The organism is Sulfitobacter faviae, assembly GCF_029870955.1.
GTDB lineage: Bacteria > Pseudomonadota > Alphaproteobacteria > Rhodobacterales > Rhodobacteraceae > Sulfitobacter > Sulfitobacter faviae.
In genome coordinates, this window is the sequence record NZ_PGFQ01000001.1 from 1,189,877 (window position 1) to 1,244,774 (window position 54,898).

A 54,898-nucleotide genomic window follows, 5' to 3' on the forward strand; every position below is an offset into this window, starting at 1 on the left:
GAAACTATCCTTGAGGATCGCGCTCAGCGCATCGGCATCCGCTTGCGTGAAGGCGTTTGGCTGGTCGCTGTCGATGTCAAAAACCCCCAGCAACTCCCCCGCGCCGCTCCAGACCGGCAGAACCAATTCCGAACGTGTCGAGGAGGCGCAGGCGATATGGCCCGGAAAGGCGTCGACATCCTCGACCAATTGCACCTCGCCCGTACGCGCCGCGGCCCCGCAGACCCCGCGCGAAAAGGGGATTACGAGGCAGCCGTGCCCGCCCTGATAGGGGCCGATCTTCAACAAGTCGGGCGCGGTCACCCGGTAAAAGCCGGTCCAGTCAAAGCGGTCATCCGCGTGATGCACCTCGCAGGCGATGGTGGCCATCAGGGCCACGGCATCGTCTTCGCCCTCGGTCAGGGCGGCGATGGTTTTGGCAAGGGTTTGGTAGTCGACGGTCATGGCGATACTCTTATTGCAGACGGAAAAAGGGAGGCAGGCCGCCCCCTGCAATAGGTTAAATGGCCCGAGAGCTCAGGGGCGTTCGATCGCGATGGCCGTGCCCTCGCCGCCGCCAATGCAGATCGCCGCGACACCGCGTTTCAGCCCGCGTTTTTCCAGCGCATTCAGCAGGGTCACCATGATCCGCGCGCCCGAGGCACCGATGGGATGGCCAAGCGCGCAGGCGCCGCCGTTGACGTTCACGATATCATGGGAGAGGTCCATCTCATGCATGAAAGCCAGCGGCACGACGGCGAAGGCTTCGTTGACCTCCCACAGATCGACATCCTCTTTCTTCCAGCCGATCCGCTCCAGCAGTTTCTGTGCCGCGGGGACGGGTGCCGTGGTGAACAGCCCCGGCGCTTGGGCATGACTGGCGTGGCCGACGATGCGGGCGCGGATGGTCTGGCCGCGGGTCTTGGCAGTCTCCTCATCCGCCAGCACCAGCGCCGCCGCCCCATCGGAAATCGACGAGGAATTCGCCGCCGTCACCGTGCCGCCCTCGCGGAAGGCCGGTTTTAGCTGGGGGATCTTTTCGGGCCGGGCGCTGGCAGGCTGTTCGTCGGCGCTGACCGTGGTGCTGCCGCGGCGCGACCTCACCTCGACCGGGGCGATCTCATCTTCAAAGGCACCGCCCTCCTGCGCCTCGATGGCGCGCGACAGCGAGGCCAGCGCATAGTCGTCCTGCGTCTCGCGGGTGAACTGGAAGCGTTCGGCGCAATCCTCGGCAAAGGTGCCCATCAGGCGGCCCTTGTCATAGGCGTCTTCCAACCCGTCGAGGAACATGTGGTCGATCACCTGCCCATGCCCCAGCCGCGCGCCGCCGCGCATCTTGGGCAGAACATAGGGCGCGTTGGTCATGCTCTCCATGCCACCCGCGACCATCACATCGGTCTGGCCAAGCGCGATCTGGTCAAAGGCCATCATCGCCGCCTTCATGCCCGAGCCGCACATTTTGTTCAGCGTCGTGGCGGGCACCTCTTCGCTCAGACCGGCCTTGAACCCGGCCTGCCGCGCGGGGGCTTGGCCCTGGCCTGCGGGCAGAACGCAGCCCATCAGCACCTCTTGCACCTCGGCAGGATCCGTCTTGCCCAAGGCCGCCTTGATCGCGCTGCCGCCCAATTCCGCGGCGGTCAGCCCCTCAAAGGCCCCCTGAAAACCGCCCATCGGGGTTCTGGCTGCACCGGTTATCACGACATTGCGCATCACGTTCTCCTAGAGTTGCACCGCATACCAGTTGGTAAGGTTTTACGGTTAATCACGTCTCGAACTTCAAAGTCTCGGGGCATGTCTATGGAAGTTTCCGCCAAAACAGAAGACCGCTTTTGCGTGGTCAGCGTGCTGCATGACCGGATCGACGCCGCCGCGGCGCTGGAGTTCAAGGATGCGCTGCGCCGCGCCGCGGCCCATGCGCCGCCGGTGGTGATCCTTGATTTGCACCGGGTCAATTTCATTGATTCCAGCGGTTTGGGCGCGATCGTGGCGGCGATGAAACATCTGGCGCCGCAGCGCGCGCTGGTGCTGGCCGGGCTGACCCCGGCGGTGGAAAAGGTCTTTACCCTCACCCGGATGGATAGGGTCTTTGGCATCTTCCACACGCTTGACGCCGCCCTTACCGCGCATCGAGAATAGCGCCATGCGGCTCTCCGCCGCGCGGTCCGCGCTCTGCCCGTTCGAGATCACCGTTTACAGCGGCCCGCAGGCCGCGCGGGAGGCGCTCACGCTTTTGCTGGACGCGCTCTCCTGCCTTTCGCTCGGGGCCGAGGAGGTCTGCGTGGTGCGTTTGGTGGTCGCCGAAATGCTGAACAATATCGTCGAACACGCCTACCCCGACCCGCACCACCCCGGCCCCATCCATATCGCCTGCCATCACGCGCCCGACGGCCTGCACCTTGCCGTGTCGGACGAAGGGCTGCCGATGCCCGACCTGCAAGCGCCCTTGGGCCTGCCGCAAGAGATCGACCGCCCGGTTTGCGACCTGCCCGAAGGCGGCTTTGGCTGGTTCCTGATCCGCGATCTGGCGAAAGACCTGACCTATCGCCGCTTGGCGCAAGAGAACCGGATCGACCTGCGGCTCCCGGTTGGGTTACCGCCGCGTTAACACCTACGGCAGCGCGTCCCGCATATTTCCCAATACGGCCCCGCTGGGATCACAATTGTGCCTTGGTTGCCGGTCATAAACGGGGCTGTAGCTGCATATGGCTTCCCTCGGTGCCGTGTTTAATAGCCCCCACCCAGTACGCGGTGCCGAGGAACTTTCCCCCGCATTGGCAGAACCGAGATCTCCGTCTAGGGTCACGCTGACGTAATTCAGCGAGGGGCAGCACATGCGCGATTTTCACCTTCCCGGCCGGTCACCGGTCTTGGCCACCAACGGCATCTGCGCCACATCGCATCCGCTGGCCGCGCGGGCGGCGGTCGATATACTTGCGCGGGGCGGCAACGCGATGGACGCGGCCATCGCCGGGGCGGTGTTGCTCGGCATTTGCGAGCCGCAGATGACCGGGATCGGCGGCGACTGTTTCGTGCTCTACTCCCCGGCGGGGAGCGAGGAGGTCCATGCCCTCAACGGGTCCGGCTGCGCGCCAGCGGCGCTGGATTCCGCGAAATTGCGGGACAAGGGCGAAAAGACGGTGCCGCTCCGCTCGGCGGATGCCGTGACGATCCCTACGGCCATCGACGCCTTCTGCCACCTCTCCGAAAGCACCGGCAAACTGGGGTTGGACGCCCTGCTCGCCCCTGCGATCCACTACGCCGAGGCGGGGGTGCCCGTCGCCCCGCGCGTGGCCTTTGACTGGGCCACCGATGGCGGCACCCTTCAGGGGCGCGCGCGGGATCACTTCCTCATCAACGGAAAAACGCCCCGCACCGGCGACATCTTCCGCGCGCCGGGACAGGCCGAAGTGCTGCGCCGCGTGGCCGCGCAGGGCCGCGATGCCTTCTACACCGGAGAGATCGCCGAGGACATGATCGCCACCCTGCAAGCCGCAGGCGGCAGCCACAGCGCCGAGGATTTCGCCAAGGCCCGCGCCGAGGTCACGACGCCCGTGTCCGGCCAGTACAAAGACCTCGAAGTGGTCGAACATCCGCCCAACGGCCAAGGGGCGACCGCCCTGTTGCTGATGAATATCCTCGATCACTTCGACATCGCCGGGATGGACCCGCTGGGGGCCGAGCGGCTGCATATCGAAGCCGAGGCGACCAAGCTGGCCTATGACGCGCGCAACCGCTTTTTGGCCGACCCGGACCACACCACGCGGCTTGAGCACATGCTGGCGCCTGAGACCGCCCGCGCCCTTGCGGCCCTGATCGACCCCAAACGCGCCATGGCCGCCGCCGCCCCGATCAGCGAGGCGGTGCATAAAGACACGATCTATATCACCGTGGTCGACGGCGACGGCATGTCGGTCTCGCTCATCTATTCGATCTTCCACGGCTTCGGTTCTGGCATCGCCTCGGACAAGTTCGGCATCCTGCTGCAAAACCGTGGCGCGGGTTTCACATTGGAGGAAGGCCACCCGAATGAGCTGAAAGGCGGCAAACGCCCGATGCATACGATCATCCCCGGCATGATCCGCGAGAATGGCCGGGTGACCATGCCCTTTGGCGTGATGGGCGGGGCCTATCAGCCCTGCGGCCATGCGCGCTTTGCCTCGAACCTCACCGATTTCGACATGGATGTGCAAAGCGCCATCGACGCACCCCGCGCCTTTGCCGATGGGCAGGTGATGAAGGTCGAACGCGGCTTTGGCGACGACGTGCGCCAAAGCTTGAGCGATCTGGGTCATAGGGTCGAAGTGCCCGAAACGGCGATCGGCGGGGCGCAGGCGATCCGCATCCGCGAAGATGGCGTGCTGGAAGGCGCGAGCGATCCGCGCAAGGACGGCTGCGCTTTGGGCTATTGATGAAACGCTTGGGCGGGCGGCAAACGGCCCGCCGGGCTTAGTTCATCTGGAAATGCAGCGGATAGGCACCATCGGTGAAGGGGCCGAACAGATCGGGGATATCGGGGTGGTCCACAGGCTCCCCGAATAATCGGCCACGAGGTTCTGCTCGGACACATAGGCCACATAGTAGCTCTGATCGTTCTCGGCCAAGAGATGATAGAATGGCTGATCTTTCACCGGCCGGTTCTCTTCGGGAATCGCCTCATACCATTCTTCGGTGTTGGCGAATTCCGGGTCGACGTCAAAAATCACGCCCCGAAAGGGATGCTTCTTGTGACGGACAATCTGCCCGAGGTGATATTTTGCGCGTGTTCGTATCATAACATGCTGCCCCTACCCCTCGACGGTAGCCCTTTCAAGGGGCTTTTGTCCAATCACAGCGGCTCTGCACGGGGAAACAGACTGTGAACGCCGCGCCGACAGTGGGTTTGCGGCAGCCCACCGCCCGGGGCGCAACTGCTTTGCCAGCCTCCTGCGAAATACCGCCTGCGCGGGGCTTCGCAGTCAGCGCAATACCGCCCAGCCCGCCGCGCATTTTCCCAATTTAGTGATGTGATGGTGAGGGTGAATCGGTTAAACTCCTTCGAAAAAACGTCCCCTAACAAAAACGAGAGGCGAGAGGCAGATGAGCAAGCATTTTTGCGCAATGATGATCGTACTGCTGGTGGCATCCTGCGGCAGCGGGCCTCAAACGGCCCCACGTGATCTGGATAACGCCTGCACGATCCTGAAAGATCACCCCGACTACCTGCGCGCATTCCGCGCGACCGAGCGGAAATGGGGTGTCCCCATCCACGTTCAAATGGCCACCATCCACCAAGAGAGCAAATTCGTGGCGGATGCCCGGACGCCGTTCAAATATGTGCTGGGGGTGATCCCGATGGGCCGCCAATCCAGCGCCTTTGGCTATTCCCAGGCTTTGGACGCGACATGGGATGAGTATCTGGAATCCGAGGGCCGCTGGCGCGCCAAACGCGACCGGATTCGCGACGCGAGCGATTTCATGGGCTGGTACATGAACCTGACGCGGGAGCGGAACGGCGTCTCGCTGCATGACGCCCGCAACCAATACCTCGCCTATCACGAGGGCCACACCGGTTTTGCCCGCAAGAGCTACAACAGCAAGGCGTGGCTGGTCGGGGTCGCGGGCAAGGTCGATTCCCGCGCCAAACTCTATCAACGGCAGATCGCCGGTTGCCGTCTGGGCCGCTGGTAAACCCGCCCTACTCCAATGCAAAACGCCCCGGCCTGATCCGCCGGGGCGTTTTTTTTGTTTCTAAAGGTCCGCTTAGCGTCTGCCGCCTGCCCGTGCGCCCGCGGTGTCGAACAGGCTGTTAGAGATATTGCCCCCCCTGCATGTCACCCAGCACAACGGTCGTGGCGCTGCCGTTGCCATCATTGATGATCCACTGACGCAGCTGCACCGGATTGCCTGTGAACTTCATCTGGATGTTGCCATACTGCGGGTTGGCGGGGTCTTGGGCCGTGACCGTGGTGGCGGTGCCGTCATAGCTGTGGCCTGTCACCATCTTGGCGCGGCCCAGATTGACGTTGTCGGCCAAGATGATCGACAGCGGTGTTCGCGCCAGCGGATAGGTCTCAGCCGGTTGGTTCGACTTCTTGTCGTAGATCACGACCGTATTCGCCCCCGCGACAACCAGCCCGGAATCCGGCGCGTTATATTCGAAACGTACCTTGCCGGGGCGTTTGATATAGATCGTGCCCGTGCTGATCGACCCGTCGTCGTTGATCTGGGTAAAGTCGCCCTCGGCGGTGCGAAGCTGGTTCAGATAGCCCGAAATCTCATTCAGCGACAGTTGCTGCGCCGCCGCCGCGAGGGGGCCGATACGGCCAGTCCAACCGCCAGAATCGCAGAAGTAAGTTTACGCATGTTGTTCGTCCTGTGTTGCCTCACGTTCTGACATAGGGCGGGCGGGCGTGATATTCGATATCAGGGCGCGGTTTTTCGCTATCGCCTGCCCTGCCCCATAAAAAAACACCGCCGGGAGGGTGGCCCGGCGGTGTTTCTGATTGTCGTCCCCGAGAGGGGGGAGAAGTCGCCCTATGCCTGTTCCGGCACCAGAATCTCACGCTTGCCAACGTGGTTCGCCGGTGAGACCAGCCCCTCTTCCTCCATCTGCTCGACCAGACGCGCGGCTTTGTTATAGCCGATCGCCAGTTTGCGTTGGATGTAGGAGGTGGAGCATTTGCGGTCTTTGATCACCACCTGCACGGCGGTGTCATAAAGTGCGTCTTCGCTATCGGTATTGCCGCCAAGGCCCAACACCGCGTCGATGTTGCTTTCCTTATCCTCGGACGGCCCTTCGACCACGCCCGAGACATAATCCGGCTCGCCGAATTGCTTGAGGTGGTTGACGATCTCTTCGACCTCTTCGTCGCTGACGAAGGGGCCGTGGCAGCGGGTGATCTTGGCCCCGCCTGCCATATACAGCATGTCGCCCATGCCCAAGAGTTGCTCGGCGCCCATTTCGCCCAAGATCGTGCGGCTGTCGATTTTCGATGTCACTTGGAAGGAAATCCGCGTGGGGAAGTTCGCTTTGATCGTGCCGGTGATCACATCGACCGAGGGGCGCTGCGTGGCCATGATCAGGTGGATGCCGGAGGCCCGCGCCATCTGTGCCAGACGCTGGATGCAGGCCTCAATCTCCTTGCCCGCGACCATCATCAGGTCGGCCATCTCGTCGACGATGACGACGATATAGGGCAGCGCCTCGGGGGTGTTTTCCTCGGTCTCAAAGATCGGCTCGCCGGTGTCTTCATCGAAACCGGTCTGCACGGTGCGCGAGAACATCTCGCCCTTGGCCAGCGCTTCGCGGACGCGGCCGTTGTAGCCTTCGATGTTGCGCACGCCCATCTTGGACATCTTGCGATAGCGCTCTTCCATCTCGCCCACGACCCATTTCAGCGCCACGACGGCCTTCTTGGGGTCGGTGACGACCGGGCTCAGCAGATGCGGGATGCCGTCATAGACCGAAAGTTCCAACATCTTGGGGTCGATCATGATCATCCGGCATTCTTCCGGCGTCAGCTTGTAGAGCAGCGACAGGATCATCGTGTTGATTGCCACGGATTTACCCGAGCCGGTGGTCCCCGCGATCAGCAGGTGCGGCATCTTGGCGAGGTTGGCCACAACCGGGTCGCCGCCGATGTCCTTGCCGAGCGCCAGCGGCAGGCGGTGGTTGCCGTCGCCGAAGTCGCGGCTGGAGAGGATCTCGCGCAGGATCACCTTCTCGCGGTTCTCGTTGGGCAGTTCGATGCCGATCACCGAGCGGCCCGGCACGGTGGAGACACGCGCCGAAAGGGCTGCCATGGAGCGGGCGATGTCATCCGCAAGACCGATCACGCGGCTGGCCTTGAGACCGGGCGCGGGTTCGAGTTCGTACATGGTGACGACGGGGCCGGGGCGCACGGCGACGATCTCACCCTTCACGCCGTAGTCGTCGAGCACGGTTTCCAGCATCCGCGCGTTCTCCTCCAACGCCTCGTCGCTCAGGTGCAGGCGCTGCACGCTCTCGGGGCTTTCCAGAAGGCTCAGCGGCGGCAGTTCGAAACCGGGGTGCGTGTCGTCGAAGGTCAGGGTGGGCTGCGCTTCGACCTGTGCCTGTTTCGAGGGCTGGACGGGTTTGCGGGCGGGCTGTTGCACCACTTTGCGCGGCTCCGCCACGGGGATTTTCATCGCCTCAGGCGCGGGCGCCTGCTGCAACGGCAGGGTCTCAGACGCCACAGTGTCTTCGTAGGGCGCGGCCATCGGCGCTTGCGCTGCCGGCTCCTGAACCATCGGCTCAGGCGTCGGGGCGGGCGTGGGCTGGGCCTGCGGCCTGCGCAGCAGCGGCTCGGGGCGCAGGGTGGCCGGTTCGGCGGTCAGGGGCGGTTCCGCACGCAGCCCGGCGGGCTGGGCGGCAGGCTGGCTGGTGTTCAGCACCAACGGGTCCGGCCCACGGCCCCGGCCCTTGGTCAAGGGCGCGGTCGTCGGCGTGTGGATCGCATTGGCATGACGCACGCGGTTTTTGATGACATCGGCGATTTTGCTTTTGATGCGCTCTTCGCCCGGTGTCTCATCCACGATGGCGTCGCTGTAGGTCTCGATCAGTTCCGGCTCGGGCAAGTCGTCTTCGGGTTCGGGCCGTTTGATCAGCCCGGGCATCCGACCGAACAGGCTGCGCGGTTCGGCTTCCGGCTCGGCCACCGGAGCGTGCTCAGCGGCATAGCTCTGCTCGGCTTCCTGCGCGGCCCAGGCTTCGGCGTCTTCGGCTTCCTGACGGCGGCGCTCACGACGTTCGGCCTGACGGGCCGAGAGGTTCTGCGCGGCGACGACGGCCCCATTGGCCCCACGGCCCAGAAGGGTCATCAGCCCGGCATAGGCCATGATCAGACCGACCAGCAGGAACCGCGCAATGCGGAACAGCTCGGCCTTGGTAAAGCCCAAGACGAAGGCGCCCAACGCGAGAATTGCGACCCCCATCAAAAGCGACATCAGCTTGACCGTCAGGGTCGAGCCGATGGGCAGGATCGTCAGCAGCGCGCCCATGACGGTATCGCCAAACAGCCCGCCCAGACCGAAGCTATGGGTCAGCAACCATTCCTGACCGGGGGCCAGTGTCGCGGCGTAGATCGCGCCAAGTGCCACGGCGATAGGCGCAAAGATCAACCGCCCAAGCGCGCGGTCATCGCCCTGATGCAGCGCGAAACGTCCGCCCCAGAACAGCAGGACGATGGCGATCCCCCAAGCGCCCCAACCGACGATCATGAACAGCGGCGCGGCGATGGAGGCACCGATCCGGCCCATCCAGTTCTGCACCGGCGCATCGGTTGAGACCATCCAGTTGGGATCGTCGGGCGTGTAGCTGCCGATCATCATGGCGGCCATGATGCCCAGCATGATCAGCGCCAGCCCCAGCAGTTCACGACCGCGCTTTTCGATTGCCTCGGCCATGTTGCTGTCTAGCAATGGATCGCGTCCCCGTGTCTGATATGCCATGTCGTCCCTCGCTTATGCCGAATACAGACAGTCGCGGATCGCTTCCAATCCGCGCGTCGTTTCGTCTTTTGGGGCCACCAAGGCGACCCGAATGTAATTCTGCCCGGGGTTCCCCCCGGCGACGTTCTGCGCCAGATAGCTGCCGGGCAGCACCCGCACGCCGGTCTCGCGCCAGAGCTTCAGCGCCGCGGCCTCGTCATCCTCGACCGGAAGCCAGAGGAAGAACCCCGCCTCCGGGCTCACATAACCCGGCACATTGCCAAAGATGCGGTCGGCGATGGCGTATTTCTCTTGGTAGAGCGCGCGGTTTTCTTCCACATGCGCCTCATCCGCCCAAACGGCGGCGGCTGCCTGCTGCAAGGGCAGCGGCAGCGGCGCGCCCGCGTAGTTGCGCAACTGTTTGATCTGGCGCATCGTCTCGGCCCCGCTGGCGGCAAAGCCCGACCGCAGCCCCGGCAGGTTCGAGCGTTTCGACAGCGAGTGAAAGATCACCACGCGGTTGCGGTCGGTGCCCAACTCCTTGACCACCTCCAACGCGCCGGTAGGCGGCGTGTCGCGGTAGATCTCGGAATAGCATTCGTCGGCGAAGATCAGGAAATCATACTTCTCGGCCAGCGCGATCAGATCGGCCCAGTAATCGCGCGAGGCGACAACGCCCTGCGGATTGGCGGGGGAGCAGAGATAGGCCGCCGTGGTGCGGCGCAGCACCTCTTCGGGCAGGCTCGCGAAATCTGGCAGATGCCCGGTCTCGGCAGTGGCGGGCACCATGATCGGGTCCGCTTCACCGGAAATCGCGCCGATCATATAGACTTGGTAGAAGGGGTTCGGCATCAGAATGGCCGATTTCTCCCCATTCTTGGTGGGCGGGCAGAGCGCGATGACGGCGTTATAGAGCCCTTCGCGCGTGCCGTTCAGGGCCATCACCTCGCTGTCGGGGTCCATCTCGACCCCGTAGCGCCGCACGATCCATGCGGCGATGGCCGCGCGCAATTCGGGCGAGCCGTCGTTCGGCGGGTATTTGTTGAACCCTGCGGCGTGTTTCGTGATCTCATCGGTCACCCAAGCCGGAAACGCATGTTTCGGCTCGCCGATGGTCATATGGATCGGCGTGCCGCCGCCCTCATGCCCGTCAAGCAATGCGCGCAGGCGCGGCCACACGTGGGCCGGAAGGTTCGAAAACCGCTCGGTATACATCATCAAAACTGCCTCGGATCGGGATCATTCGCGCCCCGTTTGCCCCAAGGTACCCAAGGGCGCCTCTCCCGTCCAGAAAAACCGGGGAGTTTTGCCGCCCTTGTGGCTTTTCGGTCGTGCGTTCTTAGGCCTCGCGCAGGGCCGCTTCAGCCGCTGCACCAAGGCGCAAAAGCTGTTCTTCGCCCCCCGGTGCGCACATCAGAGAAATGCCGCAAGAGGGGGTATCGGTCGGCAAAGTAAGCGCGCAAAGCCCCATTAGATTCGCGACTCGCGTGTTGCGCAAGGATAGGAGATTCTGCGCGAGGTAGTAGTCGTGATCACTGTTCAGCCGTTCGATGTTCGGCGGCAGCATGGGTGCTGTCGGCACGAGCACCGCGTCATAGCCCGCCACGGCCCGGTCATAGCCTGCCCGCGCCAGATCGAGCTTGGCCCAAGCGGCGACGTAATCGGGGCCGGAGAATCCCTTACCCAACCGGAAACGCTCAAGAATTTCGCTGAACATGGCATCGGGGTCGGCTTCGATCACATCGCGCCATAGCCCATAGGCTTCGGTGGTGTAGAGACAGGAACTCAGCGGCATCGCCTCTTCGACTTCGGGCACGGCGATTTCATCTACCGTGGCACCGGCCTCTCGCAACCGCGCCACCGCCGCGTCAAAAGCGGCCTTGGGCTCATCGGAAAGCTCATCCATGACAACATTGGTCAGCACCGCGAAACGGCAGCCCTCCAACTCGCTCTCTTGCAGATCGGCAGGCTTGCCCCCCTCCAAGGCGGCGAGCAGCAGCGCCGCATCTTCGACCGACCGGCAAAGCGGGCCAACCGTGTCGAACTTTGCCGCCAGCGGCACGGTCCCGGCAAGGGATACACGGCCCGCGGTGGTCTTGAGCCCCACCAGATCGTTCCACGCCGCCGGGATGCGCACCGACCCGCCGGTATCCGACCCGATCGCCGCCGCCGCCAAGCCAAAGGCGACCGAGGCCGCCGCGCCTGAGGACGACCCGCCCGAGACGCTGTCCGGCTCGTTCACGCAGGGCGGTGTCGCAGTGCTGGGGTTGTGGCCAAGGCCCGAGAAGGCCAATTCGCTCATATGCGTTTTGCCCAAGCAGACCAGCCCCAAGGCCGTCGCGCTGGCGAGCACTTCGGCGTCGCGCTCAGGCACCCGGCCTTCCAGCAGTTTGGAGCCCGCCTCGGTGGCCGTTCCGGCGGTATCGAAGAGGTCTTTCCAAGAGATCGGCACCCCGTCGAGCGGCGACAGGCGCTGGCCGTCGCGGGCACGCTCAGCCGCCGCGGCGGCTTCGGCGCGGGCGCGGTCGGGGGTGACGCGGGCATAGATACGGTCGCGCATCGGATGTGCGTCGATGGCATCAAGATAGGCATCACAAAGCGCCACAGGGTCGATATCGCCCGCCGCGATCCCGCGCCCCAGATCCGCCGCCGTCATTTCCAACCATTCTTGCATGTCGTGCCCCTTACCGCTGTTCTTGGCGAACCTAGCGACCGTTCGGCGCATGGACAATCCCCGCACGCAGGTCATATCTAGGGCCATGGATTTTGACCACGATATCGCGATCATCGGCGGTGGGCTGAATGGCCCCGCCCTTGCCTTGGCCCTCAGCCGCGCGGGACTGCGCGTGGCGGTGATTGACGCCCAGCCCGCACAAACCTTTGAGAACGCCGCCTTTGATGGGCGCGCCTATGCGCTGGCGCTGACCTCGGTCAGGTTAATGGAAGGCATCGGCATCTGGCCCGGCATCGCGGATGACGCCCAGCCGATGCTTGAGATCAAGGTCACCGATGGGCGTGCCGGCACCGGCCCCTCGCCCATGTTCATGCATTTCGATCATGCCGAGATCGAAGAAGGCCCGATGGGTCAGATGGTCGAAGACCGCCATCTGCGCCGCGCGCTGCTGAAAGCGGCTGCCGCCGATCCGGCGATCACGATGATGAACGACACCCGCGTTACGGGGCAGACGGTGGCGCCGACCGGCATCACCCTGACGCTTGAGGGCGGCAAGACCCTACGCGCAAGGCTGGCGGTGGGGGCCGATGGCCGCGCCAGCGGCACGGCGGAACGCGCGGGCATCAAGCGTGTCGCATGGTCCTATGGTCAGACGGCGCTGGTCTGCGTGGTGGATCATGAAAAGCCGCACCACGGCATCGCGCATCAATTCTTCATGCCCCCGGCCCGCTGGCGATCCTGCCGCTGACCGGCAACCGCTCCCTGATCGTTTGGAGCGAAGCGAGCGCCAATGCCGCCGCGATCAACGCCCTGCCGGATGCGCAATACCTTGAGGTGCTGCGCCCGCGCTTTGGCAGTTTTCTGGGGGAGCTTTCGCTGACCGGCCCGCGCTACAGCTATCCGCTGGGCCTGTCGCTGGCCCATTCCATGACCGCTTCGCGCGTGGCGCTTTTGGGCGACGCGGCCCATGGGGTGCATCCCATCGCCGGTCAGGGGCTGAACGCGGGCCTGCGCGATGTGGCAGCCTTGGCCGAGGTGATTGCCGATGCGGTTCGCCGGGGCGAAGACCCCGGAAACGACGCGGTCCTCGCGCGCTATCAGGAATGGCGGCGCTTCGACAATGCCAGCCTCGCGCTGGCGACCGACAGTTTCAACCGGCTGTTTTCAAACGATAATGCGCTTTTGCGGCTGGCCCGCGATATGGGCATGGCCGCGATCAACGCCCTGCCCGGCCTGCGCCGAACCTTTATCCGCGAAGCCGCAGGGCTGACGGGGGAGCTGCCCCGGTTGATGCGTGGCAAGCCCCTGTAACGGAGCGGCGGGGCATTACAGCCTCCGCGCTTCGTCCGGCAGCATGACGGGAATGCCGTTGCGGATCGGATAGGCCAAGCTGGCAGCTTTCGACACCAGCTCTTGCTTTTCCGCGTCATAGGTCAGCGTCGTCTGCGTGCGCGGGCAGATCAATGCCTCCAGCATCCGGCGGTCGAATTGAACGGTCGCATCCGTCATTGCATCAAGCCCTCTTCCTGACCGCCGCGCATCGCGAATTCGATCAATGTCACCAATGTCTCCCGCCGGGTCTCCAGCGAAGGCGCCTCCAACAGCGCCTGTTTATCCTCGGCCTCGAACTCCAGCATCATCGACAGGGAGTTGATCAGCAACTCATCTTCGGCGTCTTTCAGCGTGTCCCAATCGGCGGAAAGGCCGCGGCTGTCGAAATAGCGCCCCAGAAGGTCAAGAAACCGCGCCCGGTCAAAGCTATCGTCGACCTCATCCTCGCCCAGATCGCGGTCAAAGCCCGACCAATTCACATCGCAGCGGCGATAGGGGGAAAAGCCCTCGATCTCCTCCACCACGCGAAAGCGCGAGACGCCGCCAAGGGTCACCATATAGCGGCCATCCTCGGTCTCGGAAAACTGGGTGATGCGGCCCGCGCAGCCGATCTGGTGCAGCCCATGGCCGTCGCGACCGGGCAATTCGTTGGGCTGGACCATGCCGATCAACCGCGTGTCGGTCTTGAGCGCGTCTTCGATCATCTGAAGATAGCGCGGCTCGAAGATATGCAGCGGCAACCGCGAGCGGGGCAGCAGCAGCGCCCCTGCCAACGGAAAGATCGCAATAGTCTTGGGCAGTTCTGCTGGCTTGATCATGACAAGGGACTTAGCGCGACCAAGGCCTCAGGCAAATATCATTGATGACAGTTTGCGACGGCCATTCAGCACCACCGGATCATTGGGCTTAAGTGCTTCGAAAATAGTAAAAAGTTGCGTCTTGGCGGCGCCTTCATTCCATTCCCGATCGCGGCGGAAAAGCTCTAGCAAGTGCTCGACGGCAGCCTCGGCATTGTCATGGGCATAGAGCGCTTGAGCCAGATCGAAGCGCGCCTGATGGTCGTCGGGGTTGGCCTCGACCTTCTCGGTCAACTCGGCCACGGGGCCGGCATCGGCGGCCTGATGCGCCAGCTGCAACTGGGCATGGGCAGCTTCGAGCTCGGGGGCTTTGGAGATTTCGATCGGCGCGCCGTTCAGCAGGGCTTCGGCCTGATCCAATGCGCCCATGGCGATGTGGGACCGAACCATGCCGCCATAGGCGGGCGCGTTCATCGGGTCTTCTTCGAGAATCGCGGCAAAGGTCTGCGCCGCGTCGGTGGCGGCCCCTTCGGCCAGCATCTCTTCGGCGGCGGCGACGGCATCGGCCAACGTGTCACCGGGCGCTTCGCCGCCCCCCGCTTTTACCACACGGTCGACGAAGGCCTTGATCTCGGACTGCGGCAGCGCGCCTTGGAAACCGTCGACCGGCTGACCTTTGTAGAAGGCATAGACCGTGGGGATTGATTGGATTTGCAACTGACCTGCGATGTTCTGAGCTTGATCGACGTTGACCTTCACCATCTTCACCGCGCCTTTGGCCGCGCGCACGGCATCTTCCAGCATCGGGCCAAGCGTCTTGCAAGGGCCGCACCACGGCGCCCAGAAATCAACGATGACCGGCACCGTTTGCGAGGCATCGACCACATCAGCCATGAAGGTCGCCTCGGTTGTGTCCTTGATCAGATCGGCATCCGCAGGGGCGGCGGTGGAAAGGTTCAGGTCGGTCATGCTGTTATCCTCGCTAATCGCGTTTGGCCTTATATGGACGTGCGGGGGCGCGATTCAAAGGTCAAAACTGGCAAAAACCGGCGCGTGGTCGCTGGGTTTCTCCCAACCGCGCGCATCGCGGACGATATGGCTGGAGTGCCCGGCCTGCGCGATATCCGATGTGGCCCAGATATGATCCAGCCTGCGGCCCTTGTCGGCGGCATCCCAATCGGCGGCTCGGTAGGACCACCAGCTATAGAGTTTGCCCTCCGGCACATCCTGCCGCGTGATGTCGACCCAATTGCCCGCATCCTGCACCGCACCAAGCGCTTCGACCTCGACCGGGGTGTGGCTCACGATCTTTAGCAGCTTCTTGTGATCCCATACGTCATCCTCACGCGGGCGATGTTGAGGTCGCCCACAAGGATCGACTTCTCGGGCTTGTCGCCATGGAACCAGTCGCGCATCTCAGAGAGGTAATCGAGCTTCTGGCCAAACTTCTCATTGATCTCGCGGTCGGGTTTGTCGCCGCCTGCGGGGACGTAGAAGTTGTGGATCGTCGCGCCATTCTCAAGCTTGGCCGCGACATGGCGGGCGTGGCCCAGCATGGCGAAATCCTGATCGCCCGCATCCACCAGCGGCAGTTTCGACAGGATCGCCACGCCGTTATAGCCCTTCTGCCCGCGCGCGACCATATGGGTGTAGCCCGCCGCCTTGAACGCCTCGACCGGGATCTTGTCCACGGGGCTTTTGCATTCCTGCAAGCAGAGGACATCCGGCCCGTGTTCGGCCAGCAGTTTCAGCACCAAAGGCTCGCGCAGGCGGACGGAGTTGATGTTCCAAGTGGCGAGGGTAAAGGACATGGGGGAGGCTCCGGTCTGGGGGTGGTTCGGCACAGTAACGCGGGCGGCGCGGGGGTGCCATGCGGAAATGGGGGCTTCCTTGCAGCGAGGGCCATCACCTACGGCTTGATTTCGGTCCGGGGCGACGATCTCCCCGCCCCCCCAAAAAAAAGACCGGGCACAAAGGCCCGGCCAGTCCAACAGGGAGGTATGTACCTTTACCCGGGTACAAAAGTCGGGCTTCAAACCGAGGTGCGGGTCATGAAAACCCCGCCTCTCAGGTATTCCAACCACGGGGGTCGGAATTGGTTCCCGGTTTTTATGCCATCAGGCGATAGCCACCGGATTCCGTCACCAGCAAACGGGCGTTCGAGGGTCAGGCTCGATCTTCTGCCGCAGCCGGTAGATATGGGTTTCAAGCGTATGGGTCGTGACGCCCGCGTTGTAGCCCCAGACCTCATGCAGCAGCACATCGCGCGGCACCACACCGTCATTGGAGCGGTAGAGGAACTTGAGGATATTGGTCTCTTTCTCGGTCAGACGCACCTTACGGTCGTCCTCCGTGGTCAGCACCTTCATCGCGGGTTTGAACGTGTAGGGCCCCAGCTGGAAGACAGCATCTTCGGACTGTTCATGCTGGCGCAGCTGCGCGCGGATGCGGGCCAAAAGGACCGGGAATTTGAACGGTTTGGTGACATAGTCATTCGCCCCGGCATCAAGGCCGAGGATCGTGTCGGCATCGGTGTCATGGCCCGTCAGCATCAGGATCGGGCTTTTCACCCCCTGTTTGCGCATCAGGCGACACAGCTCGCGGCCATCGGTATCGGGCAGGCCCACGTCGAGGATGATGAGATCGTAAAGCGCCTCTTTCGCCTTGGTCATCGCCTCGGTGCCATTGGCCGCTTCGAAAACGTCGAAATCCTCGGTCATGATCAACTGCTCGCTCAGCGCTTCGCGCAGGTCATCGTCGTCATCGACAAGCAGGATTTTCTTAAGCTGGGCCATCTGTCTCTCCGTCTGTTGTCTTATACATGCGCCTTGGGCGGGGCCCGGACAAGGGATGTGACCACTGTCTCACAGCCTCGTGTCAACAAAGCGTGAAATGTTTCAATTCCTTGCGGTATAACCTAGATAGACGGGGAAGCCTTTGCGGAGTTGCAACAAACCATGAGTTTCGCCCCGGACATCACCGAACAACTGGCGCGTGCGCGGGCCGATCTGCGCATGGGCGTGCCCGTGATTCTGGCGGATGGCGCGCAGGCCGCCCTCGTGCTGGCAGCGGAGACGCTGACCGCGCAGCGCCTTGCGGATGTGCTGGCCTTGGGCGGTGCGCCGGTGCTGGCGATCACCGCGCGGCGGGCCGAAACGCTCAAAGCGCGGGCCTATGATGGCAATCTCGCCCGGGTGCTGCTGCCTGAGGGGGCGACACCTGCTTGGGTGCAAAGCATCGCCGATCCGGCGGATGACCTGCGCGCCCCCATGAAAGGGCCACTTCAGACCGCGCGGGGCGGTGATACGGCGGCGCATCGCGCCGCGATTGATCTGGTGAAAGCCGCCCGCATGCTGCCCGCCGCACTGGTGCTTGATCTGCCGCAGGGGGCAGATTTCGCGCGGACGCATGGTCTGACCTTGATCGACCTTACCGCCGCCGCCCCGATCCTTGCCGAGCGCAGCGCGCTGCATCCGGTGGTGAACGCGCGCCTGCCGATGGAGGTCTCCGAGGCCGGGCGTCTGCATATCTTCCGCCCCGAGGATGGCGGCGAAGAGCATTATGCCATCGAAATCGGCCGCCCTGCCCGCGACACGCCGGTGCTTTGCCGCCTGCATTCGGCCTGTTTCACCGGTGACCTGATGGGCAGCCTGAAATGCGATTGCGGCCCACAACTGCGCGCCGCGCTGGCGCAGATGGGCGGCGAAGGGCATGGTGTGCTTTTGTACCTCAACCAAGAGGGCCGCGGCATCGGTCTTGCCAATAAGATGCGGGCCTATTCCCTACAGGATCAGGGATTTGACACGGTCGAAGCCAATCATCGGCTGGGGTTCGAGGATGACGAGCGCGACTTCCGCCTCGGGGCCGATATCCTGCGCTCTATGGGCTTCTCAGCCGTGCGCCTGCTGACCAACAACCCCCGCAAGCTGGGCATGATGGAGCAAAGCGGCATCGCCGTGACCGAGCGCGTCCCGCTGGCCGTGGGCGAGAACCGCCACAACAGCGCCTATCTGGCCACCAAAGCCGCGAAATCGGGGCATCTGCTATGACCCCGAACGACATGGTGCTGACGCCGACGGGGCTGCGGTTTCAAGGGCGGCGCTATGCCTGTAGCATCGGCAAGGGCGGGCTGACCGATGACAAACGCGAGGGCGATGGCGCCACGCCGCGCGGGGTGCATCGCTTGGTTGGGATGCTCTATCGGCCCGACCGCATCCCGGCGCCAAGCGCTTGGGCCCAGCCGATCGGTCCGGGCGATCTGTGGTCCGACGCCAGTGGCCAACCCGATTACAACCACCGCGTCCGCGCGCCCTACCCCTATAGCCATGAGACCCTGCGCCGCGCCGATCCGCTTTACGATCTGGTGATCCTGACCGACTGGAACTGGCCCGATGCCACGGCGGGCCGCGGTTCTGCGATATTCATTCACCAATGGCGGCGGCCCGGCTATCCGACCGAAGGGTGCATTGCTTTTGCACGGAACGACCTCCATGAAATCGCCGCGCAGTTGGGTCCGGCAACGCGGCTGATTATCCGCTAACCCGTTCGCCGAAGATGGCGGAGCCCACACGCACATGGGTGGCGCCCAGTGCGATGGCCTGCTCAAAATCGCCGCTCATGCCCATCGACAAGCCGGTCAGATCGTTGCGCGCAGCGATCTTGGCCAGCAGCGCGAAATGCAGCGACGGCGCCTCGTTTACCGGCGGGATGCACATCAGCCCCTTGATCGGCAGGTCCAGCGCGCGACACTCGGCAATGAAGGCATCCGCGTCGCGGGGCATCACGCCGGCTTTCTGCTCTTCCTCGCCCGTATTGACCTGAATAAAGAGGCCGGGGCAGCGGCCCATTTCCTGCGCCAACCGCGCGATGGTCTTGGCCAGTTTGGGGCGGTCGACCGTGTGGATCGCCTCGGCCAGTTCCATCGCCTGCCGGACCTTGTTGCTTTGCAATGGGCCGATGATGTGCAGGTCGATCCCGTCAAAATCCTCGCGAAAACCGGGCCATTTGCCCGCCGCCTCTTGCACGCGGTTCTCTCCGAAAGAGCGATGCCCCTCTTCCAAGACCGCACGCACACGCGCATCGGGCTGAACCTTACTGACGGCGATCAGCTTGACCGACCCGGCCGCACGGCCTGCATCGGCTTCGGCTTTCGAGATGCGATTTTGGATGTCGCTCAGACTCATTTTCGGCCCTCCATGTCAGGCGCGCAGAAAACAACAGCGGTGGGCAAAAGAAAAGGGGCAGACCGAAAGGCCTGCCCCAATATTCACAGTATGTCGTTCAACTTAGAAGTTGAAGCGAACACCCATGTCGGCAACGGTGTCGCCGTCGAACTGCTTAACCACACCGCCGCGCAGCGAGGTGCCGCCGCCCAGGTCGTGGTTGAAGTCGATGCCGTAGCCGGTGTCGTCTTCTGTGCCGCCGTCGTTGTCAGCAACATAGACTTCGATGTCTGTTGCAGCGCCTACGTCGAAGCGGCCAGCCAGAACAACGCGGTCACCACCGGTGCCGTTATCAGCATAGGCGAGAGTTACGTCTGCGATGCCGAAGGAACCGCCAGCTGTCGCTGTCCACTCGGTGTCGCTTGCCGCGTCGGAGTCTTGGCCACCAACTGCGAAGGTCCAGCCGCTCCATGTGTAAGCAACGTAACCAGCAACGCGGTCGTTGATGTCGGAAGCCGACACGTGCACTGCCAGATCACCAGCGGAGTAAAGGACTTCAACGCCGTTGGAGCCAGCTGCACCGTTACCGCCAGAGGAATACTGGTCGCCACGGTCATCAAACGCAGTGTAGTCATAGCCCAGACCGGTCAGACCCATGTCGACGGGGTACTGACCCGGCATGGATTCCAGAGCGCCGAAGATGTTACCAACGCCAACTTCGAAGCCACCGGTGCGAGCGAAGAAACGCACACCGTTGATGCCTGTACCGGCAGGACCACCGCTTGTGGTCACGTCGTCAGCTGTACCGTAAACACCATCAGGGCCTTTGGCGACGTTCACGTTGTCGTCAGAGTTGTTCTGCTGGATGCGCATACGTGCACCGAAGACAACGCCAGCGTCGGACTCAGCTGTTGCGTCGATCTGCAGGCGCAGCCGCGAAGTCACGTCTGTGTCGCTGTCGCCACCATCGGAGTCGTTGTCGTTGTACATGATACCAAAACGGCCGTAGCCGCCGAATGTCACGTCTGCTGCTGCTACACCGGCGGTCGCAACCAGGGCTGTTGTAGCGAAGAGAACTTTTTTCATGAGTTTTCCCTCGGTTTGAATTCATATGCCCAGACCGGGGAATCCGGTAAGGGTATGCAGGCTGTTTGCCCCCAATCCCCTGCACTTGGCAAGGTTCACGGCCTCCCCACCCGCAATGTCGCCGGGGTTGGTGCAGCTATGCCACAGTTCCTTCACCCCAGGGCCGCGCCTTTGCCTATGGCGGCGCTCGATGCCGCGCAGCGCGCTCCTATGACATAGACCTTGCCGATAAGGGCCTGCTTGGATAGACCGGAGCGCAAACAGGCAAAGGAAAGCTGCAATGGCCCTTCGTACCGCTTGCAAGATGGCAATCTCCGTTCTGGCGCTCAGCGCGCTGACCGCCTGTGGCGGGAGCTTTGGCAGCCCGGCCACAGATCGGCCGGATCAATACACCAATCCGAACAATCCCAATAACATTGAGACCAATCCCGACAATACGATCTGGTCGATCTTTAACCGCAAGAACACAGACACCAGTGTTTCGGTGAACAAATACCTCTGGTCGGCCTCGCTCGAAGTGCTGAACTTCCTGCCTGTGCAATCGGTCGATCCTTTCACCGGGGTGATCGTCACCGGCTATGGCACCCCGCCGGGCGGTGGCCGTGCCTATCGCGCGACCGTTCTGATCGACGATCCGGCGCTTGATGCACGCTCGCTCAATGTGGCGCTGCAATCTTCGGGCGGCCAGCCCGTGGCACGGGCCACCACCCGCGCGGTCGAGGATGCGATCCTCAGCCGAGCGCGGGAGATGCGCGTGTCCGACAGCAAATTCTGAGCCCGCTTAACTCAACACCGTTCCAACGCCGGGCCTTGTGAAAACAGCAGCCCGGCGTTTTTCATGTCACGAAGGTCCCCTCATGCCCCGCTATACCCCGCCGAGATCGAAGCCCGCTGGCAGCAAGCCTGGGAAAAGGACGGCATTTTTCAGGCCGTTCGCAACGCTGACAAGCCGAAATACTACGTGCTCGAGATGTTCCCCTACCCTTCGGGGCGCATCCACATGGGCCATGTGCGCAACTACACGATGGGCGACGTGATCGCGCGCTACAAGATCGCGACCGGGCATAACGTGCTCCACCCGATGGGCTGGGACGCCTTCGGCATGCCCGCCGAGAACGCCGCCATGGCCATCGGCGGCCACCCGGCGGATTGGACCTATGACAACATCGCCGAGATGAAAAAGCAGATGAAACCTCTCGGCCTGTCGATTGACTGGAGCCGCGAGATCGCCACCTGCCATCCCGGCTACTACGGCCAGCAGCAGGCGTTGTTTTTGGACTTCCTCGAGAAGGGTCTGGTCTACCGCAAGAACGCCGTGGTGAACTGGGACCCGGTCGACATGACCGTGCTCGCCAACGAGCAGGTCGAGAACGGCTGCGGCTGGCGCTCCGGCGCGCCGGTGGAGCGGCGCGAGCTTACGCAGTGGTTCTTTAAGATCTCAGACCACTCCGAAGAACTGCTTTCGGCGCTCGACAGCCTCGACAACTGGCCCGCCAAGGTAAAGCTGATGCAGGCCAACTGGATCGGCAAGTCGCGCGGGTTGCAATTTGCCTTCTCGACCATCGAAGCGCCCGAGGGCTTTGACCGGATCGAGGTCTATACCACCCGCCCCGACACGCTGCTGGGTGCCTCCTTCGTCGGCATCTCGCCCGACCATCCACTGGCCAAGACGCTGGAGCGCGATGATGAAGCCGTGGCCGCTTTCTGCGCCGAATGCCGCAAGGGCGGCACCACCGAGGAGGCGATCGAGACCGCCGAGAAGCTCGGCATGGACACTGGCATCCGCGTCCGTCACCCCTTCGACACGGCCCATGAACTGCCGGTCTATATCGCCAACTTCATCCTGATGGACTATGGCACCGGCGCGATCTTCGGCTGCCCGGGCCACGACCCGCGCGATTTCGAGTTCGCCACGAAATACGACCTGCCGATCATCTCGACCTTCCTGCCGTCCGAGGATGCCGCGCCCGAGCTGGACGCCGCTTTCGTGCCGCCGAAGACCGAAAAAGTGTTCTACAACCGCGGCTTCGCGGGCAATCAGTGGCAGACCGGCGAAGAGGGCGTCGACGCTGCCATCGCCTTTTGCGAGGAGAACGGAATCGGCCACGGCGTCACAAAATACCGCCTGCGCGACTGGGGCCTCTCGCGCCAGCGCTACTGGGGCTGCCCGATTCCTGTGGTGCATTGCGACGACTGCGGCGTGGTGCCGGAAAAGAAAGAAAACCTGCCGATCGAGCTGCCCTACGATGTCAGCTTCGACACGCCGGGCAACCCGCTCGACCGCCACCCAACATGGCGCAACTGCACCTGTCCCGCCTGCGGCAAGGACGCCCTGCGCGAGACCGACACGATGGACACTTTCGTCGACAGTTCGTGGTATTTCGCCCGTTTCACCGCGCCGCGTGCCGAGACGCCGACCGTCATGGAAGACGCGCAATACTGGATGAACGTCGATCAATATATCGGCGGCATCGAACATGCGATCTTGCACCTGCTCTACTCGCGCTTCTTTGCCCGTGCGATGCAGATCACCGGCCATCTACCCGAAAGCGCGGTGGAGCCGTTTGACGCGCTCTTTACCCAAGGCATGGTGACCCATGAGATCTACCAGACCCGCGACGACAATGGCCGCCCGGTCTATCACCTGCCGGAAGATGTGACCGATGGCAAACTTGCCGATGGGACCGAGGTTGAGATCATCCCTTCCGCCAAAATGTCGAAGTCCAAGAAGAACGTTGTCGACCCGCTGCACATCATCTCGAACTACGGTGCCGATACCGCGCGTTGGTTCGTGCTGAGCGATTCGCCCCCCGAGCGGGACGTGGAATGGACCGCCTCCGGCGCGGAAGCCGCCTATAAACAGCTCTCGCGCGTGTGGAACATCTGTGACCGCGTGGCCGAGATGGACCGCGAGGCGGCGGGCTCGGGCGACGACGACCTGCTGCGCGCCATGCATAAGACGATCCATGACGTGACAATGGGCATCGAATCCTTTGGCTTTAACGCCGCGATTGCCAAGCTCTATGCCTTCACCGCGACCTTGCAGAAGTCCAAGGCGGGCTATGCCGCGCAGCGCGAAGCGATCATGACGCTGGCGCAGCTGATGTCGCCGATGACCCCGCACCTGTCGGAAGACATTTGGGCGCATCAGGGCGGCGAAGGGCTGATCGCCAAGGCCCCATGGCCCAAGGCGGATGAGAAGATGCTGGTCGACGACACCGTGACCCTGCCGATCCAGATCAACGGCAAACGCCGGGCGGAAATCCAAGTGCCCGCCGATATGCCGAAGGAAGAGGTTGAAAAAACCGCGCTGGCGCATGAAGCTGTTATTCGAACGCTGGACGGGGCCACGCCGAAAAAGGTCATCGTCGTGCCCGGACGGATTGTGAATGTCGTTGCCTAAGCCCACCCATATGCGCCGCCGTTTCCTGCTGGCCCTGCCCCTACTGGCGCTTGCCGCCTGCGGGTTCGAGCCGGTCTATGGCCCCGGCGGCGCAGGCACGGCGTTGCAAAACCGCGTTCTGGTGGACGCACCGGAAGACCGCTTTGGCTATTTTCTGGTGCGCGAGGTGGAAAGCCGCCTTGGCCGCGCGGCCACCCCCCGTTGGGGGCTGGCGCTGACCACCACCACGGTCGAAGACGGGCTGGCCATCGACAGCGAAGGCAACACACGGCGCTACAACCTTGTCGGCACCACCGCCTATGCGCTGCGTGACCTCGACAGCGGGCAAATCGTGACCTCGGGCAAGGTCGAAAGCTTCACCGGCTATTCCGCCACCGGCACCACCGTGGCCACCCGCGCGGCGGAACTGGACGCGCAGGAACGTCTGATGACCATCCTCGCGGACCTCGTGATCAGCCGCCTTTATGCGGCTGACCTGCCCCAATGAAACTGACCCCACGCGAGGCGAAACCCTATTTCGCGCGGCCCGATCCCGCGCGCACGGGGCTGTTGATCTATGGCAGCGACGCGATGCGCGTGGCGCTGAAACGGCAGGAATTCCTGAAAAACCTGCTCGGGCCCAATGCCGAAGAGGAAATGCGCCTCAGCCGGATGCCTGCGGGCGAATTGCGCCGCGATCCGGCGATGCTGCTGGATGCGATCAAGGCGGTCGGCTTCTTCCCCGGCCCGCGTGCTGCGCTGGTGGAAGAGGCGAATGACAATATCGCGAAAATCCTGCTCGACGCGCTGAAGGAATGGCAGCCGGGTGATGCGCAGATCGTGGTCACCGGCGGCGATCTCAAGAAGACCTCAAAGGTGCTGAAGGCCTTTGAAAGCCACCCCAACGCCTTTGCCACCGCGATCTACGACAACCCGCCCGACCGCGCCGAGATCGAGCAGATGCTGAAGGACGCGAAGCTCACGCCTGAGGCCGACGCCATGGCCGCCCTGACCGATCTGGCCCGCACCCTCGACCCCGGCGATTTCCGACAGACGCTGGAGAAGATCACGCTCTATAAACTGGGCGACAGCAGCAACATCGGGCTGGATGACATCGCCGCCTGCGCCCCCACCTCGACCGAGGCCGAGGTGGACGACATCCTGCATGTCGTGGCCGAGACCCGCGCCGCCGAAATCGGCCCGGTGATGAGCAAGCTGCAAGGCCAAGGCGTGAACCCGGTGACCCTGACCATCATGGCCACCCGGCATTTCCGCACCCTCTACCGCATCGCTGCCAACCCGGCGCGCCGATCTACGGCGTGCGCGACCGCGACCGTGCGATGCGACAGGCGCGCAACTGGGGCGCGGTGAAGCTGGAAACCGCGCTGGCGGTGCTGACCGAGACGGACCTCAAGCTGCGCTCCGCAGGCCAGCACGCCCCGGCGTTGGCGCTGGTCGAACGGGCCTTTATCCGTCTGGCGATGCTGGGCGCACAACGTTGATTTTGGGAGAGGAAATTCAATGTACACAGTCATCGGCGGCACCAAGACCCGCGCCTTTCGCGTCATGTGGATGCTCGAAGAATTGGGCCAGCCCTACGATTTGAACCCCGCGGCACCCCGCTCGGACGAGGCGCGCAAATTCAACCCTTCGGGCAAGATCCCGGCGCTTGTGGACGGCGATGAGGTGCTGACCGATTCCGTCGCCATCATGACCTATCTCGCCGACAAACACGGCGCGCTCACCGCCCCCGCCGGGACGCCCGCCCGTGCGCGGCAGGATGCGATGACCTTTTGGCTGATCGACGAATTCGACGCGGTGCTCTGGGCCGCGGCAAAGCACAGTTTCGTCTTTCCCGAAGAGGCCCGCGTGCCCGCCATCAAGGACAGCCTGAAGGCCGAGTTCGAGCTGGCGGCCAGCACCCTGTCCGACCGGCTTGAGGGGCCGTTCCTGATGGGCGATCAGATCACCCTGCCCGACCTTTTGGCGGTGCATTGCATCAATTGGTCGATTGGCGCGAAATTCCCGCGTGTGGATGACAAGCTGAACCTCTGGGCAAAATCCCTGCGCGAACGCCCCACTTTTGTCGCCGCGATGACCAAGGAAGATGGTTAACCCCGCGCCCATTCCACAGCATGGCGGCCCGCCCAATGGCCGGTCGCCAGACAGCCGTTGATCAGATAGCCGCCCGTGGGCGCTTCCCAATCGAGCATTTCCCCTGCGGCAAAGACGCCCGGCAGCGCGCGCAGCATCAGCCCTGCGTCCAGCGCATCGAGCGCTATCCCCCCGCCGTCGAAATCGCCTCATCCATCGGTCGCAGCCCGGCGTGGGCGATGGGCAGGTCTTTCAGCAAGGCGGCCAGCGCCTCGGCCTCCTGCGGCAGCGGGCGCGCCATCTCTTGTAGCAGTGCGATCTGGGCGGGGCTGAGCTTCAGCCGTTTGCGCAGATGGTTGGCCTGACTGTCCTTGCCGCGCGGCTTTGCCAAACGCGCCGCCACCTCGTGGTCCTGCAAGTCCGGCAGCAGATCAAGCATCAGCCCCTGCCCCTCGCGCAGCCCGCGCGAGACGCTATAGATGCCGCCCCCTCCAGCCCACGGGCCGAGATCACCGCCTCCCCGCGCGAGCGGTAGGGGCCCGCGCGCCACGCCACCCCTTTCAGCGCCGCGCCAAAATGGCGGGTCATATGCGGGGACCAATCGACCAACAGCCCGACATTGGCCGGGGCGAAATTCTGCACATCCACGCCACGCGCCACCAGCAGGGGCGCCCATTCGCCGGTGGCGCCAAGCCGCCGCCAACTCGCCCCGCCAAGGGCCAACACCGTCACATCGGCCTCGACCACTTCCCGCCCGCCGGGCGTATCGAAGGTGAGTGCGTCCCCCTCCCAGCCCCGCCATTGCCAACGGGTGTTGATCGTCACCCCACAGTCCGCCAGCCGCGCGAGCCATGCCCGCAACAGTGGCGAGGCTTTCATCGCCCGTGGGAAAACCCGCCCAGTGGAGCCGGTAAAGACCGCTTGCCCCAGCCCTTCGGCCCAGTCCTGCACCGCTTGGGCATCGAAAGCCTCCAGCATCGGCCGCAAGGCAGGCTGCGCTTCTTCATAGGCGGCGAGGAAGGGGGCGAAGGGCTCGGACTTGGTCAGGTTCAACCCGGATTTGCCCGCCATCAAGAACTTGCGCCCGACCGAGGGTTTCGCCTCGCAGAGCGTGACCGACAGCCCCGCCTGCGCCATGACCTCTGCCGCCATCAGCCCCGCCGGGCCGCCCCCAATGACCAAGGCGCGGGTCACGCGGCGCGCCCTTGGGTCTGCTTGTCTGACGGGGAAGCCATGGGCCTGTCCTTGCCTTGGGGAGGATTTGACACATCCTCTTGCCTGCCGTGGCCCTGCAATGCAAGCGAAAGGGAGGACCGTGACCCAAGGCGAAACCGTGCCACATTGCCCGCTCTGCCACCGGCCCATCCCTGAGGACGTGCCGCAGAGCCTGCATCATCTGATCCCCAAGCTGCGCGGTGGCAAGGGCGGGCCGACGGTGCTGATGCATCACATCTGCCACCGAGAGGTGCACGCCGCCCTGACTGAGACCGAACTGGCGCGGCACTACAACACGCCCGAAGCGCTGCGCAGCCACCCGCGGCTGGCCAAATTCGCCGCATGGGTGGCGAAACGCCCGCCGGGCTTCCGCTCCAAAGTGCCCGGCGGTACGCGCAAACGTTAGGCGGGGCCGCACATCCGTTTGATTTCCTGCGCGATGTCTGGGCTTGCCGCCACTGTGTCGGCGGCCAGCGCCTGCGCGTGTTCCTGCACCTCCTCCGCCGCGACGATGCGGTCGATCAGGCCAAAACGCAGCGCCTCTTCCGCCGTGATCTTCTGCCCGCCCATCAGCAAAAGCTTGGTCCGCGCAGGGCCGATCAGCGCCGCCATCCGCGCCGGGTCAGAGGGCTGCGGCAGGAAGCCCAGCTTCATCACCGGATAAAAGAACTTAGCCCCCGGCACCGCGATGCGCAGGTCGCAGGCCAGCGCCATGCCCATCGCACCGCCCGCCAGCGTGCCGTTGAGCGCGGCGATGCTCAGCCCCGGCAGGGCGGCCACCGCGCCCGAGAGACGCTCCCAAACATCCGATTTCGCAAGGCCCGCGCGGGCTTCGTCCAGATCGGCCCCGGCGCTGAACACCTTGCCGCGCCCGGTCAGGATCACCGCGCGGGCGGCCTGCGCCGCTTCCATGATCTCGGCCAATTCGACCAGCATGGCATGGGTCAGGGAATTGGCCTTGTCGGGGCGGTTGATCGTGACGGTCCAGATGTCGCCCGCGCGGTCAAGCTCGATCATATGAGGCCCACCGCCTTGCGGATGCCTTCGTCGCGCAGGGAAATCTCATCACCCAAGAAACGATCCGCCTCCGGGCCGCACATCCACAGCAGCGCGCGGGCGGGCCAATCGGCGGGGATATGCACGTCCCAATCCAACTGGCTGACCGGGTTCACGCCGCTGTCCTTGATGTCGCGCTGCATGTCGGTGGCCACGGTGCCGGGAGACAGGCCGATGGCGCGGATGCCGTTGCCGCCCTCTTCGTGGTGCAAACACTGGGTCAGCATATTCGCCGCCGCCTTTGACGCGCAGTAGTGGCTCCACGCCTCCACCGGGTTATGCGCCGCGCCCGAAGAAATCGTCAGCACCGTGCCGCCGCCGTTTTCCTTCATCAAGGGCAGCGCCGCGCGCATGCCGTGGAAGACACCCGTGACATTGATGTTGATCGCCTTGGCCCAATCCGCGGGATCGGCCTCTCCCATGAGCGAGATCGGGTCGATCACGCCTGCGTTGTTGATCAGAACGTCGAGGCCACCAAAGGCCCGGCGCGTGGTCTCGACCGCCGAGGTCATCTCGTTATAGCGGGTCACGTCGCAGGGGATGGCGATGGCCTGTTTGCCCAACTCTCCGGCCAATTCGGCGATGGCATCCTGACTGCGCGCCAACAGGGCGACATTGCCGCCCGCCTCGGCGAACACACGCGCGGCGGCGGCGCCGATGCCCCGGCTGGCGCCGGTAATCATGATCGTCTTGCCTGTCATGTCCATGGGGGATCCTTCCGCTTGTTTTGTACATTGCTTGAGGGCTGTGGTAATCTGCCGATCAACCCGGGTCCAGCCTCGCATCGCTTGACCCTGCGCGGGGATTGGCAGACCCTATGCGTAACTCATTGCCGAAAAGGATTTTCCGATGTCTCGCATTTCCACCGCATCGCTGTTCCTCGCCCTGCCGGTCACGCTGGCTTCGACGCCCCTCTGGGCCGACCTGACCCCTTCCGACGTCTGGGGCGATTGGCGCCAGTATATGGAGAGCATGGGCTATGAGGTCGAGGCAAGCGAAGCCTTCAACGGCGATGACCTGACCGTCAGCGATGTGACCCTGAAGATGGACATGGCCGAAGAGGGCGGCGATTTCTCCATGTCGCTCGGGACGCTCAGCTTTGAGCCCGAAGGTGACGGGGCGGTCAATATCCGCATGCCCACCGTCATGCCGATGACGATCAACGTCGCGCCCGAAACGGCGGAGGATGAACCGGTGTCGATGGTGTTGAACTACGCCCAGACCGCGCCGGTGATGCGCGCCAGCGGCAGCGCCGAGGCACTGCAATACGACTATGCCGCCGACAGCATTTCGCTCACGCTGGCCGGGCTCAAGGTGGGCGAGCAAAGCTATACCGAGGAAGAAGCCAAGTTCACGCTGATCGGTACCGGCGTCAGCAGCCGGACCGAGATGACCGGCACCGAGACGCGCCGCTATGACCAATCGGGCCGCATCGACAGCCTGCAATATGACGTGGTGATGAAAACCCCCGAAGACCCGGCCCGCGTTGCCGTGACGGGCGGGGTCGATCAGGTGGTTTTTGACGGCAGCGGCACGCTGCCGATGATCGACGCAGGCGCCGACGTGGCCGCGATGATGCGCGAAGGTCTTGCCTTCGACGGTAGCTTTACCGCTGGCGCGGGCCGCACCGACATGCAGGTTTCCGACCCCGAGAATGGGGAGTTTCAACTGATCTCAAGCTCGACCGGGGCGAAGCTCGGCGTGGCCATGGGGCCGGAGGGGCTTTCTTATGACGGCGGCCAGCAGGACATTGAGGTCAGCGTGACCGCCGCCGACATGCCCTTCCCGATCCAGTTCAGCATGGCAGAGAGCGCCTTTAACCTCAAAATGCCGGTGTTGAAGTCCGAAGAGCCACAGGATTTCGCCTTTGGCGTCACGCTCGACCGTTTTGAGATGTCGGACATGATCTGGGGCATCTTCGATCCCACCGGCCAATTGCCCCGCGACCCGGCGACCTTGGTCGTGGACCTGTCGGGCAAGGCCAAACTGCTGTTCGAACTGATGGACCCCGAAGTCACCGCCACCATGGGCGGTGAGGCGCCGGGCGAGATTCACGCGCTGAACGTGAACGAAGTGTCGCTGGACGTGGCCGGGGCCGAGTTCGACGCCTCGGGCGCGATCACCTTTGACAATGACGATATGCAAACCGTGCCCGGCATGCCGAAACCCGTGGGCGCACTGGATCTGTCGCTGGTCGGCGGTGTGGCCCTGCTCGACAAATTGGTGGCGATGGGCCTCGTGCCGCAGGATCAGGCGATGGGCGCGCGGATGATGATGGGCCTCTTCACCGTGCCGGGCGAGGGCGAAGATTCCCTGACCTCCAGAATCGAGTTCACCGAAGAGGGCGGCATCCTCGCCAACGGTCAGCAGATCAAATAACCGGCGGCGCGGCCCTGCGCCGCGCCTGCCCTATCTGGGAAAATAGAGCCCAGCCCTTGCCCCCGCGGGGCAGGGGATTACCCCTTTTCCAACCCCAAAAGGAGCCAGACCATGCCAGACGCCCTTGATGCATTGACCAAGTCCCTCCTTCACGCGGCCACCAAGGCCGGGGCGGATGCGGCCGATGCCATGGCGATCACGGCAAGCTCTGTCTCGATCGAAGTGCGCGGCGGGGCGCTGGAACAGGCCGAACGCTCCGAAGGGACGGACATCGGGCTGCGGGTCTTCGTCGGCCAACGTTCGGCCAATGTCTCGGCCTCCGACACGTCATCGCGCACGATCGAGGAAATGGCCGAACGCGCCGTCGCCATGGCCCGAGAAGCGCCCGAAGACCCTTATTCCGGGCTGGCCGACCCCGATCAACTCTCACCGCGCCGCGATGCCGAAGGGCTGGAGCTTTGCGACCCCACGCCCGAACCTTCCCCCGAAGCCCTGCAAGAGGACGCCGCCCGCGCCGAAGCCGCCGCGCTCGCCGTCAAAGGGGTCAGCCAAGTGCAATCGGCGGGCGCGGGCTATGGCGCGCAAGAGATTTACCTCGCCGCGACAAACGGGTTCGAGGGCGGCTATGCCCGCAGCGAACGCGGGCTGTCCTGTGTCGCCATCGCAGGCAGCGGCACCGGGATGGAGCGGGATTATGACGGCGACAGCCGCATCTTTCAGGCCGATCTGCGCGACGCGCAGGAGATCGGCACACGCGCGGGCGAACGCGCGCTGGCGCGGCTCGACGCCCGCAAGCCCCCCACCGGCAGCTACCCGGTGCTGTTCGACGAACGCATCGCCGCCTCGCTGATCGGGCACCTGTTGGGGGCGATCAACGGTCAGGCGATTGCGCGCGGCGCGTCCTTCCTGCGCGATGCCAAGGGCGAACAGGTGCTGCCCGAAGCCCTGTCCCTGATCGAAGACCCGACCCGCATCCGCGCCACCGGCTCGCGCCCCTTCGACGCCGAAGGGCTGCCGACCCAACGGCGGGCCATCGTCGACAAGGGCATCTTGCAAGATTGGACGCTCGACCTCGCCACCGCCCGCAAGCTGGAACTCAGCCCCACCGGCAACGCCGCGCGCGGCCCCGGCTCTGGCCCGCAGCCGTCGAACTGGAACATCGCGCTGACCCAAGGCGAGGCCAGCCGCGACGATCTGATTGCCGAGATGGGCACGGGGCTATTGGTGACCTCCATGATCGGCAGCACGATCAACCCCAACACGGGCGACTATTCGCGCGGCGCCTCGGGCCTCTGGGTCGAGAATGGTGAGATCACCCATGCGATCAACGAATGCACCATCGCGGGCAACCTGCGTGACATGCTGCGGGCGATGATCCCCGCCAATGACGCGCGGACGCATCTTAGCCGCGTGGTGCCTTCGCTGCTGGTGCCGGGAATGACCCTTGCCGGTGCCTGAGGACGATCTCACCCTCCTGATCGACGCCGCCCGCAAGGCGGGTGCCGTGGCGCGCGGCTTTGTCGGGGCCACGGCGAAACGTTGGGACAAGCCCGATAACGCAGGCCCGGTGACCGAAGCCGATCTGGCGGTGAACGATCTGCTGCTGTCGGAGTTGCGCAGGGCGCGGCCCGACTATGGCTGGCTGTCTGAGGAGACGGAGGACAATACCGACCGGCTGGGGCATGAGCGGGTCTTCATCATCGATCCGATCGACGGCACCCGTAGCTTTGTCGAAGGGTCCGACACTTGGGCGCATTCGCTGGCGGTGGCCGAGGGCGGCGCGGTGACGGCGGCGGTGGTCTATCTGCCGATGCGCGACATGCTCTATGCCGCGCACCGGGGCGGCGGGGCCACGTTGAACGGCGCGCCGATCCGCACCTCCGAGGTGGGCAAACTGGCCGAGGCGACCGTGCTTGCCGCGCGGCCCGCGCTGGTGGCCGAACGCTGGCACGGCGGCGCGGCACCGGTGTTCAAACGCAGCTACCGCCCCTCGCTCGCCTACCGTATGGCGCTGGTGGCCGATGCCTCTTTCGACGCGATGATCACCCTGCGCCGCACATGGGAATGGGACATCGCCGCCGGCACGCTGATCGTGGCCGAAGCGGGCGGCAGTTGCACCACCGCCACGGGCGCACCGCTTAGGTTCAACAACCGCGACCCGCGTGTTGATGGCATCGTGGCGGGTGGGCCTTCGGTGCAGCGCGCGCTGATCGACGCCCTTGCGTGACCGGCCTCATCTGCTAGGCACTATGCGCAGCACCGCAGCTTTGACAGATCAAAGGACAGCTCAATGACCCAACGCCTGCACCTTGTTTTCGGTGGCGAACTTGTCGATCCGACCAAGAACGCGTTCAAGAATGTCGACGACATCCACATCGTCGGGATCTTCCCCAATTATGCCAGCGCCTATGACGCATGGAAATCCGAAGCGCATCGCACCGTGGATAACGCGCATATGCGCTATTACATCGCCCATCTGCACCGACTGCGCGACGAAGAGACCTCGGCCTCGCCCACCGAAGAGCTGGAATAAACCACCATGGCGGCGCGGTCGCTGGGGCTTGCAGCCTATCGCGCCCTCGTGCGCCGGGGCGGGGCCGAAGACGCGCCGCCCTACGCCCCCCGCCCCGAGGGGAGCTGGTCTGGATGCATGCCGCCGAAGCGGGCAACGTGTTGGCCGTGCTCGACCTTGCCAAACGGTTCATGGCGATGCGCGACCGGGTCGCAGTGCTGGTCACCCTCTCGGAAAGCGCGGCGGCCCAAGAGCTGCCCACGCCCGAGACGCGCGATCTGTTCATCTTCCCCGCCCCAGCGAACACCCCGACAATGTGGCGCGGTTCCTTGACCACTGGCGGCCCGATTTCTGCCTGTGGACATGGGGCGGGCTGAGGCCCAACCTCGTGTTGGAGACCGCAGCGCGCGGCTGCCCCATGATGATGATCGACGCCGACAGCGCCGGTTTCGATGGCCGCCGGGACCGTTGGCTGCCCGATGTGACGCGGCAGTTGCTGGCGGCCTTCGATCAGGTGCTGACCCGTTCCCCCGCCGTGCTGCGCCGCCTCGTGCAGCTGGGCCTGCCGCGCAACAAGGGGCAGGTGACCTCGCCGCTGCTGGCGGGTGGTCAGGCGCTGCGCTGCGCGGAATCGGATTTGGCGGATATGTCGGCCTGTCTGGTCGGGCGTCCGGTTTGGTATGCGACGCAGGTTTTGGCCGGAGAGATACCTGTCGTGCTCACCGCCCATCGCCAAGCGCTGCGCCTCTCGCATCGGTTGCTGCTTATCCTGCACACCCATGATTACCCGACCGCCGATATCGCCCATGAGCGCGCCCGCGCGCGGGGTTCACCACGATGCGGTGGGGCGACGACCCTTACCCCGATGAGACGACGCAGGTCATGGTGGCGGACGATCCGGGCGACCGGGGGCTGTTCTTTCGGGTGGCGCCGGTGTCTTTCCTCGGGTCTTCGCTGGTCTCGGGCCACGGCGGCTGCGACCCCTTCGAGGCCGCGGCGCTTGGCTCGGCGGTGCTCTACGGTCCCAAGGTGCGCAACTTCCTGCCCTCTTACGGGCGGCTCGCCACGGCAGGCGCGGCGCGGATCGTCAATGACGCGGGCGCGCTTGGCAATGCGGTGTCGCGCTTGATTGCGCCGGATCAGGCCGCCACCATGGCCCATGCGGGCTGGGACGTGATCAGCGAAGGGGCCGAACTGGCCGATAGGGTGATTGATATGGTGCAAGACCGGCTCGACGAAGAAATGGGAGCATCCGATGCGCGCGCCTGATTTCTGGCATCTGCCCCGCCCCGACTGGCGCGCACGGTTGTTGCAACCGCTGGGCGCGCTCTATGCCACGGCCACCGCGCGGCGGCTGGCGGGCGGCACGCCGCTGCGGTTGGGGGTGCCGGTGATCTGCGTCGGCAATATCAACGCAGGCGGCACCGGCAAGACGCCCACGGTGATGGCTGTGCTGCAATATCTGCTGGAGCGCGGCCATCGCCCGCATGTCGTCTCACGCGGCTATGGTGGCACGCTAGAGGGGCCAGTGCGGGTCGATCCCGTGCAGCACAGCGCCGAGGAGATCGGGGACGAGCCACTGCTGCTCGCCGCCTTTGCGGATGTCTGGGTCGCCCGGGATCGCGCAGCGGGCGCGCAGGCCGCCGAAGCTGCGGGGGCCACGCTGGTGGTGCTGGATGACGGTTTTCAGAACCCCGCGCTGGTGCAGGATCTGAGCATCGTCGTGGTAGACGCGGTCAAAGGGTTCGGCAACGGCCTGTGCTTGCCCGCCGGGCCGCTGCGTGAGCCTGTCGCGGCGGGGCTGGCGCGGGCCGATCTCTTGCTCTCTATCGGGGATGAGGCGGCCCAAGCGCGCTTTGCGAAACGACTGCCCAAGACAGACCTGCCGCACGCCCGCGCCGAACTCGCGCCGTTGCAAACCGGGATGGATTGGTCGGATTCCCAAGTCCTCGCCTTTGCAGGCATCGGCCATCCAGAGAAGTTTTTCGCCACGCTGCGCGGGCTGGGGGCGACGATCCTTCATGCCGAGGCGCTGGAGGATCACCAGCCGCTGACCTCGCGGCTGATGCTGCGGCTGGAGGCCGAGGCCGCGATGCGCGGCGCCCAGCTTGTCACCACCGAGAAAGACGCGGTGCGCCTGCCGATGGAGTTCCGTGCCAAGGTGCTGACCCTGCCGGTGCGCCTGTCCCTGCCCGAAGGCAACGCGCTGCATGCAGCGCTGGACAGGCTGCCACCGCCTTAGGCCTTGTTGTCATCGCCCAGTTTCGGCGCAGGCCGGTGCAGCGAAAGCTCGGCCCCCGAAAAGGTAAAGGGCGAGCGCAGCCCCGGCACACCGTCGAGTTCGATCTGCATGCCCCGCGCTACGACCTGCGGATCGGCCATGACATCGGCCATGTCGTTGATCGGCCCGGCAGGCACGCCATGCGCTTCGCAAGCGGCCAAAAGGTCGTCACGGCTGCGCAGCCGGGTCGCCCCGGTCAGGCGGCGGATCATCTCGGGCCGGTTGGCGACCCGGTCGGCGTTCTTGAGGTACTCCGGCGCGGTGGCCATGTCATCGAGCCCCAGCAATTGACACAGGCGCTGGTACTGCCCGTCATTGCCGGTGGCGATGATGAGATGGCCGTCGGAACACTCAAACACCTCATAGGGCGTCAGGTTGGGGTGGGCGTTGCCCATCCGCGTCGGCGCCTTGCCGGTGGTGAGATAGTTCATCGCCTGATTGCCGGTGATCGCCACGGCGCAATCAAGCAGGGCCATGTCGATATGCTGGCCCACCCCGGTTTGGTGACGCTGATGAACGGCGGCCAGAATCGCGGTGCTGGCATAGACCCCGGTAAAGATATCGGTGATCGCCATGCCGGATTTCTGCGGCTGGCCGTCCGGCTCTCCGGTGATCGACATCAGGCCGGACATGCCTTGGATGATGAAATCATAACCCGCGCGATGGGCATAAGGCCCGGTATGGCCGAACCCCGTGATCGAACAATAGATCAGCTTCGGGAACTGCGCAGATAGGCTCGCATAGTCCAACCCGTATTTTGCCAATCCCCCGGTCTTGAAATTCTCGATCAGGATATCCGCATCGGCCAAAAGCTCTTTGACCTGCGCCTGACCTTCCTCAGTGCGGAAATCCACGGTGACCGAGGCTTTGCCCCGGTTGGTCGAGTGGAAATAGGAAGCGGTGACATCCTCCTCCCGGGTGACGAAGGGTGGCCCCCATTGGCGGGTGTCATCCCCCGCCGGGCTTTCCACTTTGATCACCTCGCATCCGAGGTCCGACAGTGTCTGACCGGCCCAAGGGCCAGCCAGAACACGCGCCAATTCGACGACTTTCAGTCCTGCAAGCGGTGCGGTCATTAGCCAGCCAGCGCTTCGTCGAGGATTTCCTTCATGTCGGCATAGGACATGTTGGAGTGTTTCTTGCCGTCAATGACAAAGCTCGGCGTGCTTGAGATGTCATCCTCTTTGGCGTTTGCGGTGTACCATGCCACCAGCGCCTCGGCCTTTCCGCCGTCTTTCAGGCATTCATCCAGCGTCTCGTTATCGAGCCCGGCCAGACGGCCAATCTTGCGCAGCTCATCGACGATGGCGGCAGGCTCGCCCGCGCGGGTCCATTCGCTTTGCGATTTGTAGATCAGGTCGGCGATGCCAAAGAACTTCTCCTGCCCGCCGCAGCGCGCCACCATGGAGGCCCAGAGACCGTAGCGGTCAAAGTAGACTTCGCGGTAGATGAACTTGACCTTGCCGCTGTCGATGTAATCGGCCTTCAGCTTTTTGAAGGTGTCGTTGTGGAAGGTCGCGCAATGCGGGCAGGTGAAAGAGGCGTATTCGACAACCGTCACCGGCGCGTTCTCATCGCCCAGGACCATCTCGGTGATGCCGGAGGTGTCGACTTCGCCCTCGGTCGTTTGCGCGTTCGCAGCGCCGACGAAGGGGGTCAGCGCAGTGCTGCCAAGGGGGCCGAGCCAAAGCTGCTCGCGGCGAACCAGCCGCCGACGCCGAGGGTGGCAAGACCGCCAAGGATTACGTTTCTGCGATTCATAGGATGTTCCTTCCGTTTGACCAGCTATCAGATCGTCAGCTTTGGTTCTTGTTCAATATGTTCTCGCCCAGACGTGCAAGGGCCTCGCGCAGCCCCTCATCGGCCACCGGCTTGGCGGCCTCGGCTGCTTTTTGTTGCAACGCGGGGTTGGGGCGGGGCTTCTCGCCCTTGGGCTTGTGATCGAAAGCGACGCGCCCTTCGGCAAATCCGGTCGCCGCCGTCTGGGTGATCCGCACCCGCGCGATGGCGTTGTAGCCGTAGACCGCGTTGACCCGCGCGCGCAGTTGCTCTTTCTGCATTTCCAGCATGGGCGCATTGGCCCCGGTGGTCAGCAGGGTCAGGGTGGCACCGATGCCTTCCTTGCGGCCATAGCTGATCTCGACAGGGCGCGAGATGGCGGCGGTCGCCTCGCCCGCGATCTCAGCCCAATGGGTCAGCAGACGCGATTGCGCAAAGCCGCGCGTCTCGCTCGCCTTGCGGATCTGTTGCGACAGCAGGCTGTTGGTGCGTTTGAACCCTTTTGTAGTCGTACGACGTGGCGGCATGGCTTTGTTTCCCGAATGTGCTGACATACATAACCATTTGCCCCAGCGTCACCAGCCCCTGCCCCGTCGAAAGGCCTAAACATTGCGTGAGAAAACCCGCGTCAGCGAGCTGCCGCCGATCCTGCTAGAGTGGTACGACACCCATGCCCGCGCCCTGCCATGGCGGGTGCCGCCGCAGGACCGGATCGCCGGAGTCATGCCCGACCCCTACCGCATCTGGCTGAGCGAGGTCATGTTGCAGCAGACCACCGTGGCCACGGTAAAGGATTACTTCGCACGGTTCACCGCCCGCTGGCCGGATGTGGCCGCCCTCGCCGCTGCCGAGGATGCCGATGTGATGGCCGAATGGGCCGGGCTTGGCTATTACGCCCGCGCCCGCAACCTGCTGAAATGCGCGCGGGTGGTGGTGGATGAGCATGGCGGCAATTTCCCCGCGGATCACGACGCGCTGCTGAAACTGCCGGGGATCGGGCCCTATACGGCGGCAGCGATTGCCTCCATCGCCTTCGATCTGCCCCATGCGGTGCTCGACGGCAATGTGGAGCGGGTGATGGCGCGGATCTATGACACCCACACGCCCCTGCCCGCCGCCAAGCCCGAGCTGATGGCCCGCGCCGCCGCCCTGACCCCGCGGCCCGGCCCGGCGACTATGCCCAAGCGGTGATGGATCTCGGCGCCACGATCTGCACCCCGAAATCCCCCGCCTGCGGCATTTGCCCTTGGCGCGATCCCTGCGCCGCGCGGGCGGAAGGCACGGCGGCGCTCTTGCCCAAGAAGACGCCGAAGAAACCGAAACCCATCCGTCACGGCACGGTCTATCTGGCAGAGCGCGAGGATGGCGCATGGCTGCTAGAGACGCGGCCCGAGAAGGGGCTGCTTGGCGGTATGCTCGGCTGGCCCGGCTCCGACTGGGTCGACACATCCGAGCCGCGGCCCGAAGGCATGCCGCCCTTGGCCGCCGATTGGCGCGCCCTGCCCGGCGAGGTGCGCCACACCTTCACCCATTTTCATCTGATGCTGACGGTACAGCACGCCCGGGTCGGCCATGACAGCCGCCCCGAAAACGGTGAATTCATCGGCCAGAACCAGTTCCGCCCCAGCGATCTGCCCACCGTCATGCGCAAAGCCTTCGACCTCGCGCGATAGCGCCGCGTCAGGCTTTGAGCCTCGGATAAACTGCGGTATATCTGGCGCGCAACTATGAGGTGCCCCATGGCCAACCGCATCATCGCCGCCCAAGACCTCGCCCGTCTGTCGCGCGCCCTGCCTTTCTGGATGTCCCTGCTGCTGATCCCGCTGGCGTGGTTCTGTGCGGCGCAGGGCGGCTGGACCATCGCACTGCTGCCGCTGGTGACATGGTATCTGTTTTCAATGCTCGACGCGGTGCTGGGGTTGAACCTCGACAACGCCGATCTGGAGGCGACGGAAGATGACCTTTATTGGTACCGCCTTGTCACCCTGCTCTGGACCCCGCTGCAATTCCTCACCGTCTTTGGCCTGATCTACTACGCCACACGCGCCGGGCATCTGGGCACGGCAGAGCGGATCTTTCTGTTCTTTGGCGTCGGCGTCATCACCGGCACCATCGGGATCAACTACAGCCATGAGCTGATGCACCAACGTAACAAGACCGAGCGGCGGCTGGCGGATATCCTGCTGGCCATGGTGCTATATTCGCATTTCCGGTCAGAGCATCTGCTGGTGCACCACCGCCATGTCGGCACCCCGCGCGACACGGTGACGGCGCGCTACAACGAAGGGTTTCATCGCTTCTACCCCCGCGTGCTGCGCGAGTCGCTCACCTCGGCCTTCCAAGCGGAAAAGAACATGCTGGCCCGAAAGGGGCTGCCTTGGACCGATCCGGGCAATCCCTTTTTCAAATACTGGGCGCTGCAAGCCACCTTTTTGCTGCTGGCGCTGATCTTGGGCGGTTGGAGCGGGCTGGGCCTGTTCCTTGTCCAAGCCGGGGTGGCGATCTGGCAATTGGAACTGGTCAATTACATCGAACACTACGGGCTGACGCGCAAACATCTGGGCGGCGGAAAATATGAACATGTCCAGCCGCGCCATTCGTGGAACGCGGCACATAAGGCCAGCAACTGGCTGCTGATCAACCTGCAACGCCATTCCGATCACCACTACAAACCCGACCGGCGCTTTCCGGTCTTGCAGACCTACGGCACGGGCGACGCGCCACAGCTTCCCTATGGCTATCCGGTGATGACCATGGCCGCCATGGTGCCGCCACTGTGGCGGCGCGTCATGAACCCGCGGGTGCGCAAATGGCGCGAGATGTATTACCCTGAGATCACCGATTGGAAAGCCTACAACAAGGCCAGCAATCCCCTGCCCCGGCTCTGAACACGGCAACGCAAAGTTAAACTTTGCCTGCCAGAAAAGCTGCGATTGTTACCAGTGGAGTGGTATTGATGCAGCACCAACAAACGCCCGCGCGGGCGGCCTATGATGGCACCTGTCTGATCGTCGAAGACAGTGAATTTGACAGAGAAAGGCTGCGCCGCGTTCTGGCCCGCGCCTATGGCGGGATGCAGGTCGAATTCGCCCCCAGCATCGAAGCCGCACGCCGGGCGCTCCGCGCCGGGGACAAGGCGCTGATCCTGCTCGACAACAACCTGCCCGATGGGCTGGGCGCAAATTTCGCGTTGGAACTGGCCTGTGATCATCGCCACGCTCAAACCCCCGTCATCATGCTCAGCGATTGGCCCTCTCCGATCATGTGGGAGAAAGCCGCCTCTGCCGGGGTGCTCTATGTGGTGAATAAATGCGACTTCGATGCCAGCTACCTCGCCGCTGCGCTGCGCGCGCTTCAGGGCCGCAACCGGCAGATGCATTAGGCCAGCCTCACAGAAAAAGCAGAACCAAAAAAACCCCGCCATTGGGCGGGGTCAAGGTAGGCACCCGTGTGCATGCCCCTCACGCAGAGGGGCCACGGGTGCCGGCGGTGTTCGATTATCCGGGGTGGATCAGTTCGCCATCTCGGCTCTGATCTGCTGACGCAGAATGTCGATGGGGACATTCTTGCCGTCTTTCTTGTAGCACCAATAGGTCCAGCCGTTGCAGCTGGGGGCTTTCTCATAGGCCGCGCCCACCTGATGGATCGACCCTTTGACATCGCTGCCGATCAGGGTGCCATCGGCGCGGACCTTGGCCTTGTGGCGGCCATTCATGGAATAGAGGTTCTCGCCCGGGCGCAGCATGCCACGCTCGACCAGCTGGCCGAAAGGCACACGCGGCTCGGCGCGTTTGGAGGTGGTGGTTTGCAGCGCTTCGTTGTCGAATTTGCGCACCATCGAGATCCGCTTTTCGGCAACCTTGCGATAGGCTTCCTCACGTTCGATCCCGATGAAATCGCGGCCCAGCATCTTGGCCACGGCGCCGGTGGTGCCAGTGCCGAAGAACGGGTCGAGGATCACGTCGCCGGGGTTGGTCGAGCCGACGAGGATGCGGTGCAGCAGGCTTTCGGGCTTCTGCGTCGGATGCGCTTTCTCGCCCGCCTCATCCTTCAGACGCTCATGGCCGGTGCAGATCGGCAGCACCCAATCGCTGCGCATCTGGATGCCTTCGTTCAGCGCCTTCAGCGCCTCATAGTTGAAGGTGTATTTGCTGTTCTCGCTCTTGCCGGCCCAGATCATCGTCTCATGGGCATTGGTAAAGCGCTTGCCACGGAAGTTCGGCATTGGGTTCGACTTGCGCCAGACCACGTCGTTAAGGATCCAGAAGCCCTGATCCTGAAGCGCGGCACCGACGCGAAAGATGTTGTGGTAGCTGCCGATCACCCAGATTGCGCCATCGGGCTTGAGCAGACGCCGCGCGGCTTTGAGCCATGCGCGGGTGAATTCGTCATAGGCTTTGAAGCTGGCGAATTGGTCCCATTCGTCATCAACTGCATCGACCTTGGAGTTGTCGGGGCGATGCAAATCACCTCGCAACTGCAAGTTGTAGGGTGGATCCGCGAAGATCAGATCCACCGATTCTGCTGGGAGGGCGTTCATTGCCTCAATGCAATCGCCCGCAACAATAGTGTTCAAGGGAAGCGCCGCGGCGCCCTTTGTCATCGTTTTCATATCTCTGCCTCATTACCCGGCGCTTAAGCGCTCATTGGTTGTGGATAAAATGAGCCATCAGAGAATCGTGGTCAATTTCTTTTTTGAATCAATCGGTTAACAAATTGGCTTGATACAAGATATTGTGTACCGGTTTGAACAAACGTCTATGGTGTGGGGTGACACCAAGATCCTGCAGGGCGGCGATGTGGCTTTTCGAGCCATAGCCCATATTGGTTTCCCAACCGTAACCCGGATGCTGTTGCGCCAAATCCACCATGAGGTTATCGCGCACGGTTTTCGCAACAATAGAAGCCGCCGAGATCGACAGACAGCGCGCATCGCCCTTCACCACAGGTTGCGCGGGCAGCGCCAAATCACGCGGAAGCATATTGCCGTCGATCAGCGCATAGTCCGCTTTGCAGGCCAAACCGGCCAAGGCGCGGGTCATGGCCAGATGGCTGGCACGCAAGATGTTGTGTTCCTCGATCTCTTCGACCGTGGCATGGGCCACGCAGACCACGGCGACCGACATGATCTCTTCATAAAGCTTTTCACGGGCGCGGGCGGTCAGTTTCTTGGAATCGTTCAGCCCCTCGGGGATCTGCCCTTCGGCAAAGACCACGGCGGCGGCAGTGACCGGCCCGGCCAGCGGGCCACGGCCCACTTCATCCACACCGGCGATGGTGCGAAAGCCGCGGGTCATCGCCCCGCGTTCGAGTTCATAGTCAGGTATCATGGGGCTGGTGAAACCGCATGCGCCCCTAAGGTGCAACAGAAAAGAGAAAGGGGAGGCGCCCGAACACCCCCCTTTCAAAACCCGAGCGACAGGGACGTGCCGCTCGGTCAAGGCACGCCGGATTTACCGACGCGCCAAGCTGTAACCCGAGTCGCGCAGACAGCGGGCGTCATAGCCGTAGCGCGCGCCCTCGGCGGTACTGACGCGTTTGGCGCAGTAGCGGGGCAGGCGATCGGCATAGGAGTAATTCTTTTCAAGGCAGGGCTCGCCAAACATCATGACCTTGCCCTCATCGCCCTCATAGCTGCGAAAACACTGCTGCGGCAGGAGCTTGCGGTCCACGCGCTCAGGCAGGGGGCGCACTTCGCGCTCAGGGTAAGTGGCACGGTCGCGCTCAGGGTAAGTGGCACGGTCGCGCTCAGGGCGGGTCCAGTCGCTGCTGCGGCGCGGCGCGGGCGCGGGTCAACATAGGGGCGCGGATGGGGCCGCTTGGAAACCGTGGGGTAATACCGGGGCGCCTCATAGACCGGCGCGGCACGGCGACGGGTCACGGTCTCACGCTCTTTGCGCTCTTTGTTGTTGTCGTAGATCATCTTGCCCACGATCGCGACACCCGCAATCGCGGCGAGCGTGCGCAGCACCTCTTTTTCATCGGCAGCAGCCGGGCGGGCGTCAAAGGCAGTGATGGCAACCGACAGGGCGGCGATGGTAGCAATGAACTTGCGGTACATGGGTCTGGTCCCTTCTCGTTATCGGCGCGTTTCGCTGCGCCCTTGATCCTCTGCGGCCATAACTCGGGGGCCGCGTATCGGTTCGTGTGTCTGTTGGTGCCACCAAACTGGGATGAGGGCCAAAGACAGGCAATAACAGGGGGGCGCTATCCAATAACAAGGCGCTCAAAACGCCTTGGTTATTGAATATCAGCGGGTGAAAGCGCATTAAAAACATATGAAAAACCCATGTCTCTCATTGCTGACCGCGCTGGCGGTCATTCTGGCCCTGCCCGCCGCGGCAACGGCTGGATGCTTTGCCGATTACAAGGCCAAGCAAGACAATCCGCTGCGCCTTCACTATGGGGTGGCGCAGATCTCCGGGGCCTGTGAGCCAGCCTCCGCCGAAACCGAACTCACGCCGCGTCTTGCAGCGGAGGGCTGGACATTGTTGAATGTGCTGTCTGTTTTCGGGGACGAAGGCTTGGATCAAAGGAAAGACAGTGCAGGAACATTCTACCTCCGCTTCTGACATGCGCAGATTTGGCGGGCGTTTCGTGATCGGTGGCATCGCCGCCGTGGTCGCCGTGCTTTTGGTCGGGGCGCTTGTGCTGCTCTGGGCGCTGCCGGATGCGAACGTCTTTAACGCCCGGGTCGAGCGGATCTTTATCGAGAACGACGATCTGACCACCCAGGCCGAGATCAAGCTGCTGGAAATCCTCGCCCAGTCCGGCACCGCCTTTTCCGAGACTTTGGCCAGCTACCGCATCGTGATCGTGGTGCTTTTGGTCTTTGCCAGCGCCATGCTGGTCGCGGCGATGGTGTTTCTGTTCATGCTGATCGGCTTCAACCGCCGCATGGCCCAGATTGAGCGGACGGGCATCCAGGTCAATTCCCTGCTGATCAGCCGGGAAGAGAATACCGTCTATCTCAACAACCTCGGCTTCAAACTGACGGCTGCTGCGATGGAGACGATGTCGGTCCTTGCCGAGGCGCGGATGGATGACGACGTGCTGTCGGGTTCCGAGATTGAAGGCATGATCTCGGGCCGCAGCCCTGCCGACTGTGATGAGGCCGCCGGTGCCACGCGGATCAAACGCCTGCGCGACACGCTTGGCAACCAGCTGGTGTCGGAACTGCTGGTCAAGAACATCGCCCGGCGCGGCTATATGCTGGCGATCAACAAGGACGTGATCAAGGTTCTTTAACCCCGGCAAAGCGCCGCCCTGCCCCGCCCGCGCACGGCTGGCCCTAGCCAATGCCCCGCAGGCACGTTAAATGGCGTCAAATTAAATTGGACAGACTGGAGTAATCAGATGGGTTATCGCGTCGCCGTCGTCGGTGCCACAGGCAATGTGGGCCGTGAAATGTTGAATATCCTTGCGGAGCGTCAGTTCCCCGTGGACGAGATCGTGGCTCTTGCCAGCCGCCGTTCGCTCGGGACTGAGATCACCTTCGGGGACAAGACCCTCAAGACCAAAGACCTCGACACTTTCGATTTCACCGGCTGGGACATGGCGCTTTTCGCCGTGGGCTCCGAGGCGACCAAGAAATACGCGCCCGCCGCTGCCAAAGCGGGCTGCGTGGTGATCGATAACTCTTCGCTCTACCGCTACGACAACGAAGTGCCGCTGATCGTGCCGGAGGTGAACCCCGAAGACGTGCACGGTTATTCCAAGAAGAACATCATCGCCAACCCCAACTGCTCCACCGCGCAGATGGTCGTGGCGCTGAAGCCGCTGCATGACCGCGCCAAGATCAAGCGCGTCGTGGTTAGCACCTACCAGTCGGTTTCCGGCTCGGGCAAAGAGGCCATCGACGAGCTCTGGGACCAGACCAAATCGGTCTACAACCCGACCGACAATTACGAGGCCAAGGTCTACCCCAAGCAGATCGCCTTTAACGTGATTCCGCATATCGACGTCTTCCTCGAAGACGGTTCGACCAAGGAAGAATGGAAGATGGTCGCCGAGACCAAGAAGATCGTCGATCCGTCGATCAAGGTCACCGCGACCTGCGTGCGCGTGCCGGTTTTCGTGGGCCATGCGGAATCGATCAACATCGAATTCGAAGACCACCTTGATGAAGCCGAAGCCCGCGACATCCTGCGCGAAGCGCCGGGCATCATGGTGATCGACAAGCGCGAAGACGGCGGCTACGTCACGCCGGTGGAATGCGTCGGCGATTTCGCCACCTTCATCAGCCGCATCCGTCAGGACAGCACCATCGACAACGGCATCAACCTGTGGTGCGTCAGCGACAACCTGCGCAAGGGTGCCGCCCTGAACGCCGTGCAGATCGCCGAGCTGCTGGGCCGCGAAGTGCTGAAAAAGGGCTGAGGTTCAGCCTTAGCATAGAAACAAGAAAGGGGGCCAATCGGCCCCCTTTTTCGTTCTACGATTCATCGACGGTCAGACCGGCTCAAACGCGCCCAATTCGGGCAAGTAATGCTCCAACCCGCCCTCGCCGATGTCGGTCCAAAGACCGTGCAACGACAACTCGTCCTTCTCGACCGCCTCTTTCAGCCATGGGAAGGTCATCAGGTTTTCCAGCGAGGTGACAACGGCGAGCTTCTCGAGCTGACGCTCCTGCTCGCGCTTGTCCTTGATGCTGGACACGGAATCGAAGGTCGGGCGCAGGATGTCCATCCAGCGGCCCACGAAACTGTCTTTCTTCTCAAGCTCCGGCGCCTCGCCCCGGCACATGGCGGCACAGCCCGCCACACCGCCGCAGCTGGAATGGCCCAACACGATCACATGCGCGACCTTCAGCGCCGTCACCGCATATTCGATCGCCGCCGAGGTGCCGTGCTGGTTGCCGTCGGGCTGGTAAGGCGGCACGAGGTTGGCGATGTTGCGGTGAATAAAGAACTCGCCCTGATCGGCCCCGAAGATCGAGGTCACATGCACCCGGCTGTCGCAGCAGGAAATTACCATGGCGCGTGGATGCTGCCCTTCGGAAGCAAGGCGGCGATACCACGACTGGTTCTCGGCATAGCCGGTCGCCTTCCACCCGTGATAGCGTTGCAACAGATACGACGGCAGAGCCTTGGCCTTGTCCATGTGTAAACGTCCCTAATGCGTGATGCGGTTTTAGCGCAGATAGCGCAAATGCCATACGAATTCGAGAGAAAAGGCACAATCATCGCAACCCTTTGCACACCTTCATGCGCCATATTGCCCTTAGGCCGTGGGGGCGATCGAAGGATGACTGGAATGCAACTTATGCAAATTCGCCCGACCGAACAGGTCTGCGTCGATCAAGAGCGGCTGGCGCTGCTCTACACACAACTGGGTGAGGTGGGAGCCGAAGATGTTCTCTGCCGCGCGATGGAGGAATTGGCCCTGCGCCTGTCCCATTGCAAAAGGCTCCATGAGGGCCAAGACCGCGCCGGGCTGCGCAAAAGCGTGCACCGCCTGATCGCCATCGCCGATCAAATCGGCATGGCGCTCGTCGCTCGGGTGGCGGCGGATGTGATGGCCTGTATCGACGCGGGGGATGAGACCGCCACCGCGGCCACGCTGTCGCGCCTGATCCGCAGCGGCGAACGGTCGCTGACCGCGATATGGGACCTGCCAGAGATCACGATCTGATCGCTTGCGGGTGGCGATGGAAAAGGTAGGCTGCGCGCAAATCCAGATTTGCAAAGGTTTGTCATGTCCGCCGAATTCGCCGCCCCCTCCGCCAATGCCCTGCCGCTTCATGTCTTGAGCGAGACCGCGCTTGAAGGCTGGCTTGCCGATCAGCCCGGCGCTGTGCAGGCATGGGTGAAGGCCAGCGGCTTTGCCGGCGGCCTTGGGCAAGCGCTTGTGGTGCCGGGGGCCGAGGGCGCGCCGGTGATGGCACTGGCGGGCTACGGGTCCGAGGCTGCCCGCCGCCGGGGCCGCTTTCACCTTGCCGCCGCTGCAGCCAAGCTTCCTGCCGGGGACTACCGGATCGAAAGCGGCCTGCCCGAGGATCAGGCGGCGACAGAGGCGCTTGGCTGGCTGCTGGCGGGCTATCGTTTCGACCGCTACCGCGACCAGTCCCCGCTGACCGCCCGCCTCGTCGCGCCCGAGGGGGTCGACGCCGAGCAGATCACCGCGCTGGCCACGGGTGAGATGCTGACCCGCAACCTGATCAACACACCCGCCTCCGACATGGGGCCGCCCGATCTTGAAGCCGCCGCGCGCAAACTGGCCGAGCGGCATGGGGCGCAGATCGAGGTAACCACCGGCGATGCCCTTCTGGAAAACAACCTGCCGATGATCCACACCGTGGGCCGCGCCGCCGACCGCGCGCCGCGGCTGATCGACATGACATGGGGCAACGCGGGGCCAAAGCTGACACTGGTGGGCAAGGGCGTCTGTTTCGACACTGGCGGGCTGAACCTGAAGCCCGGCGCCTCGATGGCACTGATGAAAAAGGACATGGGCGGGGCCGCCGCCGTGCTGGGGCTGGCGCATATGATCATGGCCACCGGCATGGAGGTGCAGCTTCGCGTGCTGATCCCGGCGGTTGAGAACTCCGTATCCGGCAATGCCTTCCGCCCCGGCGACATCCTGACTTCGCGCAAGGGGCTGACGGTTGAAATCAACAACACCGATGCCGAAGGGCGTCTGGTGCTGGCCGATGCGCTGGCGCTGGCGGATGAGGACAAGCCCGATCAGATCATCTCGATGGCGACGCTGACCGGGGCCGCCCGCGTGGCCGTGGGGCCGGACCTTGCGCCCTATTACAGTGACGACGCCGCCTTCGTCTCGGCTTTGGAAAGCGCCGCTGCCGGGTCTGCCGATCCGGTCTGGCGGATGCCATTCCATGATGCCTACGAGGCGCTGATCGAACCCGGCATCGCCGACCTCGACAACGCGCCCAAGGGCGGTTTTGCCGGGTCGATTACCGCCGCGCTCTTCCTGCGCCGCTTTGTGACCGACAGCAAATACGCGCATTTCGACATCTACGGCTGGCAACCTGCCGACGCCCCCGCCCGCCCGAAAGGCGGCACCGGCCAAGGCACCCGCGCGATCTATGCCGCCCTGCCTGCCTTGCTGAAATCATGAGCGACCCGCGTCTCACCCCAGACCCGGCGCTGGCGACCCAGAACCGCCCCGCGCAGGTGGCGGCGCCGGTGGCCGACCTCTGCCGACGCCCCGACGGGCCGCGCGACCGGCAGCTGCTGTTCGGCGAGCAGGTGACCGTGCTGCATGAGGCGTCGGGCTGGACCTATGTGAAGGCCGAGAAGGATGGCTATTGCGGGCATGTTCTGCAAAGCACCCTTGGCACCCCGCGCAGCGCCACCCACCGCGTCTGCGTGCCTGCCACCCATGCCTATCGCGACGCCGATCTGAAATCGCCGGACCTGCTGAGCCTCAGCTACGGTGCGCGCGTCACGGTCACGGCAGAGGCCAAAGATTTCGCCGAAACCCCGCAGGGGCACATTCCGCTGGGCCACCTTGCACCCGTCGAGAGCCGAGAGGCCGACCCCGCGCAGATCGCCGCGCTGTTCCTTGGCACGCCCTATCTCTGGGGCGGCAACAGCCGTTGGGGGATCGATTGTTCGGGCCTCGTCCAAGCGGCGCTGCTGGCCTGCGGCATCCCCTGCCCCGGTGACAGCGACCAGCAAGAGAAGACGGTGGGCGCCCCCGTCAGCGGCGCCTATCAGCGCAATGATCTGTTGTTCTGGAAAGGCCATGTCGCGCTGGTGGTGGATGGCGAGACGATGATCCACGCCAATGCCCACGCCATGGCCGTGAGCTATGAAAACATCGCCGAGGCCATCGCCCGGATCGAAGCGGGCGGTGACGGCCCGGTGACGGCCCATCGCCGCCCCGGCGTTTAATCTACTGCGCGGATCAGCTTGCGCTCCAACACGCGCAGCACGGCCTTCAGGTCATGGCCCCGGCGCAGCACCTGCCCGCCGGTGCCCACCACCGCATACATCCCCTGCCGGTTGCGCAGCTTGGGACGCTTTTCGATCCGGTAAAGCGGTATCTCAGCCGTGCGGCGAAAGACCGAAAAGACGGCCACGTCCTTAAGGTGCGAAATCCCGTAGTCACGCCACTCCCCCGCCGCGACCATACGCCCGTAGAGCGATAAGATCAGCGACAGTTCGGTGCGGTGAAAGGCGACCTGTTCGACAGGGCGCTCGAAAGCCGTGATCGGCGATGGGGGCTCTATGCTCATGGCTTTACAGTTGACCCTGACGGGGGCCAAATCAAGCCCTGACATGGCCGAAAGCGCGGCTCAAAATTTCTTGAAAGCGTTACAGAATTGTGCAACCAATCTTGAAAATGAAACACAAAGGCATGACGGAATGACCCCAGACGCCCGCGCCCGCAAATGTGCCGAGGTGATGTTCGCCCGAGATTCCGCCTCGGCCGGATTGGGCATGAGGATCGACGAAGTCACCCCCGGGGCGCGGTTTTGTCAATGTCAGTGCGTCCGGACATGCTGAACGGGCATGGGATTTGCCACGGCGGTTTCATCTTCACGCTGGCCGACAGCGCCTTTGCCTTTGCTTGCAACAGCTACAACCAGACCACTGTCGCCCAGCAGAACCAGATCACCTATCTCAGCCCCGGCCAGCCGGAGGAGCGGCTGACCGCCACCGCACGCGAAGTGTCGCGCAGCGGTCGGTCGGGCATCTATGACGTGACCGTCACGGGCGAGGATGACCGTGTCGTGGCCCTGTTTCGCGGGCTCTCCCGCAGCATCAAGGGCCAGCTATTTACCGAGGAGGAGCCGACCTGATGAAAGACCTGACCCCGCGAAGGATACGCTCGACCCGATTGAGATCGCCAGCCGGGACGAGATCAGCGCCCTGCAATTGGACCGACTGAAATGGTCCCTGCGCCATGCCTATGACAACGTCCCTTTCTACAAGCAAAGCTTCGATGAGGCGGGCGTGCATCCTGATGATCTGAAACAGCTTTCCGATCTTTCGCGCTTTCCCTTCACGGTAAAGACTGACCTGCGCGACAATTATCCCTTTGGCATGTTCGCCGTGCCGCGTGATCAGGTGGCGCGCATTCACGCCTCATCCGGCACCACCGGGCAGCCGACCGTGGTTGGCTATACCAAGGACGATTTGGCGAACTGGGGGCAAGTCGTCGCCCGCTCCCTGCGCGCGGCGGGGATGCGCCCGGGCGAGATGCTGCACAATGCCTATGGCTATGGGCTGTTCACCGGCGGCTTGGGCATCCACCTCGGCGCCGATGCGCTTGGCCTGTCGACCGTGCCGATCTCGGGCGGGATGACCCCGCGCCAAGTGCGCCTGATCGAAGATTTTGCCCCCAAGGGCATCACGGTCACCCCGTCCTACGCGCTGTCGATCTTGGATGAGTTTGCCAAACAAGGCATCGACCCGCGCCAATCCTCGCTCGAAGTCGGCATCTTCGGGGCTGAGCCTTGGACCAACGCCATGCGGCAGGAGATCGAGCAGGCCTTCGACATGCATGCGGTCGACATCTACGGGCTCAGCGAAGTCATGGGGCCGGGCGTCTCAATGGAATGCGTAGAGACCAAGGACGGGCTGCACATCTGGGAAGATCACTTCTACCCCGAGATCATCAACCCCGAGACTGGCGCCCCCGTCGAGGATGGCGAAATGGGTGAGTTGGTCTTCACCTCACTGACGAAACAGGCCTTCCCAATCATCCGCTACCGCACCCGCGATCTGACCCGGCTGCTGGCGGGCACCGCGCGCTCCATGCGGCGGATGGAGAAGGTGACCGGGCGCAGTGACGACATGATCATCCTGCGCGGCGTCAATGTCTTCCCCACCCAGATCGAAGAGGCGCTGATGGCCACGCCGGGCTTGGCCCCGCATTTCCAGATCGAACTCTCGCGCCCCGACCGGATGGACCAGATGCGCGTGCTGTGTGAATGCGCTGACGCCAGCGTGACCACCGATGCCCGGGCTGCTGCGATCAAGGCATTGTCGGCACATATCAAACAGACCGTCGGCATCTCGGTCACGGTTGAGGTCATGGACGTGGGCGGCGTTGCCCGGTCCGAGGGCAAAGCTGTGCGTATTCTCGACAACCGCCCCAAGGGCTAGGGGACGCCCCTAGCCGCAGGTGACTTTGGCGATTTTGCCTTCCGCGTCCAAGACGATGTTGGTGCGGTTGGGATTGGCGTCCATCGTCACCGGGTCGCCCTCTGTATAGACGCGCTTGGGCTCGGAGACGATGCTCGCTGCCGATTTCGGGCGACCGATCAGCCCCCACCAACTGCCCTCTTTGCAGGTGTCGGTCGGCGGCTCGGCGGCGGCAAGCTCTTCTTGCCCGTCATCTTCAGAGGGGCTGGAGCTGTCGTTCACCGCGTTGACGACCGACTCCGGCAGCGGTTTGGGCTTGGCCGGGCTGCTGGGGGTTTCGGACCGCGCCGGGGCCGAAGGCACGGGTTCCGGCGATGGCGGCGGAGGCGGGGGTGTGGTGGCCGCAGGCGCGGGAGCCGGGATCGGGTTCTGCACCGGCGCTGTCGACAATTCAGCGCATCCGGCCAGCACTAGGGGTGCCAAGAAAACTACTCTCATATTCCAAACCTCGTTCTTCGCGTGGCGTCCATCCCGCAACAGGTAGCTCCCTGACCCGCCCCGCCAAGGGCCGGGCGCTTTGCCCTTGCCGGAACCTGCCGATAGGACTGCTGGGGCGGCGAGATCACGGGGCTGCCCGGGGCGATCCCGCTGGCCGCAGCCGCATGAGCGCGCGGGTGGTGTCGATCGGTTCAGCCAAGGCCCAAGCCCCTGCCCCATTGCACCCCAAGGGCGGGCTGGCTAATGCTTGACCCATGGTCGCGATCTTCCTGAAAACCCTGCCGTTCTTTGCGCTGATCGGCCTTGGCTACTGGGCCGGGCGCACGCGGTTCTTCTCAGCCGAAGCGACGGCCTATCTCACCAAATTCGTCTTCTACTTCGCCCTTTCGGCGATGCTGTTCCGCTTTTCCGCCAATCTGTCCTTGGCCGAGGTCTGGGACAGCCGCCTTGTCGCCGCCTACCTCTGGGGGACGACCTTCGTCTATGCCATCGCCAGCCTCGTCGGTTTTTTGCGCGGGCTCGACGTGGCCACCAACGGGATCGAGGCGCAATGCGCCGTGATCGGCAACACCGGCTTTCTGGGCGTGCCGATGCTGACGCTGCTCTTAGGGCCGGATGCCATCGGCCCCGTGCTGCTGGCACTGACCGTCGACATGATCATCTTTTCCAGCCTCATCGTGATCCTGATCACCGGCTCCCGCGAGGGGCAGTTGCGGCTGGCGACGCTTAAGATCGTCGGGATTGGCCTGCTGAAAAACCCGATGATCGTCGCCATCACGCTGGGGTTCCTCTGGTCCGGCTTCGGCATCCCGATCCCCGTGCCGCTGAACGAATTTCTGGCCATCCTTGGCGGCGCTGCCACCCCCGGTGCGCTGTTCGCCATCGGCGCCTCGCTGGCCTCAAAATCCGCCGAGCGGATCGAGATCGCGGGCTGGCTGACCTTTTGCAAACTGGTGCTGCACCCGCTCTTCGTGGCCTTTGGCGCGCTGTTTCTCTTCGGCGTCGACCCGTATAAAGCCGGGGTCATCATCGCCACGGCCTCTCTCCCGGTCGCGGGCAATGTCTATATGCTCGCCCAACACTACGGCGTCGCCCCTCAGCGGGTCTCTGCCGCCATTCTCGTTTCAACCACGGTCAGTATCGTGACCGTCAGCCTTGTCGTCGGCTGGGTCTCGGCCCTGTGACACACTCAAGTTCGAAAGGAACGCTGCCATGAAAACCATCTCGGAAAACGCCTGTTTCGGTGGCACGCAGGGGTGTACTCCCACGCCTCCGACACCTGCGGCTGCGACATGACATTCGGCCTGTTTCTCCCCGCCGAGGCGCAGGACGGCCCGGTGCCGGTGCTGTGGTATCTCTCGGGCCTGACCTGCACCCATGAGAACGCCATGACCAAGGCGGGCGCGCAGGCTTGGGCCGCGGAGCATGGCATCGCGCTGGTCTTCCCCGACACCTCCCCGCGTGGTGAAGCTGTGGCCGATGATGACGCTTACAACCTTGGCAAAGGCGCGGGGTTCTATGTGAACGCGACCCAAGACCCTTGGGCGGCGCACTACCAGATGTGGGACTATTTGGCCGAGGAACTGCCCGCCCTGCTGGGCGAGAATTTCGCCCTCGATATGGAGCGTCAAGGCATCACCGGCCATTCCATGGGCGGCCACGGCGCGCTGACGCTGGCGATGAACCTGCCGGGGCGTTTCCTCTCAGTCTCCGCCTTCGCGCCCATCACCCATCCAACGGCGAGCGATTGGGGCAAAAAGCAACTCACCGCCTACCTCGGGTCCGACGAGAGCACGTGGACGAAACACGACAGCACGCTCCTGATGCGCGAAAAGGGCTTCGACGGGCCGGTGCTGATCGACCAAGGGGCGAGCGACCAGTTCCTCGACCTTTTGATGCCCGAAGCGCTGGCCGAGGCCATGGCGGCAAAACGCCAGCAGGGCAGCTTCCGCATGCAGCCGGGCTATGACCACAGCTATTTCTTCGTGGCGAGCTTTATGGAAGATCACGTCGCCTTCCATGCCGACGCGCTCTACGCGGGCTGAGCCATGACCGCGCTCTACATCGACGCCGACGCCTGCCCTGTGAAGGCCGAGGCCGAGCGGGTGGCGACACGGCACAAGATCAAGATGTTCCTCGTCTCCAACGGCGGGCTGCGCCTGTCGCAGAACCCGTTGGTCGAGGTGGTGATCGTGCCCGACGGGCCCGATGTGGCCGACATGTGGATCGCCGAGCGTTGCGGTCCAAGTGACGTCGTGGTGACGGGGGACATCCCGCTGGCCGCCAAATGCGTCGAGGCGGGCGCAAGGGTGCTGAAACACAACGGCGAGGCGCTGACCGCGCGCAACATCGGCAACGTGCTGGCGACCCGCGACCTGATGGCCGACCTGCGCGCCGCCGACCCCTTTCGCCAAGGCGGCGGCAAGGGGTTTACAAAGGCCGACCGCTCCCGTTTCCTCGAAGCATTGGAGCGGGAACTGCGCGCGGCGGCGCGGGGGTAGGCCCGCGTTAAGCAATTGTTAGGGCAAGTGATATGACACCACAGGCGGTCGTTTTCGACATCGGCAACGTATTGATCGAATGGCAACCGGAGCGGTTTTACGACAGCGTGATCGGCCCCGACCGCCGCCGCGCCATGTTCGACGCCGTGGACCTGCACGGCATGAACGACCGCGTCGACAGCGGCGAGAATTTCCGAGACACGATCTATGCCATGGCCGAGGCGACGCCTGAGTGGGGCGATGAAATCCGCCTCTGGCACGACCGCTGGATCGAGATGGCCGCCCCGGTGATCGACCACTCCCTGCGGTTGAAGAATGCGCTGCAAGCGCGTGGCGTTCCGGTCTTCTCGCTCACCAACTTCGGCATTCAAAGCTATGATTTGGCCGCCACCCACTACCCTTTCCTGCGCGAGTTCGACCGTGATTTCATCTCCGGCCACCTCGGCATGATCAAACCCGCGCCCTCGATCTACGAGGCCGTGGAGCAAGGGAGCGGCCTGCCGCCCGAAGCCCTGCTCTTCACCGACGACCGCGCCGACAACATCGCCGCCGCCGCCGCGCGGGGCTGGCAAACCCACCATTTCACCGGACCACAAGGCTGGGCCGACCGCCTCGTCGCCGCAGGTCTGTTGACCCGGGAGGAGGCCGCATGACCGACATCCCCAACATTTCTTTCGACGCGGGC

The 54,898-nt window shown here is 63.8% G+C and carries 51 protein-coding genes and 12 pseudogenes (2 of these 63 cut by a window edge); 36 read left to right on the plus strand and 27 right to left on the minus strand.

Annotated elements, in window-relative coordinates; all coding sequences use genetic code 11:
• Positions 1-444 carry the 5' portion of a GAF domain-containing protein gene (locus tag CUR85_RS06145; protein ID WP_067266753.1) on the minus strand. 15 nt of this gene lie to the left of the window's left edge, so the window shows 444 of its 459 coding nt (coding positions 1-444); it begins with the start codon at positions 442-444; its stop codon lies off the left edge, out of view.
• A gap of 72 nt (positions 445-516) precedes the next feature.
• Positions 517-1,689 carry a thiolase family protein gene (locus tag CUR85_RS06150; RefSeq protein ID WP_067266755.1) on the minus strand — a complete coding sequence of 391 codons (1,173 nt, stop codon included), beginning with the start codon at positions 1,687-1,689 and terminating at the stop codon, positions 517-519.
• 87 nt (positions 1,690-1,776) lie between these two features.
• Here CUR85_RS06150 and CUR85_RS06155 point away from each other — a divergent pair, with 87 nt between their 5' ends.
• The 3 genes from CUR85_RS06155 to CUR85_RS06165 all read left to right on the plus strand — a co-directional run bounded on the left by CUR85_RS06155 (position 1,777) and on the right by CUR85_RS06165 (position 4,388).
• Positions 1,777-2,115, plus strand: coding sequence for an STAS domain-containing protein (locus tag CUR85_RS06155; RefSeq protein ID WP_067266757.1), 339 nt, complete (start codon positions 1,777-1,779; stop codon positions 2,113-2,115).
• A gap of 4 nt (positions 2,116-2,119) precedes the next feature.
• A complete protein-coding gene (locus tag CUR85_RS06160; protein ID WP_067266759.1) occupies positions 2,120-2,584 on the plus strand; it encodes an ATP-binding protein in 465 nt (154 codons plus the stop codon).
• Positions 2,585-2,810: 226 nt separating this feature from the next.
• A complete protein-coding gene (locus CUR85_RS06165; protein ID WP_067266761.1) occupies positions 2,811-4,388 on the plus strand; it encodes a gamma-glutamyltransferase family protein in 1,578 nt (525 codons plus the stop codon).
• 37 nt (positions 4,389-4,425) lie between these two features.
• On the opposite strand, the pseudogene hspQ reads toward CUR85_RS06165, so the two are convergent.
• Positions 4,426-4,751 (minus strand): annotated as a pseudogene (hspQ, locus tag CUR85_RS06170) (heat shock protein HspQ).
• A gap of 304 nt (positions 4,752-5,055) precedes the next feature.
• Between hspQ and CUR85_RS06175 the strand changes: the two are divergent.
• Complete coding sequence (locus tag CUR85_RS06175) at positions 5,056-5,646, plus strand: transglycosylase SLT domain-containing protein (protein WP_067261748.1); 591 nt, start codon at positions 5,056-5,058, stop codon at positions 5,644-5,646.
• A gap of 72 nt (positions 5,647-5,718) precedes the next feature.
• On the opposite strand, the pseudogene CUR85_RS06180 reads toward CUR85_RS06175, so the two are convergent.
• The 4 genes and pseudogenes from CUR85_RS06180 to CUR85_RS06195 form a co-directional block, all read right to left on the minus strand.
• Positions 5,719-6,321, minus strand: a pseudogene (locus CUR85_RS06180) (LolA family protein).
• A 171-nt stretch (positions 6,322-6,492) separates the two neighbouring features.
• Complete coding sequence (locus CUR85_RS06185) at positions 6,493-9,429, minus strand: DNA translocase FtsK (protein ID WP_067261744.1); 2,937 nt, start codon at positions 9,427-9,429, stop codon at positions 6,493-6,495.
• 12 nt (positions 9,430-9,441) lie between these two features.
• Entirely contained in the window at positions 9,442-10,626 is a 1,185-nt protein-coding gene (locus tag CUR85_RS06190) for an aminotransferase class I/II-fold pyridoxal phosphate-dependent enzyme (RefSeq protein ID WP_067261743.1), read from the minus strand.
• Between the two features lie 121 nt (positions 10,627-10,747).
• Entirely contained in the window at positions 10,748-12,082 is a 1,335-nt protein-coding gene (locus tag CUR85_RS06195) for an amidase (RefSeq protein WP_067261741.1), read from the minus strand.
• A gap of 49 nt (positions 12,083-12,131) precedes the next feature.
• On the opposite strand from CUR85_RS06195, the pseudogene CUR85_RS06200 reads away from it, so the two are divergent.
• Positions 12,132-13,393: pseudogene (locus tag CUR85_RS06200) on the plus strand (FAD-dependent oxidoreductase).
• Positions 13,394-13,408: 15 nt separating this feature from the next.
• On the opposite strand, the gene CUR85_RS06205 reads toward CUR85_RS06200, so the two are convergent.
• The 5 genes and pseudogenes from CUR85_RS06205 to CUR85_RS06225 all read right to left on the minus strand — a co-directional run bounded on the left by CUR85_RS06205 (position 13,409) and on the right by CUR85_RS06225 (position 17,006).
• A complete protein-coding gene (locus CUR85_RS06205) occupies positions 13,409-13,591 on the minus strand; it encodes a Trm112 family protein (RefSeq protein ID WP_067261737.1) in 183 nt (60 codons plus the stop codon).
• Positions 13,588-14,232: an LON peptidase substrate-binding domain-containing protein gene (locus CUR85_RS06210; RefSeq protein WP_067261736.1), complete on the minus strand. Its 645-nt coding sequence runs from the start codon at positions 14,230-14,232 to the stop codon at positions 13,588-13,590. Before CUR85_RS06210 ends, CUR85_RS06205 begins: the two co-directional genes overlap by 4 nt.
• Before the next feature lie 27 nt (positions 14,233-14,259).
• Complete coding sequence (gene trxA / locus CUR85_RS06215) at positions 14,260-15,180, minus strand: thioredoxin (protein WP_067261734.1); 921 nt, start codon at positions 15,178-15,180, stop codon at positions 14,260-14,262.
• Between the two features lie 54 nt (positions 15,181-15,234).
• Positions 15,235-16,022, minus strand: a pseudogene (locus CUR85_RS06220) (exodeoxyribonuclease III).
• Positions 16,023-16,320: 298 nt separating this feature from the next.
• A pseudogene (locus CUR85_RS06225) lies at positions 16,321-17,006 on the minus strand (response regulator transcription factor).
• Between the two features lie 162 nt (positions 17,007-17,168).
• Between CUR85_RS06225 and ribA the strand changes: the two are divergent.
• Together ribA and CUR85_RS06235 are read left to right on the plus strand one after the other, a co-directional pair.
• Complete coding sequence (gene ribA / locus CUR85_RS06230; RefSeq protein WP_067261728.1) at positions 17,169-18,260, plus strand: GTP cyclohydrolase II; 1,092 nt, start codon at positions 17,169-17,171, stop codon at positions 18,258-18,260.
• Positions 18,257-18,751, plus strand: coding sequence for a L,D-transpeptidase family protein (locus CUR85_RS06235; RefSeq protein ID WP_067261726.1), 495 nt, complete (start codon positions 18,257-18,259; stop codon positions 18,749-18,751). The genes ribA and CUR85_RS06235 overlap by 4 nt, the downstream gene beginning before the upstream one ends.
• On the opposite strand, the gene CUR85_RS06240 is transcribed toward CUR85_RS06235, so the two are convergent.
• Positions 18,741-19,394: a YggS family pyridoxal phosphate-dependent enzyme gene (locus tag CUR85_RS06240; RefSeq protein ID WP_067261725.1), complete on the minus strand. Its 654-nt coding sequence runs from the start codon at positions 19,392-19,394 to the stop codon at positions 18,741-18,743. The genes CUR85_RS06235 and CUR85_RS06240 overlap by 11 nt on opposite strands.
• 102 nt (positions 19,395-19,496) lie before the next feature.
• Positions 19,497-20,459, minus strand: a complete 963-nt coding sequence (locus tag CUR85_RS06245; RefSeq protein ID WP_067261723.1) for a porin — start codon at positions 20,457-20,459, stop codon at positions 19,497-19,499.
• Positions 20,460-20,739: 280 nt separating this feature from the next.
• Here CUR85_RS06245 and CUR85_RS06250 point away from each other — a divergent pair, with 280 nt between their 5' ends.
• The 5 genes and pseudogenes from CUR85_RS06250 to CUR85_RS06270 all read left to right on the plus strand — a co-directional run bounded on the left by CUR85_RS06250 (position 20,740) and on the right by CUR85_RS06270 (position 25,956).
• Complete coding sequence (locus CUR85_RS06250; protein ID WP_067261722.1) at positions 20,740-21,234, plus strand: DUF3576 domain-containing protein; 495 nt, start codon at positions 20,740-20,742, stop codon at positions 21,232-21,234.
• Between the two features lie 63 nt (positions 21,235-21,297).
• Positions 21,298-23,862: a leucine--tRNA ligase gene (gene leuS, locus CUR85_RS06255; RefSeq protein WP_280322241.1), complete on the plus strand. Its 2,565-nt coding sequence runs from the start codon at positions 21,298-21,300 to the stop codon at positions 23,860-23,862.
• Positions 23,849-24,349 (plus strand): LPS assembly lipoprotein LptE, encoded by a 501-nt coding sequence (lptE, locus tag CUR85_RS06260; RefSeq protein ID WP_067261718.1) that lies wholly within the window; start codon positions 23,849-23,851, stop codon positions 24,347-24,349. Before leuS ends, lptE begins: the two co-directional genes overlap by 14 nt.
• Positions 24,346-25,343: pseudogene (gene holA / locus CUR85_RS06265) on the plus strand (DNA polymerase III subunit delta). The gene lptE and the pseudogene holA overlap by 4 nt, the downstream one beginning before the upstream one ends.
• 19 nt (positions 25,344-25,362) lie before the next feature.
• Positions 25,363-25,956 (plus strand): glutathione S-transferase family protein, encoded by a 594-nt coding sequence (locus CUR85_RS06270; RefSeq protein ID WP_067261715.1) that lies wholly within the window; start codon positions 25,363-25,365, stop codon positions 25,954-25,956.
• Here the strand turns inward: CUR85_RS06270 and CUR85_RS06275 are convergent.
• A pseudogene (locus CUR85_RS06275) lies at positions 25,953-27,087 on the minus strand (TIGR03862 family flavoprotein). The gene CUR85_RS06270 and the pseudogene CUR85_RS06275 overlap by 4 nt on opposite strands.
• 163 nt (positions 27,088-27,250) lie before the next feature.
• On the opposite strand from CUR85_RS06275, the gene CUR85_RS06280 reads away from it, so the two are divergent.
• The gene (locus tag CUR85_RS06280) at positions 27,251-27,556 is read left to right on the plus strand and encodes an HNH endonuclease (RefSeq protein ID WP_231886283.1); all 306 of its coding nucleotides are present in this window, start codon (positions 27,251-27,253) and stop codon (positions 27,554-27,556) included.
• Here CUR85_RS06280 and CUR85_RS06285 read toward each other — a convergent pair.
• Both CUR85_RS06285 and CUR85_RS06290 read right to left on the minus strand, forming a co-directional pair.
• Positions 27,553-28,167, minus strand: coding sequence for an enoyl-CoA hydratase/isomerase family protein (locus tag CUR85_RS06285; RefSeq protein ID WP_067261709.1), 615 nt, complete (start codon positions 28,165-28,167; stop codon positions 27,553-27,555). The genes CUR85_RS06280 and CUR85_RS06285 overlap by 4 nt on opposite strands.
• On the minus strand, positions 28,164-28,913 hold the full coding sequence (locus CUR85_RS06290; protein ID WP_067261708.1) for an SDR family oxidoreductase: 750 nt from the start codon (positions 28,911-28,913) through the stop codon (positions 28,164-28,166). The genes CUR85_RS06285 and CUR85_RS06290 overlap by 4 nt, the downstream gene beginning before the upstream one ends.
• Positions 28,914-29,055: 142 nt before the next feature.
• On the opposite strand from CUR85_RS06290, the gene CUR85_RS06295 reads away from it, so the two are divergent.
• The 7 genes and pseudogenes from CUR85_RS06295 to lpxK all read left to right on the plus strand — a co-directional run bounded on the left by CUR85_RS06295 (position 29,056) and on the right by lpxK (position 35,339).
• A complete protein-coding gene (locus CUR85_RS06295) occupies positions 29,056-30,585 on the plus strand; it encodes a DUF2125 domain-containing protein (protein WP_067261706.1) in 1,530 nt (509 codons plus the stop codon).
• Between the two features lie 111 nt (positions 30,586-30,696).
• Entirely contained in the window at positions 30,697-32,043 is a 1,347-nt protein-coding gene (locus CUR85_RS06300; RefSeq protein ID WP_136720263.1) for a TldD/PmbA family protein, read from the plus strand.
• The gene (locus CUR85_RS06305; RefSeq protein ID WP_067262179.1) at positions 32,036-32,812 is read left to right on the plus strand and encodes a 3'(2'),5'-bisphosphate nucleotidase CysQ; all 777 of its coding nucleotides are present in this window, start codon (positions 32,036-32,038) and stop codon (positions 32,810-32,812) included. Before CUR85_RS06300 ends, CUR85_RS06305 begins: the two co-directional genes overlap by 8 nt.
• Before the next feature lie 63 nt (positions 32,813-32,875).
• Positions 32,876-33,118, plus strand: a complete 243-nt coding sequence (locus tag CUR85_RS06310) for a DUF4170 domain-containing protein (protein WP_067262181.1) — start codon at positions 32,876-32,878, stop codon at positions 33,116-33,118.
• Positions 33,119-33,231: 113 nt separating this feature from the next.
• Positions 33,232-33,629, plus strand: a pseudogene (locus CUR85_RS20525) (glycosyltransferase N-terminal domain-containing protein); the annotation flags it as partial.
• A 305-nt stretch (positions 33,630-33,934) separates the two neighbouring features.
• Positions 33,935-34,366: a 3-deoxy-D-manno-octulosonic acid transferase gene (locus tag CUR85_RS06320; RefSeq protein WP_280322248.1), complete on the plus strand. Its 432-nt coding sequence runs from the start codon at positions 33,935-33,937 to the stop codon at positions 34,364-34,366.
• A complete protein-coding gene (lpxK, locus tag CUR85_RS06325) occupies positions 34,353-35,339 on the plus strand; it encodes a tetraacyldisaccharide 4'-kinase (RefSeq protein WP_136720262.1) in 987 nt (328 codons plus the stop codon). The genes CUR85_RS06320 and lpxK overlap by 14 nt, the downstream gene beginning before the upstream one ends.
• On the opposite strand, the gene CUR85_RS06330 is transcribed toward lpxK, so the two are convergent.
• From CUR85_RS06330 to CUR85_RS06340, 3 genes are all read right to left on the minus strand, one after another.
• Positions 35,336-36,454: a CaiB/BaiF CoA transferase family protein gene (locus CUR85_RS06330; protein ID WP_067263168.1), complete on the minus strand. Its 1,119-nt coding sequence runs from the start codon at positions 36,452-36,454 to the stop codon at positions 35,336-35,338. The two genes, lpxK and CUR85_RS06330, sit on opposite strands and share 4 nt — an antisense overlap.
• Positions 36,454-36,966, minus strand: a complete 513-nt coding sequence (locus CUR85_RS06335) for a DsbA family protein (protein ID WP_425520120.1) — start codon at positions 36,964-36,966, stop codon at positions 36,454-36,456. Before CUR85_RS06335 ends, CUR85_RS06330 begins: the two co-directional genes overlap by 1 nt.
• A 208-nt stretch (positions 36,967-37,174) precedes the next feature.
• Positions 37,175-37,684, minus strand: coding sequence for a DUF721 domain-containing protein (locus CUR85_RS06340; protein ID WP_067263163.1), 510 nt, complete (start codon positions 37,682-37,684; stop codon positions 37,175-37,177).
• An 82-nt stretch (positions 37,685-37,766) separates the two neighbouring features.
• Between CUR85_RS06340 and mutY the strand changes: the two are divergent.
• The 3 genes and pseudogenes from mutY to CUR85_RS06355 all read left to right on the plus strand — a co-directional run bounded on the left by mutY (position 37,767) and on the right by CUR85_RS06355 (position 40,539).
• A pseudogene (mutY, locus tag CUR85_RS06345) lies at positions 37,767-38,830 on the plus strand (A/G-specific adenine glycosylase).
• 66 nt (positions 38,831-38,896) lie between these two features.
• Positions 38,897-40,045 carry an alkane 1-monooxygenase gene (locus CUR85_RS06350; protein WP_136720260.1) on the plus strand — a complete coding sequence of 383 codons (1,149 nt, stop codon included), beginning with the start codon at positions 38,897-38,899 and terminating at the stop codon, positions 40,043-40,045.
• Between the two features lie 68 nt (positions 40,046-40,113).
• On the plus strand, positions 40,114-40,539 hold the full coding sequence (locus CUR85_RS06355; protein ID WP_082852012.1) for a response regulator: 426 nt from the start codon (positions 40,114-40,116) through the stop codon (positions 40,537-40,539).
• Between the two features lie 129 nt (positions 40,540-40,668).
• Here the strand turns inward: CUR85_RS06355 and CUR85_RS06360 are convergent, their stop codons facing one another.
• From CUR85_RS06360 to CUR85_RS06375, 4 genes are all read right to left on the minus strand, one after another.
• Entirely contained in the window at positions 40,669-41,769 is a 1,101-nt protein-coding gene (locus tag CUR85_RS06360) for a site-specific DNA-methyltransferase (protein WP_136720258.1), read from the minus strand.
• A gap of 88 nt (positions 41,770-41,857) precedes the next feature.
• On the minus strand, positions 41,858-42,487 hold the full coding sequence (locus CUR85_RS06365; protein WP_067265994.1) for a ribonuclease HII: 630 nt from the start codon (positions 42,485-42,487) through the stop codon (positions 41,858-41,860).
• A gap of 123 nt (positions 42,488-42,610) precedes the next feature.
• Entirely contained in the window at positions 42,611-42,766 is a 156-nt protein-coding gene (locus tag CUR85_RS06370) for a hypothetical protein (protein WP_280322254.1), read from the minus strand.
• Positions 42,763-43,218, minus strand: a complete 456-nt coding sequence (locus CUR85_RS06375; RefSeq protein ID WP_280322256.1) for a hypothetical protein — start codon at positions 43,216-43,218, stop codon at positions 42,763-42,765. Before CUR85_RS06375 ends, CUR85_RS06370 begins: the two co-directional genes overlap by 4 nt.
• A 217-nt stretch (positions 43,219-43,435) precedes the next feature.
• Between CUR85_RS06375 and CUR85_RS06380 the strand changes: the two genes are divergently transcribed.
• From CUR85_RS06380 to CUR85_RS06390, 3 genes are all read left to right on the plus strand, one after another.
• Positions 43,436-43,729: a hypothetical protein gene (locus CUR85_RS06380; protein ID WP_067265999.1), complete on the plus strand. Its 294-nt coding sequence runs from the start codon at positions 43,436-43,438 to the stop codon at positions 43,727-43,729.
• Between the two features lies 1 nt (position 43,730).
• On the plus strand, positions 43,731-44,405 hold the full coding sequence (locus CUR85_RS06385; RefSeq protein ID WP_082852096.1) for a winged helix-turn-helix domain-containing protein: 675 nt from the start codon (positions 43,731-43,733) through the stop codon (positions 44,403-44,405).
• A 108-nt stretch (positions 44,406-44,513) separates the two neighbouring features.
• Positions 44,514-45,536: an aspartate-semialdehyde dehydrogenase gene (locus tag CUR85_RS06390; protein WP_067266005.1), complete on the plus strand. Its 1,023-nt coding sequence runs from the start codon at positions 44,514-44,516 to the stop codon at positions 45,534-45,536.
• A 72-nt stretch (positions 45,537-45,608) separates the two neighbouring features.
• On the opposite strand, the gene CUR85_RS06395 is transcribed toward CUR85_RS06390, so the two are convergent.
• Entirely contained in the window at positions 45,609-46,259 is a 651-nt protein-coding gene (locus CUR85_RS06395) for a carbonic anhydrase (RefSeq protein WP_067266009.1), read from the minus strand.
• 153 nt (positions 46,260-46,412) lie between these two features.
• On the opposite strand from CUR85_RS06395, the gene CUR85_RS06400 reads away from it, so the two are divergent.
• The 3 genes from CUR85_RS06400 (at position 46,413) to CUR85_RS06410 (ending at position 49,015) form a co-directional block, all read left to right on the plus strand.
• Complete coding sequence (locus CUR85_RS06400; RefSeq protein WP_197470934.1) at positions 46,413-46,790, plus strand: hypothetical protein; 378 nt, start codon at positions 46,413-46,415, stop codon at positions 46,788-46,790.
• Between the two features lie 63 nt (positions 46,791-46,853).
• Positions 46,854-48,236 carry a leucyl aminopeptidase family protein gene (locus tag CUR85_RS06405; RefSeq protein ID WP_067266015.1) on the plus strand — a complete coding sequence of 461 codons (1,383 nt, stop codon included), beginning with the start codon at positions 46,854-46,856 and terminating at the stop codon, positions 48,234-48,236.
• Positions 48,233-49,015, plus strand: coding sequence for a C40 family peptidase (locus CUR85_RS06410; protein ID WP_067266016.1), 783 nt, complete (start codon positions 48,233-48,235; stop codon positions 49,013-49,015). Before CUR85_RS06405 ends, CUR85_RS06410 begins: the two co-directional genes overlap by 4 nt.
• Here CUR85_RS06410 and CUR85_RS06415 read toward each other — a convergent pair.
• Positions 49,012-49,359, minus strand: coding sequence for a DUF2794 domain-containing protein (locus tag CUR85_RS06415; RefSeq protein ID WP_067266019.1), 348 nt, complete (start codon positions 49,357-49,359; stop codon positions 49,012-49,014). The two genes, CUR85_RS06410 and CUR85_RS06415, sit on opposite strands and share 4 nt — an antisense overlap.
• Positions 49,360-49,489: 130 nt before the next feature.
• Here CUR85_RS06415 and paaI point away from each other — a divergent pair.
• Together paaI and paaK are read left to right on the plus strand one after the other, a co-directional pair.
• Positions 49,490-49,926 (plus strand): annotated as a pseudogene (gene paaI / locus CUR85_RS06420) (hydroxyphenylacetyl-CoA thioesterase PaaI).
• Positions 49,926-51,235 (plus strand): annotated as a pseudogene (gene paaK / locus CUR85_RS06425) (phenylacetate--CoA ligase PaaK). The pseudogenes paaI and paaK overlap by 1 nt, the downstream one beginning before the upstream one ends.
• Before the next feature lie 9 nt (positions 51,236-51,244).
• Here the strand turns inward: paaK and CUR85_RS06430 are convergent.
• On the minus strand, positions 51,245-51,712 hold the full coding sequence (locus CUR85_RS06430; protein WP_136720257.1) for an I78 family peptidase inhibitor: 468 nt from the start codon (positions 51,710-51,712) through the stop codon (positions 51,245-51,247).
• A 254-nt stretch (positions 51,713-51,966) separates the two neighbouring features.
• On the opposite strand from CUR85_RS06430, the gene CUR85_RS06435 reads away from it, so the two are divergent.
• The 5 genes and pseudogenes from CUR85_RS06435 to CUR85_RS06455 form a co-directional block, all read left to right on the plus strand.
• The gene (locus tag CUR85_RS06435; RefSeq protein WP_067266029.1) at positions 51,967-52,896 is read left to right on the plus strand and encodes an AEC family transporter; all 930 of its coding nucleotides are present in this window, start codon (positions 51,967-51,969) and stop codon (positions 52,894-52,896) included.
• Between the two features lie 28 nt (positions 52,897-52,924).
• Positions 52,925-53,757 (plus strand): annotated as a pseudogene (gene fghA / locus CUR85_RS06440) (S-formylglutathione hydrolase).
• 3 nt (positions 53,758-53,760) lie between these two features.
• Positions 53,761-54,213: a YaiI/YqxD family protein gene (locus tag CUR85_RS06445; RefSeq protein ID WP_067266034.1), complete on the plus strand. Its 453-nt coding sequence runs from the start codon at positions 53,761-53,763 to the stop codon at positions 54,211-54,213.
• Positions 54,214-54,245: 32 nt separating this feature from the next.
• Positions 54,246-54,866, plus strand: coding sequence for an HAD-IA family hydrolase (locus CUR85_RS06450; protein WP_067266037.1), 621 nt, complete (start codon positions 54,246-54,248; stop codon positions 54,864-54,866).
• Positions 54,863-54,898: the 5' end (the start) of an ornithine cyclodeaminase family protein gene (locus CUR85_RS06455; RefSeq protein WP_067266040.1), read on the plus strand. 879 nt of this gene lie beyond the right edge of the window; only the first 36 of its 915 coding nucleotides appear in the window; it begins with the start codon at positions 54,863-54,865; the stop codon falls past the right edge of the window. The genes CUR85_RS06450 and CUR85_RS06455 overlap by 4 nt, the downstream gene beginning before the upstream one ends.

What these genes read in the sequence shown, in the direction of transcription:
- CUR85_RS06150 (WP_067266755.1), bottom strand. Translation starts at nt 1,689, where the DNA reads ATGCGCAATGTCGTGATAACCGGTGCAGCCAGAACCCCGATGGGCGGT.
- CUR85_RS06155 (WP_067266757.1), top strand. Translation starts at nt 1,777, where the DNA reads ATGGAAGTTTCCGCCAAAACAGAAGACCGCTTTTGCGTGGTCAGCGTG.
- CUR85_RS06160 (WP_067266759.1), top strand. Translation starts at nt 2,120, where the DNA reads ATGCGGCTCTCCGCCGCGCGGTCCGCGCTCTGCCCGTTCGAGATCACC.
- CUR85_RS06165 (WP_067266761.1), top strand. Translation starts at nt 2,811, where the DNA reads ATGCGCGATTTTCACCTTCCCGGCCGGTCACCGGTCTTGGCCACCAAC.
- CUR85_RS06175 (WP_067261748.1), top strand. Translation starts at nt 5,056, where the DNA reads ATGAGCAAGCATTTTTGCGCAATGATGATCGTACTGCTGGTGGCATCC.
- CUR85_RS06185 (WP_067261744.1), bottom strand. Translation starts at nt 9,429, where the DNA reads ATGGCATATCAGACACGGGGACGCGATCCATTGCTAGACAGCAACATG.
- CUR85_RS06190 (WP_067261743.1), bottom strand. Translation starts at nt 10,626, where the DNA reads ATGATGTATACCGAGCGGTTTTCGAACCTTCCGGCCCACGTGTGGCCG.
- CUR85_RS06195 (WP_067261741.1), bottom strand. Translation starts at nt 12,082, where the DNA reads ATGCAAGAATGGTTGGAAATGACGGCGGCGGATCTGGGGCGCGGGATC.
- CUR85_RS06205 (WP_067261737.1), bottom strand. Translation starts at nt 13,591, where the DNA reads ATGACGGATGCGACCGTTCAATTCGACCGCCGGATGCTGGAGGCATTG.
- CUR85_RS06210 (WP_067261736.1), bottom strand. Translation starts at nt 14,232, where the DNA reads ATGATCAAGCCAGCAGAACTGCCCAAGACTATTGCGATCTTTCCGTTG.
- trxA (WP_067261734.1), bottom strand. Translation starts at nt 15,180, where the DNA reads ATGACCGACCTGAACCTTTCCACCGCCGCCCCTGCGGATGCCGATCTG.
- ribA (WP_067261728.1), top strand. Translation starts at nt 17,169, where the DNA reads ATGAGTTTCGCCCCGGACATCACCGAACAACTGGCGCGTGCGCGGGCC.
- CUR85_RS06235 (WP_067261726.1), top strand. Translation starts at nt 18,257, where the DNA reads ATGACCCCGAACGACATGGTGCTGACGCCGACGGGGCTGCGGTTTCAA.
- CUR85_RS06240 (WP_067261725.1), bottom strand. Translation starts at nt 19,394, where the DNA reads ATGAGTCTGAGCGACATCCAAAATCGCATCTCGAAAGCCGAAGCCGAT.
- CUR85_RS06245 (WP_067261723.1), bottom strand. Translation starts at nt 20,459, where the DNA reads ATGAAAAAAGTTCTCTTCGCTACAACAGCCCTGGTTGCGACCGCCGGT.
- CUR85_RS06250 (WP_067261722.1), top strand. Translation starts at nt 20,740, where the DNA reads ATGGCCCTTCGTACCGCTTGCAAGATGGCAATCTCCGTTCTGGCGCTC.
- leuS (WP_280322241.1), top strand. Translation starts at nt 21,298, where the DNA reads ATGTCACGAAGGTCCCCTCATGCCCCGCTATACCCCGCCGAGATCGAA.
- lptE (WP_067261718.1), top strand. Translation starts at nt 23,849, where the DNA reads ATGTCGTTGCCTAAGCCCACCCATATGCGCCGCCGTTTCCTGCTGGCC.
- CUR85_RS06270 (WP_067261715.1), top strand. Translation starts at nt 25,363, where the DNA reads ATGTACACAGTCATCGGCGGCACCAAGACCCGCGCCTTTCGCGTCATG.
- CUR85_RS06285 (WP_067261709.1), bottom strand. Translation starts at nt 28,167, where the DNA reads ATGATCGAGCTTGACCGCGCGGGCGACATCTGGACCGTCACGATCAAC.
- CUR85_RS06290 (WP_067261708.1), bottom strand. Translation starts at nt 28,913, where the DNA reads ATGGACATGACAGGCAAGACGATCATGATTACCGGCGCCAGCCGGGGC.
- CUR85_RS06295 (WP_067261706.1), top strand. Translation starts at nt 29,056, where the DNA reads ATGTCTCGCATTTCCACCGCATCGCTGTTCCTCGCCCTGCCGGTCACG.
- CUR85_RS06300 (WP_136720263.1), top strand. Translation starts at nt 30,697, where the DNA reads ATGCCAGACGCCCTTGATGCATTGACCAAGTCCCTCCTTCACGCGGCC.
- CUR85_RS06310 (WP_067262181.1), top strand. Translation starts at nt 32,876, where the DNA reads ATGACCCAACGCCTGCACCTTGTTTTCGGTGGCGAACTTGTCGATCCG.
- CUR85_RS06320 (WP_280322248.1), top strand. Translation starts at nt 33,935, where the DNA reads ATGCGGTGGGGCGACGACCCTTACCCCGATGAGACGACGCAGGTCATG.
- lpxK (WP_136720262.1), top strand. Translation starts at nt 34,353, where the DNA reads ATGCGCGCGCCTGATTTCTGGCATCTGCCCCGCCCCGACTGGCGCGCA.
- CUR85_RS06330 (WP_067263168.1), bottom strand. Translation starts at nt 36,454, where the DNA reads ATGACCGCACCGCTTGCAGGACTGAAAGTCGTCGAATTGGCGCGTGTT.
- CUR85_RS06335 (WP_425520120.1), bottom strand. Translation starts at nt 36,966, where the DNA reads ATGGTCCTGGGCGATGAGAACGCGCCGGTGACGGTTGTCGAATACGCC.
- CUR85_RS06340 (WP_067263163.1), bottom strand. Translation starts at nt 37,684, where the DNA reads ATGCCGCCACGTCGTACGACTACAAAAGGGTTCAAACGCACCAACAGC.
- CUR85_RS06350 (WP_136720260.1), top strand. Translation starts at nt 38,897, where the DNA reads ATGGCCAACCGCATCATCGCCGCCCAAGACCTCGCCCGTCTGTCGCGC.
- CUR85_RS06355 (WP_082852012.1), top strand. Translation starts at nt 40,114, where the DNA reads ATGCAGCACCAACAAACGCCCGCGCGGGCGGCCTATGATGGCACCTGT.
- CUR85_RS06360 (WP_136720258.1), bottom strand. Translation starts at nt 41,769, where the DNA reads ATGAAAACGATGACAAAGGGCGCCGCGGCGCTTCCCTTGAACACTATT.
- CUR85_RS06365 (WP_067265994.1), bottom strand. Translation starts at nt 42,487, where the DNA reads ATGATACCTGACTATGAACTCGAACGCGGGGCGATGACCCGCGGCTTT.
- CUR85_RS06370 (WP_280322254.1), bottom strand. Translation starts at nt 42,766, where the DNA reads ATGATGTTTGGCGAGCCCTGCCTTGAAAAGAATTACTCCTATGCCGAT.
- CUR85_RS06375 (WP_280322256.1), bottom strand. Translation starts at nt 43,218, where the DNA reads ATGTACCGCAAGTTCATTGCTACCATCGCCGCCCTGTCGGTTGCCATC.
- CUR85_RS06380 (WP_067265999.1), top strand. Translation starts at nt 43,436, where the DNA reads ATGAAAAACCCATGTCTCTCATTGCTGACCGCGCTGGCGGTCATTCTG.
- CUR85_RS06385 (WP_082852096.1), top strand. Translation starts at nt 43,731, where the DNA reads ATGCGCAGATTTGGCGGGCGTTTCGTGATCGGTGGCATCGCCGCCGTG.
- CUR85_RS06390 (WP_067266005.1), top strand. Translation starts at nt 44,514, where the DNA reads ATGGGTTATCGCGTCGCCGTCGTCGGTGCCACAGGCAATGTGGGCCGT.
- CUR85_RS06395 (WP_067266009.1), bottom strand. Translation starts at nt 46,259, where the DNA reads ATGGACAAGGCCAAGGCTCTGCCGTCGTATCTGTTGCAACGCTATCAC.
- CUR85_RS06400 (WP_197470934.1), top strand. Translation starts at nt 46,413, where the DNA reads ATGCAACTTATGCAAATTCGCCCGACCGAACAGGTCTGCGTCGATCAA.
- CUR85_RS06405 (WP_067266015.1), top strand. Translation starts at nt 46,854, where the DNA reads ATGTCCGCCGAATTCGCCGCCCCCTCCGCCAATGCCCTGCCGCTTCAT.
- CUR85_RS06410 (WP_067266016.1), top strand. Translation starts at nt 48,233, where the DNA reads ATGAGCGACCCGCGTCTCACCCCAGACCCGGCGCTGGCGACCCAGAAC.
- CUR85_RS06415 (WP_067266019.1), bottom strand. Translation starts at nt 49,359, where the DNA reads ATGAGCATAGAGCCCCCATCGCCGATCACGGCTTTCGAGCGCCCTGTC.
- CUR85_RS06430 (WP_136720257.1), bottom strand. Translation starts at nt 51,712, where the DNA reads ATGAGAGTAGTTTTCTTGGCACCCCTAGTGCTGGCCGGATGCGCTGAA.
- CUR85_RS06435 (WP_067266029.1), top strand. Translation starts at nt 51,967, where the DNA reads ATGGTCGCGATCTTCCTGAAAACCCTGCCGTTCTTTGCGCTGATCGGC.
- CUR85_RS06445 (WP_067266034.1), top strand. Translation starts at nt 53,761, where the DNA reads ATGACCGCGCTCTACATCGACGCCGACGCCTGCCCTGTGAAGGCCGAG.
- CUR85_RS06450 (WP_067266037.1), top strand. Translation starts at nt 54,246, where the DNA reads ATGACACCACAGGCGGTCGTTTTCGACATCGGCAACGTATTGATCGAA.